55 protein-coding genes and 1 tRNA gene (2 of these 56 cut by a window edge) are annotated in these 56,048 nt (G+C 63.1%); 27 read left to right on the top strand and 29 right to left on the bottom strand.

Annotated elements, in window-relative coordinates:
• From BV071_RS22550 to BV071_RS22540, 3 genes are all read right to left on the bottom strand, one after another.
• Nucleotides 1-795: the 5' portion of an NAD(+)/NADH kinase gene (locus BV071_RS22550; RefSeq protein WP_035612078.1), read on the bottom strand. Its footprint begins 60 nt before the window's first position; 795 of the gene's 855 nt are visible here — the first part of the coding sequence; it begins with the start codon at nt 793-795; its stop codon lies off the left edge, out of view.
• Between the two features lie 93 nt (nt 796-888).
• Nucleotides 889-1,323, bottom strand: coding sequence for a DUF4279 domain-containing protein (locus tag BV071_RS22545; RefSeq protein WP_035612076.1), 435 nt, complete (start codon nt 1,321-1,323; stop codon nt 889-891).
• Nucleotides 1,324-1,355: 32 nt separating this feature from the next.
• Nucleotides 1,356-2,084 (bottom strand): TlyA family RNA methyltransferase, encoded by a 729-nt coding sequence (locus tag BV071_RS22540; protein WP_035612074.1) that lies wholly within the window; start codon nt 2,082-2,084, stop codon nt 1,356-1,358.
• Nucleotides 2,085-2,195: 111 nt separating this feature from the next.
• Here BV071_RS22540 and BV071_RS22535 point away from each other — a divergent pair, with 111 nt between their 5' ends.
• Complete coding sequence (locus BV071_RS22535) at nt 2,196-3,260, top strand: 3-deoxy-7-phosphoheptulonate synthase (protein WP_035612167.1); 1,065 nt, start codon at nt 2,196-2,198, stop codon at nt 3,258-3,260.
• Nucleotides 3,261-3,274: 14 nt separating this feature from the next.
• On the opposite strand, the gene BV071_RS22530 is transcribed toward BV071_RS22535, so the two are convergent.
• Complete coding sequence (locus tag BV071_RS22530; protein WP_035612072.1) at nt 3,275-3,886, bottom strand: DUF899 family protein; 612 nt, start codon at nt 3,884-3,886, stop codon at nt 3,275-3,277.
• Nucleotides 3,887-3,946: 60 nt separating this feature from the next.
• Complete coding sequence (locus BV071_RS22525; RefSeq protein WP_265594751.1) at nt 3,947-4,552, bottom strand: OmpH family outer membrane protein; 606 nt, start codon at nt 4,550-4,552, stop codon at nt 3,947-3,949.
• A 158-nt stretch (nt 4,553-4,710) separates the two neighbouring features.
• On the opposite strand from BV071_RS22525, the gene BV071_RS22520 reads away from it, so the two are divergent.
• The gene (locus BV071_RS22520; RefSeq protein WP_035612068.1) at nt 4,711-5,979 is read left to right on the top strand and encodes a hypothetical protein; all 1,269 of its coding nucleotides are present in this window, start codon (nt 4,711-4,713) and stop codon (nt 5,977-5,979) included.
• Between the two features lie 4 nt (nt 5,980-5,983).
• Here the strand turns inward: BV071_RS22520 and BV071_RS22515 are convergent, their stop codons facing one another.
• Nucleotides 5,984-6,817: a CHAD domain-containing protein gene (locus BV071_RS22515; RefSeq protein ID WP_081886168.1), complete on the bottom strand. Its 834-nt coding sequence runs from the start codon at nt 6,815-6,817 to the stop codon at nt 5,984-5,986.
• A gap of 63 nt (nt 6,818-6,880) precedes the next feature.
• Nucleotides 6,881-7,462 carry a hypothetical protein gene (locus tag BV071_RS22510; RefSeq protein WP_035612064.1) on the bottom strand — a complete coding sequence of 194 codons (582 nt, stop codon included), beginning with the start codon at nt 7,460-7,462 and terminating at the stop codon, nt 6,881-6,883.
• A gap of 119 nt (nt 7,463-7,581) precedes the next feature.
• Here BV071_RS22510 and nagA point away from each other — a divergent pair, with 119 nt between their 5' ends.
• The 8 genes from nagA to BV071_RS22470 all read left to right on the top strand — a co-directional run bounded on the left by nagA (nt 7,582) and on the right by BV071_RS22470 (nt 18,520).
• The gene (gene nagA, locus BV071_RS22505; protein WP_035612063.1) at nt 7,582-8,718 is read left to right on the top strand and encodes an N-acetylglucosamine-6-phosphate deacetylase; all 1,137 of its coding nucleotides are present in this window, start codon (nt 7,582-7,584) and stop codon (nt 8,716-8,718) included.
• A 177-nt stretch (nt 8,719-8,895) separates the two neighbouring features.
• On the top strand, nt 8,896-9,888 hold the full coding sequence (locus BV071_RS22500) for a MoxR family ATPase (protein WP_035612061.1): 993 nt from the start codon (nt 8,896-8,898) through the stop codon (nt 9,886-9,888).
• Nucleotides 9,889-10,024: 136 nt separating this feature from the next.
• Entirely contained in the window at nt 10,025-10,888 is an 864-nt protein-coding gene (locus tag BV071_RS22495) for a DUF58 domain-containing protein (protein WP_035612060.1), read from the top strand.
• Nucleotides 10,885-11,661 carry a hypothetical protein gene (locus BV071_RS22490; RefSeq protein WP_035612059.1) on the top strand — a complete coding sequence of 259 codons (777 nt, stop codon included), beginning with the start codon at nt 10,885-10,887 and terminating at the stop codon, nt 11,659-11,661. Before BV071_RS22495 ends, BV071_RS22490 begins: the two co-directional genes overlap by 4 nt.
• Before the next feature lie 206 nt (nt 11,662-11,867).
• Nucleotides 11,868-12,782 carry a VWA domain-containing protein gene (locus BV071_RS22485; protein ID WP_035612058.1) on the top strand — a complete coding sequence of 305 codons (915 nt, stop codon included), beginning with the start codon at nt 11,868-11,870 and terminating at the stop codon, nt 12,780-12,782.
• The gene (locus BV071_RS22480; protein ID WP_035612057.1) at nt 12,776-13,798 is read left to right on the top strand and encodes a VWA domain-containing protein; all 1,023 of its coding nucleotides are present in this window, start codon (nt 12,776-12,778) and stop codon (nt 13,796-13,798) included. The genes BV071_RS22485 and BV071_RS22480 overlap by 7 nt, the downstream gene beginning before the upstream one ends.
• Nucleotides 13,799-13,832: 34 nt before the next feature.
• Nucleotides 13,833-14,543: a hypothetical protein gene (locus BV071_RS22475; RefSeq protein ID WP_052573754.1), complete on the top strand. Its 711-nt coding sequence runs from the start codon at nt 13,833-13,835 to the stop codon at nt 14,541-14,543.
• Between the two features lie 149 nt (nt 14,544-14,692).
• The gene (locus tag BV071_RS22470) at nt 14,693-18,520 is read left to right on the top strand and encodes a hypothetical protein (RefSeq protein WP_035612055.1); all 3,828 of its coding nucleotides are present in this window, start codon (nt 14,693-14,695) and stop codon (nt 18,518-18,520) included.
• 22 nt (nt 18,521-18,542) lie between these two features.
• Here BV071_RS22470 and BV071_RS22465 read toward each other — a convergent pair whose 3' ends face one another.
• Together BV071_RS22465 and BV071_RS22460 are read right to left on the bottom strand one after the other, a co-directional pair.
• Nucleotides 18,543-18,827: a DUF2917 domain-containing protein gene (locus tag BV071_RS22465; RefSeq protein ID WP_035612054.1), complete on the bottom strand. Its 285-nt coding sequence runs from the start codon at nt 18,825-18,827 to the stop codon at nt 18,543-18,545.
• 103 nt (nt 18,828-18,930) lie between these two features.
• The gene (locus tag BV071_RS22460; protein WP_052573753.1) at nt 18,931-20,265 is read right to left on the bottom strand and encodes a dicarboxylate/amino acid:cation symporter; all 1,335 of its coding nucleotides are present in this window, start codon (nt 20,263-20,265) and stop codon (nt 18,931-18,933) included.
• A gap of 147 nt (nt 20,266-20,412) precedes the next feature.
• Here BV071_RS22460 and dusB point away from each other — a divergent pair, with 147 nt between their 5' ends.
• The 3 genes from dusB to BV071_RS22445 are packed head-to-tail and all read left to right on the top strand — an operon-like array spanning nt 20,413 to nt 22,725.
• On the top strand, nt 20,413-21,408 hold the full coding sequence (gene dusB, locus BV071_RS22455) for a tRNA dihydrouridine synthase DusB (RefSeq protein ID WP_035612053.1): 996 nt from the start codon (nt 20,413-20,415) through the stop codon (nt 21,406-21,408).
• Between the two features lie 51 nt (nt 21,409-21,459).
• Nucleotides 21,460-21,963 carry a phage regulatory CII family protein gene (locus tag BV071_RS22450; RefSeq protein WP_052573752.1) on the top strand — a complete coding sequence of 168 codons (504 nt, stop codon included), beginning with the start codon at nt 21,460-21,462 and terminating at the stop codon, nt 21,961-21,963.
• 45 nt (nt 21,964-22,008) lie between these two features.
• A complete protein-coding gene (locus tag BV071_RS22445; RefSeq protein WP_265594750.1) occupies nt 22,009-22,725 on the top strand; it encodes a hypothetical protein in 717 nt (238 codons plus the stop codon).
• Between the two features lie 13 nt (nt 22,726-22,738).
• Here the strand turns inward: BV071_RS22445 and queC are convergent, their stop codons facing one another.
• Complete coding sequence (gene queC / locus BV071_RS22440) at nt 22,739-23,428, bottom strand: 7-cyano-7-deazaguanine synthase QueC (RefSeq protein WP_035612050.1); 690 nt, start codon at nt 23,426-23,428, stop codon at nt 22,739-22,741.
• A 1-nt stretch (nt 23,429) separates the two neighbouring features.
• Nucleotides 23,430-23,834, bottom strand: coding sequence for a preQ(1) synthase (gene queF / locus BV071_RS22435; RefSeq protein WP_035612048.1), 405 nt, complete (start codon nt 23,832-23,834; stop codon nt 23,430-23,432).
• Between the two features lie 146 nt (nt 23,835-23,980).
• Between queF and BV071_RS22430 the strand changes: the two genes are divergently transcribed.
• Complete coding sequence (locus tag BV071_RS22430; RefSeq protein ID WP_052573750.1) at nt 23,981-25,132, top strand: DUF6607 family protein; 1,152 nt, start codon at nt 23,981-23,983, stop codon at nt 25,130-25,132.
• Between the two features lie 9 nt (nt 25,133-25,141).
• On the opposite strand, the gene BV071_RS22425 is transcribed toward BV071_RS22430, so the two are convergent.
• The 5 genes from BV071_RS22425 to BV071_RS22405 all read right to left on the bottom strand — a co-directional run bounded on the left by BV071_RS22425 (nt 25,142) and on the right by BV071_RS22405 (nt 31,188).
• Nucleotides 25,142-26,416 carry an MFS transporter gene (locus BV071_RS22425; protein WP_035612046.1) on the bottom strand — a complete coding sequence of 425 codons (1,275 nt, stop codon included), beginning with the start codon at nt 26,414-26,416 and terminating at the stop codon, nt 25,142-25,144.
• Between the two features lie 12 nt (nt 26,417-26,428).
• On the bottom strand, nt 26,429-27,862 hold the full coding sequence (locus tag BV071_RS22420) for an aldehyde dehydrogenase family protein (RefSeq protein WP_035612044.1): 1,434 nt from the start codon (nt 27,860-27,862) through the stop codon (nt 26,429-26,431).
• A 20-nt stretch (nt 27,863-27,882) separates the two neighbouring features.
• Nucleotides 27,883-28,764 carry a metallophosphoesterase gene (locus BV071_RS22415; protein WP_052573749.1) on the bottom strand — a complete coding sequence of 294 codons (882 nt, stop codon included), beginning with the start codon at nt 28,762-28,764 and terminating at the stop codon, nt 27,883-27,885.
• Nucleotides 28,757-29,986 carry a phosphonoacetate hydrolase gene (gene phnA, locus BV071_RS22410; protein ID WP_035612042.1) on the bottom strand — a complete coding sequence of 410 codons (1,230 nt, stop codon included), beginning with the start codon at nt 29,984-29,986 and terminating at the stop codon, nt 28,757-28,759. The genes BV071_RS22415 and phnA overlap by 8 nt, the downstream gene beginning before the upstream one ends.
• Before the next feature lie 62 nt (nt 29,987-30,048).
• Entirely contained in the window at nt 30,049-31,188 is a 1,140-nt protein-coding gene (locus BV071_RS22405; protein WP_035612041.1) for a TIGR03364 family FAD-dependent oxidoreductase, read from the bottom strand.
• 176 nt (nt 31,189-31,364) lie between these two features.
• Here BV071_RS22405 and BV071_RS33495 point away from each other — a divergent pair, with 176 nt between their 5' ends.
• Entirely contained in the window at nt 31,365-32,561 is a 1,197-nt protein-coding gene (locus BV071_RS33495) for a DNA-binding transcriptional regulator (protein ID WP_265594749.1), read from the top strand.
• Between the two features lie 97 nt (nt 32,562-32,658).
• On the opposite strand, the gene BV071_RS22385 is transcribed toward BV071_RS33495, so the two are convergent.
• Nucleotides 32,659-32,750 (bottom strand) — tRNA-Ser (locus tag BV071_RS22385).
• Nucleotides 32,751-32,845: 95 nt separating this feature from the next.
• Entirely contained in the window at nt 32,846-33,508 is a 663-nt protein-coding gene (locus BV071_RS22380; protein ID WP_035612035.1) for a hypothetical protein, read from the bottom strand.
• Between the two features lie 132 nt (nt 33,509-33,640).
• On the opposite strand from BV071_RS22380, the gene BV071_RS22375 reads away from it, so the two are divergent.
• Complete coding sequence (locus BV071_RS22375) at nt 33,641-34,150, top strand: ACT domain-containing protein (protein WP_035612160.1); 510 nt, start codon at nt 33,641-33,643, stop codon at nt 34,148-34,150.
• A gap of 98 nt (nt 34,151-34,248) precedes the next feature.
• On the opposite strand, the gene BV071_RS22370 is transcribed toward BV071_RS22375, so the two are convergent.
• Nucleotides 34,249-35,049 carry a DUF2837 family protein gene (locus BV071_RS22370; RefSeq protein ID WP_035612033.1) on the bottom strand — a complete coding sequence of 267 codons (801 nt, stop codon included), beginning with the start codon at nt 35,047-35,049 and terminating at the stop codon, nt 34,249-34,251.
• A 380-nt stretch (nt 35,050-35,429) separates the two neighbouring features.
• Here BV071_RS22370 and BV071_RS22365 point away from each other — a divergent pair, with 380 nt between their 5' ends.
• From BV071_RS22365 to BV071_RS22355, 3 genes are all read left to right on the top strand, one after another.
• Entirely contained in the window at nt 35,430-36,002 is a 573-nt protein-coding gene (locus tag BV071_RS22365) for an ECF-type sigma factor (protein ID WP_035612031.1), read from the top strand.
• Nucleotides 35,999-38,227, top strand: a complete 2,229-nt coding sequence (locus tag BV071_RS22360; protein WP_052573747.1) for a serine/threonine-protein kinase — start codon at nt 35,999-36,001, stop codon at nt 38,225-38,227. The genes BV071_RS22365 and BV071_RS22360 overlap by 4 nt, the downstream gene beginning before the upstream one ends.
• A gap of 169 nt (nt 38,228-38,396) precedes the next feature.
• Entirely contained in the window at nt 38,397-38,597 is a 201-nt protein-coding gene (locus tag BV071_RS22355) for a hypothetical protein (RefSeq protein WP_035612029.1), read from the top strand.
• A 93-nt stretch (nt 38,598-38,690) separates the two neighbouring features.
• Here BV071_RS22355 and BV071_RS22350 read toward each other — a convergent pair whose 3' ends face one another.
• From BV071_RS22350 to secG, 4 genes are all read right to left on the bottom strand, one after another.
• Complete coding sequence (locus BV071_RS22350; RefSeq protein ID WP_035612158.1) at nt 38,691-39,443, bottom strand: glycerophosphodiester phosphodiesterase family protein; 753 nt, start codon at nt 39,441-39,443, stop codon at nt 38,691-38,693.
• 90 nt (nt 39,444-39,533) lie between these two features.
• Nucleotides 39,534-40,970 (bottom strand): hypothetical protein, encoded by a 1,437-nt coding sequence (locus BV071_RS22345; RefSeq protein WP_265594748.1) that lies wholly within the window; start codon nt 40,968-40,970, stop codon nt 39,534-39,536.
• Nucleotides 40,971-40,972: 2 nt separating this feature from the next.
• Entirely contained in the window at nt 40,973-42,226 is a 1,254-nt protein-coding gene (locus BV071_RS22340; protein WP_052573746.1) for a rhomboid family intramembrane serine protease, read from the bottom strand.
• 88 nt (nt 42,227-42,314) lie between these two features.
• A complete protein-coding gene (gene secG, locus BV071_RS33490) occupies nt 42,315-42,863 on the bottom strand; it encodes a preprotein translocase subunit SecG (RefSeq protein WP_052573745.1) in 549 nt (182 codons plus the stop codon).
• Between the two features lie 82 nt (nt 42,864-42,945).
• Between secG and ruvA the strand changes: the two genes are divergently transcribed.
• Together ruvA and BV071_RS22325 are read left to right on the top strand one after the other, a co-directional pair.
• A complete protein-coding gene (gene ruvA, locus BV071_RS22330) occupies nt 42,946-43,593 on the top strand; it encodes a Holliday junction branch migration protein RuvA (RefSeq protein ID WP_265594747.1) in 648 nt (215 codons plus the stop codon).
• 6 nt (nt 43,594-43,599) lie between these two features.
• The gene (locus BV071_RS22325) at nt 43,600-44,877 is read left to right on the top strand and encodes a hypothetical protein (protein WP_035612025.1); all 1,278 of its coding nucleotides are present in this window, start codon (nt 43,600-43,602) and stop codon (nt 44,875-44,877) included.
• Between the two features lie 9 nt (nt 44,878-44,886).
• Here BV071_RS22325 and BV071_RS22320 read toward each other — a convergent pair whose 3' ends face one another.
• Entirely contained in the window at nt 44,887-45,318 is a 432-nt protein-coding gene (locus BV071_RS22320; protein WP_052573744.1) for a type II toxin-antitoxin system VapC family toxin, read from the bottom strand.
• On the bottom strand, nt 45,315-45,545 hold the full coding sequence (locus tag BV071_RS22315) for a type II toxin-antitoxin system prevent-host-death family antitoxin (protein ID WP_035612021.1): 231 nt from the start codon (nt 45,543-45,545) through the stop codon (nt 45,315-45,317). Before BV071_RS22315 ends, BV071_RS22320 begins: the two co-directional genes overlap by 4 nt.
• A gap of 120 nt (nt 45,546-45,665) precedes the next feature.
• Here BV071_RS22315 and BV071_RS22310 point away from each other — a divergent pair, with 120 nt between their 5' ends.
• On the top strand, nt 45,666-48,419 hold the full coding sequence (locus tag BV071_RS22310) for a phosphoenolpyruvate carboxylase (RefSeq protein WP_035612019.1): 2,754 nt from the start codon (nt 45,666-45,668) through the stop codon (nt 48,417-48,419).
• Here the strand turns inward: BV071_RS22310 and BV071_RS22305 are convergent, their stop codons facing one another.
• Nucleotides 48,420-49,268 (bottom strand): hypothetical protein, encoded by an 849-nt coding sequence (locus tag BV071_RS22305; RefSeq protein WP_035612017.1) that lies wholly within the window; start codon nt 49,266-49,268, stop codon nt 48,420-48,422.
• A gap of 68 nt (nt 49,269-49,336) precedes the next feature.
• Between BV071_RS22305 and BV071_RS22300 the strand changes: the two genes are divergently transcribed.
• Complete coding sequence (locus tag BV071_RS22300; protein ID WP_265594746.1) at nt 49,337-49,912, top strand: hypothetical protein; 576 nt, start codon at nt 49,337-49,339, stop codon at nt 49,910-49,912.
• Nucleotides 49,899-50,252: an HIT domain-containing protein gene (locus BV071_RS22295; protein ID WP_035612012.1), complete on the top strand. Its 354-nt coding sequence runs from the start codon at nt 49,899-49,901 to the stop codon at nt 50,250-50,252. The genes BV071_RS22300 and BV071_RS22295 overlap by 14 nt, the downstream gene beginning before the upstream one ends.
• Here the strand turns inward: BV071_RS22295 and BV071_RS22290 are convergent.
• From BV071_RS22290 to BV071_RS22280, 3 genes are all read right to left on the bottom strand, one after another.
• The gene (locus BV071_RS22290; RefSeq protein ID WP_035612011.1) at nt 50,249-51,067 is read right to left on the bottom strand and encodes a hypothetical protein; all 819 of its coding nucleotides are present in this window, start codon (nt 51,065-51,067) and stop codon (nt 50,249-50,251) included. The genes BV071_RS22295 and BV071_RS22290 overlap by 4 nt on opposite strands.
• A gap of 69 nt (nt 51,068-51,136) precedes the next feature.
• Nucleotides 51,137-51,913: a hypothetical protein gene (locus BV071_RS22285; protein ID WP_265594745.1), complete on the bottom strand. Its 777-nt coding sequence runs from the start codon at nt 51,911-51,913 to the stop codon at nt 51,137-51,139.
• Between the two features lie 125 nt (nt 51,914-52,038).
• A complete protein-coding gene (locus tag BV071_RS22280) occupies nt 52,039-52,917 on the bottom strand; it encodes a hypothetical protein (protein WP_035612007.1) in 879 nt (292 codons plus the stop codon).
• 207 nt (nt 52,918-53,124) lie between these two features.
• Here BV071_RS22280 and BV071_RS22275 point away from each other — a divergent pair, with 207 nt between their 5' ends.
• The 3 genes from BV071_RS22275 to BV071_RS22265 form a co-directional block, all read left to right on the top strand.
• A complete protein-coding gene (locus BV071_RS22275) occupies nt 53,125-54,057 on the top strand; it encodes a hypothetical protein (protein ID WP_265594744.1) in 933 nt (310 codons plus the stop codon).
• On the top strand, nt 54,054-55,322 hold the full coding sequence (locus tag BV071_RS22270; protein WP_052573742.1) for a methyltransferase: 1,269 nt from the start codon (nt 54,054-54,056) through the stop codon (nt 55,320-55,322). The genes BV071_RS22275 and BV071_RS22270 overlap by 4 nt, the downstream gene beginning before the upstream one ends.
• An 82-nt stretch (nt 55,323-55,404) precedes the next feature.
• Nucleotides 55,405-56,048 carry the start of a tetratricopeptide repeat protein gene (locus tag BV071_RS22265; protein ID WP_035612002.1) on the top strand. It continues 910 nt past the right edge of the window, so only the first 644 of its 1,554 coding nucleotides appear in the window; the start codon lies at nt 55,405-55,407; its stop codon lies beyond the right edge, outside the window.

The raw sequence follows: 56,048 nt of genomic DNA, 5'->3' as shown, positions 1-56,048 counted from the left end.
CCGCAGCAGGTTCAGCGCATGCGCCCCCTTGCGGACCCGGATCCGGTCGCCGTGGTGGATCGTGATGATCTCGCGGCCATCGACTGTGAAAAGCATCGGTGCCTCATCGGCATTCTCCGGGGCCAGTTCGACTTCGGCATCATCCCCGATGATCAGCGAGCGCTGGCTCAGGGTGTGCGGGCAGATCGGCGTGATCACAAAGACCGCCGCCGCCGGGCTGATCAGCGGACCACCGGCCGAAAGCGAATAGGCAGTCGAACCCGTGGGCGTGGAGACGATCAAGCCGTCCGCCCGGTAGTGGTTCAGCAACTCGCCATCGACATAAGCGGAAAGCGAAACGAGCCGGCCGGTCTGGCCGCGGGCCAGCACCACCTCATTGAGCGCATGGAAGTCCCGCTCACTGCCATCCGCCGAAGTCACCGTCGCAGTCACCAAAGTCCGTCGGCTGGTCTTGTAGTTCCCGGAAATCAGCGCTTCCGCGAAGATATCGACCTCGTCGTCGGTGCAACTGGTTAGAAAGCCAAGGGTGCCGATATTGACCCCGGCGATCACCTTGGCACTGGCACCCAGCTTGGCCACCGCATTGAGCATCGTCCCGTCCCCGCCCAGCACCGCCACCACATCGCAAGCTTCGGCCAAACCCGGGCCATCGAGCCCATCCGGCAGCCCGCAGAAGGTCGCGGCCTCATGATCCAGATGAACGGTCATCCCCCGCGCCGTCAGGACCCCCAACAACCGCTCGATGGTCGCCTTGGCTCCCGGCTTCCCGGTATTGGCGATGATCCCAACCTTCATGACCGCCCTTCTAACGGCTGATGCCGCTGCGCGCAAGAGGCGTCGGCGCGGGAAAGCTGGCATCTCGCGGACCACCCGGCCTCGGCCCAAGGGTCAATTACCCGTTTCTTCGTCCTCGTCGCCTCCAGAGTAGATATCCAATTCCAATTCGATCCCCCGCTCACCGAGCGCGGCCAGCGATTTCGCCGACAGCGACATCCCCTCGTTGGTGACACCCAGGAACAGCCCGCAGAAGAGATCCATCGGGTATTTCTCACCAAGGGTCCGCCAAACCGCCGGATCGCCCGTCGCTTGACTCAAGATTTCTTCAATCTGGCCGTCCAGATCTTCAGGCGACCGCTCCGAGGCCTCGATACTCCACATCCCCGCCTTGGCGATCCTGACGCGCCCGCCAACCTCGCCACCGAGCTTCTCGCCCTTCCGCGTGGTGTAGGTCGGAGTCACGCCAAGCAGCCGGGTAATCTCACCGGGATCGAGGTCCTCACCATGAATGCGCAGGCACGCTGCTGATCTTTCTACCTGAGCCATGAAGATTTCGCCGCTTTCGATAGGACTCGCACCTACCCCAGCCAAGCTAGGAACTCCCGGTTCCCGTCCGTCCCGGTGATCGGCGAGTCGATCAGCCCCTTCCACTCCCGCTCCAGTTCCTCGGTCACGAATTTCCGGATCTTCTCCACCGCCCGGTCATGAAGTGCGGGGTCGCGGACGATTCCCCCCTTTCCGATATCCTCCCGCTCCAGCTCAAACTGCGGCTTGATCAGGCACACCACCGAACCGCCCTCCTCCAGCACCGTGAAAGCAGCGGGCAGGATCTTGGTCAGCGAGATGAAGGACAGGTCCATCACGATCAGGCGGACCTTCTCCCCGATCTCCTTCTCGCTCAGGCCCCGGGCATTGAACTGCTCCTTCACCACCACCCGCGGGTCGATCCGCAGCTTGTAGACCAGTTGGTTCGTCCCCACGTCCACCGCGTGGACCTTCGCCGCGCCGTGCTGGAGCAGGCAATCCGTGAAGCCACCGGTCGAGGCCCCCACGTCCATGCAGGTCCAGCCCTCCGGCACGATCCCGAAGGCCGCCAGCGCGCCCTCCATCTTCAGCCCGCCGCGGCCGACATACTTCGGCTTCTCCTTGATTTCCAAGGGCGCATCCTCCGGAAACTTGGTGCTCGGCTTGTCCACCACCCGGTCCCCGCTCTTCACTTCCCCGGCCAAAATCAGGCGCTTGGCCAGCTCCCGGGATTCGCACAGGCCGCGGGCGACCAAGAGGGCATCGACTCGCTCCTTCTTCATTCTGCCAGCGAGTAGGAAGCCGCCGCCCGGTCCGGGCAAGGCCGGAATCCCTTCAAACCCCTCGCCACTCGCTACTTGCTACCGGCTACTTCTTCCCTTTTCCTCCCGCGCGTGACCCGCCACCGCACCGACGATCTCCGCATTTCAGGCCTCAACCCTCTGATCTCACCGGCGATCCTGAACTATTTCCTGCCGGTGAGCGAGGAAGCTTCCGAGCTGGTGGCCGCCGCCCGCGCCCAGTGCGATGCCATTCTAAAGGGCGAGGACGACCGCCTGCTGGTCATCGTCGGCCCCTGCTCGATCCACGACCCCGAAGCCGCCCTCGAATACGGTCGCCTGATCAAGGCCGAGGCCGAGCGCCTGAAGGAAGACCTCTTCGTGGTCATGCGGGTCTACTTCGAGAAACCGCGCACCACCGTCGGCTGGAAAGGCCTGATCAACGACCCGAAACTCGACGACTCCTTCGACATCAACCACGGCCTGCGCGTCGCCCGCGGCCTGCTGCTGGACCTCGCCAACATGGGGGTCCCCTCCGCCACCGAGTTCCTCGACACCATTTCCCCGCAGTACATCGCGGACCTGATCGCTTGGGGTGCCATCGGCGCCCGCACCACCGAGAGCCAAGTCCACCGCGAACTCGCCTCCGGCCTTTCCATGCCGGTCGGCTTCAAGAACGGCACCGGCGGCTCGATCCAGATCGCCCTCGACGCGATCCAATCCTCCTCGCGCCCGCACCATTTTCTCTCCGTCACCAAGCAGGGCGTCTCGGCGATCGTTTCCACCACCGGCAACGACTCCTGCCACATCATCCTCCGCGGCGGAAAGTCCGGCACCAATTACGAGAAGCCGCAAATCGACGAGGTCGAGAAGATGCTACGCGAGCAAAAGCTGCCGCCGCACGTGATGATCGATTGCTCACACGGCAACTCGCTCAAGGACTACCGCAACCAGCCACTGGTCGCCAACGCCCTCGCCAACCAGATCGAAGACGGGTCCAAGACGATCGTCGCAGCCATGGTCGAATCGAACCTGGTGGAAGGGAACCAGAAGCTCGTGCCGGACCTTAGCAAGCTCACCCACGGCCAATCTGTCACGGACGCCTGCATCAACTGGGATGATACCGTGAAGGTGCTCGACCGTTTTGCTGAAGCGGTCCGCAAGCGCCGCCGTAACTGAAGCCGTTTCCACTGCTAGCTACAGCAGCACAGATTCTGCCCGCCGTCCTCCATCTGCTCGGCCTCCGGCCGCTGCCAGTAGGAATACTGGGGCGTCCAGTTGTCCTCCCCGAAGCCACCTAGCGAGAGCATCTGCCAGATCGAGCAGAACTCATCGCCGGGGCCGAAAACCGCGGAGTTCTTGCGCAGGATCTTCCCGCCCTCGCGCTGGTAGCAGACGATCCCCGGGTAGTTCGCCTCACCCGGCATGACGCTTTGCTCCAAGGCATAGGCCCCGCCGCCGTGGGAGGCCATACGGAAACGCCAGCCCCGCGAATGGGCGAAGCGCTGCTGGAGCTCAGGCGAATCCTTGGATAGCAGGACCACCGAGAAGCGGTCTTCCAAGTGCGGGAGAAAGCCATTCAAGCCATCCGCCCAGAGGGTGCAGTAGCGGCAGCCCTGCCCCATGTTGTGGATCGCGAACAGGATCTCTTTTCCGGCAAACAAAGAGGAGAGCGTCACCGGTCCGGCGAGGCTCTCCAGGGTATAGTCCGGCACTTCCGTGGCCGGGGCCGCCTTGCGGAGTTCGGCAAGCTTCCGCCCGAGTTCCTGTATCTGCTGCTCCAGCGCTTGGATTTCTTCACCCATGATCCGGGTGTAAGCCCTGCACCGGAGCCGCGTCAATCCCGCGAGGCGCGGGCGACGAGATCACTTCCCTTCTTCCTTCTTCTCAGCCGGGGCCGGGGCACCGTCGTTGATGGTCTTCAGGAGGGACTCGGTGATGTCCGTGGCGTCCTTGGTGTAGAGAAGGATCGGCACTTGCGAGGTGCTGGTGCCGGTCTTGTCGAGAACGTAGTCGTAGCCCTCGGACTCCGCGTGCTTCTGGACCTTGCCGCGGATTTCCTCGAGGATCTCCTTCATCTGCAAAAGCATCTGCTCCTTCACCGCGCGGTCCTTGCGCTTGAGGAATTCTTCCATCTCGGTCCGCAGGCTCTGGTACTCCTGGTTCTTCACCTGGGTGGAGTTCTGCAACTCGCGGCGCTTGGCATCCGCCAGCGAGGGGTCCTCACTCTGCTTCTTGAGGCTCATGATCTCCTTCTCAAGATCGCCCAGCTTGGTGATGCGGCCTTCCTGCTCCTTTTTCACACGCTCGACATCGCCTTGGATGGTGTCGCGGGTTTCCTTGGTCTTGTGGTAGGCTTGGAAGAGCGCCTGCATGTCCACGGTGGCAACCTTCAAGCGGCCCTGCTGGGCAGTAGCGATTCCGCCGAAAGAGACGGCGAGGGCGAGGAAGGGGACAAGCAGTCGTTTCATGGTTTCCGTGCGGACGATGCCGATGGGTAGCACCGGGCAAAGCGGATGGGAAACCCTTTTCGCTGGCAGCTTCGCCCACGCCCGGGCCGGTAAATTCTAGGTAAACCAAGCCGAGCACTCTTGCCCGGCGGCAAAAAGTCCGGCAATCGTGACCTGTTATGAAAGCCATCACCGCACTTTTACTCTTGGCGGGGCCGGTTTCCGCCTACGAGCTCCACGAGTGGGGCACCTTCACCACCGTGTCCGGCTCCGACGGAGTGCTGCTGACCGGCTTGGAGCGGGAAGAAGCCGCCCTGCCGATTTTCGCCCACTCCCACCTCGGCTTGGAGAACGGCAATGTTTCCATGAGCAACGGCTTCGGGAAGGGCATGAGCCGCCCGGTCGCCGGAGTCACGGTCAAGATGGAGACCCCCGTGATCTATTTCCACTCCGACAAGGCCTTCGACGCCACGGTCAAGGTGGGCTTCGAGGGCGGGACCATCAGCCAGTGGTATCCCGAGCGCAGCGGCGGGGAGGTGCTGCCTGCTATTCCTGATTCTTCGGACGGGTTCACGCCTGCCCAGTGGATGGAGCGCATCCGCGTCGATTTTTCCAAGGGTTGGAAGGGCTCGATCGAATGGAAGGCCCGGGTCCTCTCCCCCGCCGAATCCAAGGACGCGATTCTCTTCAAACCGGGCCAAACCCAACACTGGGTGCAGCCACGGGTGCCCGAGGCAAACGTCGTCCAGACACCCAACGGCGAGAAGGAGGGCTTCCTCTTCTACCGCGGCATCGGGAATTTCGACCCCGGCCTGAAAATCACCGTCGGCAACGACGACACCATCAAGCTCTCGAACAACACCGGCAGTGCGATCCCCTTCGTTTTCGTTTATGAGAAGCAGCTCGGTTCCTACACCCGCTGGCGGACCCTGAAAAACGGGGTGGATGCCGGAGCGGCCGCCGAGGTGAAGATGACCGACTTCACCGTCCGCAACAGCGACATGAACAAGCCGGACGCTGCGGAACTCTTCGGCCACGGGGAATTCAACGAAGCGGTCTACCGCGACATGGTCGCCGGCCTGAAATCCACCGGACTGCTGGAAAGCGAGGCCCGGGCGATGGTGGAAACCTGGTGGACCAGCTACTTCGGCGCCAATGGCCTGCGGGTCTTCTGGGTGGTGCCTGAAGCCAAGACTGCCCAGATCCTGCCCTTGGAAGTCACTCCCGCCCCGGAAAAGCAGGTGCGGGTGATCGTCGGCCGCAGCGAGGTCCTGCGCCCCTCCAAGGAACAGGGATACTTGACCATGTCCAAGAGCACCGAGGAGCAGCAGGCCCTGACATGGCAAAGCCTGGTGAGCACGGATCGCTTCGGCATGGCCTACAAAAAGCGCGTCGAAGCGCTGGCCGCAGGTTCCACGGAACGGAAGGCGACGGCTGCAACCCGCTGATAGCCTAGCTTTTTTCCTTTTCCGCAAGGGCCGGCAGCAGGTCCTTGCGGATCAAGGAAAGGGAGCGACGGCGAATCTTCTCCTGCTTGCGGTGGAGCACCTTCCAAGCGGCCTTGGCTGTTGCTTGGGTAAAGCCGTGCTCGTTGAGCCAGAGGGAGAGGACCTCGAGGTCGTTCTCGTCGCCCAAATTCCCGGCCAGCTTTTCGGTCTCGTCCTGACCCGGCAGATGGAGATCGGGAGCCACCAGCGACATCCCGCCCAGCCAAGCCTTGGCCGCCTTGCGGCATTCGTGGAAGTCCTCGTTCTTCACCCGCTGCAGAGCCTGCTTGAGACGTTTCTTGAGGCGGCGCTTGAGTTGGTGGGACCCTTTCAAGGCCCTTTCTGCCAGCTCTTCCTCGGAAAAGGCCAAGAGCCGGGCTTTCACTTGGGCCACGGCGGCCAAGGACCAGTCGATCACACCTTGGGGAGGACGACGGGCCGAGGACTCAGCCGCCAATTCCAACATTCCGGAAATCGCGGTCTCAATGGCACCGATGGCGGGCGATTCCACGCCGAGGCCCTTCCAGGTCTTGGCGCGGACTGCGGCATCCCGGGCACCGCCGAGCATACGGCCGATCACCGCGATCCAGCGCAGGCAGGGCTTGGCCTCCCCGATTACCGCTAGGCCGCCGCGCAGGCGTTTGCCCAGCTTGCGCAACTGGTGGATCTCATCCGCGACCCGGCCGTGGGAATCCCGCAGCCCGTGGAGGCGCCGTTCCATTTCCTCACACGCGCCAACCAAGGCCGTGCGGGCTCCCATGAAGGGGATAAGGGAGTCGGAATCGCCGTCTTGGGACATGGAACCAAAGATCCTAGCAGCCCCGACGGGCTTGTCAGGCAATCTCTGGTGACACTTTTACTGTTAGAACGAAACGCTGCTGAACCAGCGGGCGACCTCCACTGCCTCGTCGTCGCCGTGCTCGGCGACCAGCCGATAGTGGCCCTTGCGCCCGTCCGAGGCCTTGAGCGTGAAGCCCTCCGTGCTGAAATAGGCCCCGTCCGCACCACCGGAGGCGGATTCCTGGAACCAGCGGACTTTCTCGTCGAGGATCGTGACCTCACGCCATTCCTGCTTCTTCTGGTAGCCGGTCAGGGTGTCGCGGACCATGTGCTCGCCGGAAAGCAAGGGGGGCTGCGAGAGGCGCGGCAGGGGGGCCGCCATGCCGTGGATCATCAGGCGGGTGAATGGCTGCTTGGGGTCCGCGTAGGTCAGGAGGTAGCCGCCTTGGCCGTCGCGCTTGATTTTGGGAGATCCCCAGACCTGCTCCAGGCCCTTCGCGCGAAGGACCGGCACGGTCACGCCGAGCAGGTCGGCACTCTCGTTCAGGGTCTCGGACCGGGCACTGGTCGCCTTTTGCCAAGCGTCGCTGCCACCGTTGCCACAACTGGCGAGGGCGAAGAGGCAGGAAGTCAGGCCGAGCGGTTTCCAGAGCTTGCGAAGCATGCCCCACGCATAGCTGCAAGTTGCCTCCTGCCAAGGCGGGGCTTCGCGTTTCCGCAAAAATCCCGGCTGGTCAGCCCGTATGACGGGGGCTAGAAAACGCAGCCTTTCCACGCCTAACAATGCGCAAGCTCATCACCAATGTCCGGGTCGTCTCTCCCGACCTCGATCTGCCGCAAGCCGCCGTCCTGATCGAGGACGGCAAGATCTCCGCCGTGATCGAGGGCAACAACCTGCCCAGCTCGGCCGAAAGGATCGACGGCGAGGGCAGGATCCTGATGCCGGGCTTCATCGACATCCACAGCCATGGCGCGGACGGCTGCGACGTTTGCGATGACACGCTGGAGGCTCTCGAACACATCGGCCGCCGCAAGCTGGAGGAGGGCGTGACCACCTGGCTACCGACCACTCTGACGCAGCCGAAGGAGCGGCTGAAGTCGATCGCGGGCAAGATCGCGAAGTTCAAGGCGGACGACAAATTCACCCGCTGTCCGGGCATGCACGTCGAGGGCCCCTTCATCAACAAGGAGCGCGCCGGTGCCCAGAATCCGCAATTCGTGCGCGCGCCGGACTACGCGGAGGTGGAGGACCTGCACGCGATCGTACCGGCGACCATTCTTTCGCTGGCTCCAGAAATGCCGGGGGCGCTGAACCTGATCGAAGGCTGCCGGGCACTGGGAATCACCTGCTCGGCCGCCCACACCTCCGCCACTGCCGCGCAGGTTTTCGCAGCCGCCGATCTGGGCCTAACCCACCTGACACACTACGGCAATGCGATGACGCCGCTCCACCACCGCGAGATCGGGGTAATCGGCGCGGGCATGATCGATGAGCGCCTGATGGTGGAATTGATCACCGACGGGATCCACCTTTCCCCTGACATGATCCGGCTGGTCTTCACGACCATTCCGATCGACCGCCTGATGATGATCACGGACTCCATGGCCGCATCTTGGATGGGCAATGGCGAGACCTCTCTCGGCGGCCTGGCCGTGGTGGTGCAGGACGGGGTGGCCCGACTGAAGGAAGGCGGGGCACTGGCTGGCTCCGCGCTGAAGGCCAACGAGGGCCTGCGGAATCTGGTGGAAATCACCGGCCTCCCCCTGAGCGAACTCGTGAAGGTGACCGGCTGGAACCAAGCCCGCTCACTGGGCTTCAAGAACGTGGGCAAAATCGTCCACGGCTTCCTCGCCGACCTCGTGCTCCTCAACGCTGACTTCAGCGTGGCGAAGACCTTCGTAGGCGGAGTGGAAAGGTAAGGCTTCCGGGAGGAAATTTCGTGCCTCTGGGCGGCGTCCAGCCGTCACGCGAACCCATGTATCCTGTCGGAACATGGTATGGGCTTCACGGAATCTTCATCCGGTTTTGCATGGATTTTGCAGACAAAGGCTGGCGGCTGAGGCACTGAGTTAGTGCGTTATCAGCCGCCAATCTCCATGAGCACCGTCCATACCCCACTCTCGCAGACGACGGAATACTTGCAGGCGATCCGGCAACGGGTCGGGACCATCGTCGTCGGTCAGGACGTGGTGGTGGAGCGCATGCTGATCGCGCTGCTGACCAGCGGCCACCTACTGCTGGAAGGGATGCCGGGCCTGGCAAAGACGCTGCTGGTAAACACGCTGGCGCGGGCAATGCACCTGAACTTCCGGCGCATTCAGTTCACCATCGACCTTTTGCCCTCGGACATCTTGGGCTCGGAGATCCTGGATGAGCGCAGCGGCGGCTTCCGGACGCACCAAGGGCCGGTCTTCACCAACCTCTTGCTGGCGGACGAAATCAACCGGGCAGCACCGAAGGTGCAGGGCGCGCTGCTGGAGGCGATGCAGGAACGCAAGGTCACGATCGGCAGCCAGACCTACGGCCTGCCGGTGCCCTTCGTGGTGATCGCGACGCAGAACCCGATCGAACAGAGCGGCACCTTCGAACTGCCGGAAGCGCAGCTCGACCGCTTCATGCTCTGCCACCGGCTCGGCTACCCGACCCCCGGCGAAGAGGAGGAGATCTTGCGCCGCAACCTGAAGCTCGGCGTGAAGCGCGAGGGAGCCGGTGCCGTGGTCCGCACCGAGTTCGACATGATCAAGGAAGAGGCGATCGGCAGCGAAACGGATCTGGTCGCGGCGATGGAAGCGGCGAACCACATCCACGTCAGCGATGTCTTCCTCAAGCATGTGGTCGATGTGGTGGAGCGCAGCCGCAAGCATCCGGAGCTGGAGCTTGGCTGCTCACCGCGTGCGGGGATTTCGCTGCTGAAGGCATCGCGAGCGCGGGCGCTGCTGCACGGCCGTGACTATGTGGTGCCGGAAGATCTCTTTGCCTTGGCGGAGGATGTGATGCTGCACCGCATCCGGCTGACTTACGAGGCGTTGGCAGAAGGGCGGACCGCAAAGGCGGTGCTGCGCGGCATCCTTGAGGAGTCGGTGTCGTGAGGCGATGGAGGCGTTTGTCTTTTAACCGCGAAAGAGCGCGAAATTTAACAGCCTAACAGCCGTGAATCCATCTGCCTTTTCCTGCCCTCAAATTTCGCGGCATTTCGCGTTTTTCGCGGTTTGAAATTTCTTCCCAATGGAATCCACCCTCCAGAACTGCGAACCTCTCGATAGTCGGCAATTCATGCTGGCGGTGAAGCGGCTGGCGGACAGCTTGAGCTACGGCACGGATCGCAGTCCTTTCCTAGGGCAAGGCATCGAGTACGTGCAGTCGCGGCGCTATGAGCCGGGCGACCCTGTGAAGTCGATCGACTGGCGGGTGACCGCGCGCACGGGCAAGGCGCATGTGAAGCAATTCGAGACGCCGAAGCAGATGCCGGTGTGGCTGGTGGTGGATACCTCGGCCTCGATGGCGCTGGCCTCTCATCCGCCGGGAAAATACGGGCTGGCCTTGCAGGTCGCAGGGGGGCTTGCCTTGGCTTGCTTGGACCGGGTGAGTCCTGTGGGTGTGCTCGGCGCGGGGGGACGCGATCTGCGGATCCAGCCGAGTCTTTCGCGCGATGTCTTGCTGCAATGGCTGCATGCACTGCGGACTTATCGCTTCGACGAGCCGACCACTCTTGGCCAACGTCTGCTGGCGCTGGAGCCGAGCCTGACACAGCGCTCGCTGCTGGTCGTGCTGAGCGATTTCCACGATCCGGATGCCTTGTCCGCGCTCAAGGTGATCGGGGCACGGCACGACTGCATTTGCCTGATCTTCCGCGATCCGGCGGAGGACCACTTGTCCGGCGCGGGTCTATTCCGCGGCCGCGAGGTGGAGTCGGGCCGTGAAGTGGTGACGCACGGCAAGAAGCTGCTCTCCACCACCGAGGAGCTGGAAGCCGCGCTCAAGAAAGCCTCGCTCGATCACTTTCTGATTCGCCCTGGCCAACCTTTCCTCGGCCGCCTCCGCCACTTCCTCCGCGCCCGCGGCGGAGTCTCCCGCCGCAACCGCCAATGATCCGCATCATCGCCATCGGCTTTCTGTTAGTGTCCGGCAGCATGTATGCCGCGGATGAAGTCGTGCCGACCCAACGCGTCGGCCAGCCGCTGAAGGTCACGGAAATCTACATCCCCGGCGGCGAGGTGAAGGCCAAGCCAAGGCGTGACCGCCAGCCGCCGCTGATGGTCGGCATTCTGGAGGTGAAGCCCGCCAAGGACGGCAGCCGCTACGATATCGAGGTGCAGGGACTGGAAGCGGGGAAATACAATCTGGCCGACTTTCTGGAAGCTCCGGAGGGCAGCACCTTGCCCGCCATCCCGCTGGAAATCACCGGCGAGCTGCCGCCGGGACTGGTCCGTCCACACGAGAATGAGGCAGGAGAACTTCCGAAACTCGGCGGCTATCGTACGACGATGATCGTACTTGCTTCGCTCTGGGTCGTGGGACTGGGCGGAATTCTTCTTTGGAAAAAGAAGCTGCCAGTCGCGGACGGCGATGCCACGGCGGCAAATGCCTCACTGGCCGAACGCCTGCGCCCGTTGGTGGGTGCTGCGTCCAAAGGTGAACTCTCCGCCGATGAGCGTGCCCGCCTCGAACGCCTGGTCATCGGCCACTGGCGCGAAAAGCGCGAGGACATCGCCTCACTGCCACCGGCGCAGGCCATGGTGAAGCTCCGCACCGACCCCGAGGCAGCACCACTGGTCCTGGCATTGGAGCGCTGGCTGCACGCCCCTGCGAATACCACTTCGACCACGGACATCGAGCAATTGCTTGCCCCTTATGCCAGCTGAATGGCTGCCACCTACAAACTACCGGCCTTTCGAATTAACCGCGAAAAACGCGAAATGACGCGAAATCCAAAGACAGAAAACCGTCTGATCGCAGAGCCCTGCGGGGAATGCGCGTTGCCGTTCATTGCATTTCAGATTTCGCGATTTTCGCGCTATTTCGCGGTCAAAATCTATCTCCCGCCGACCCGGGTATCTTCGACACACGAATGACTTTCGCCCACCCATGGTTGCTCGCGTTGCTCCTGCTCCCGCTGGGGTTGGCGGTGTTTCTATGGAAGCGCGGCGGACGCCGGGTGCCGCTGCCCTTCGACCACCAACCGCTGCCGCGCGCCCGCCTGATCAGCTTCCTGCTGCGCACTGCCGATCTCCTGCCCACGCTGCTGCTAATGATTGCGATCGCGATCCTCGCAGGACCACGGCGCTTTGAGCAGCCGCGCAGCGAGCGGGAACTGACCAATATTCTCTTCTGCCTCGATATTTCGGGCTCGATGATGTCACCCTTTGGCTCGACCACCCGCTACGATGCCGCGATGGGGGCGGTGAATGATTTCATCTCCTTCCGGAAGGGCGATGCCTTCGGTCTGATGGTTTTCGGCAGCAACGTGCTGAACTGGGTGCCGCTGACCAGCGACCCCTCCGCATTCAAGTGCGCGCCACCTTTCCTGCGTCCGGAGATGCTGCCACGGATCGGCGGCGGCACGATGATTGGAATGGCCTTGCACGAGGCGGAGAAATCCCTGCTCTCCGCCAATTCCGGCGACCGTATGATCGTGCTCTTCACCGACGGCGAGAGCTTCGACTTGAACGACGGCAATGATGTGAAGATCGCGCAGAGCCTGAAGGCCAACGGCATCAAGCTCTACGACGTCCACGTGGCCGAAGGAGGTGTGCCTGACTCGGTCGCCGTGATCGCCTCGATCACCGGGGGCGAGGTCTTCAATGCCGGCGATCCCGCCGCGCTGAAGGCGATCTTCGCCAAGATCGATGAAATGCAGAAGGCTCCCATGAAACGGGTCACGCCTGATCCCATCGACTTCTTCCAGCCCTTCGCCATCGCCGCCCTCAGCATCGGCGGGCTCTATCTTCTTACCCTTTTCGGATTGAGACACACGCCATGGTGACCACCACTCCGCTGCTGCTGGCTGCTGCCGCATTCGTGCTCTCTGCGGGCGCGGAGTGGATTCATACCGCGCGGGTGCGCAGCGTGGCCGCCTTGGCCTTCGGGCCGGGAAAGAAAGCGGGGCTACCGGGGCAGCTCGCACCTTTCATTCGCGTGGCGGCTTTGACGATGTTGACTTGGGGCATCGCGACCTTGCTAGTGCTGCCGCCCACCGCGCATCGCTCGGTGGTCAAGGAAGTGGAGCCGAAGGAACGCCAGCACTTGCTGCTGGTGCTGGATGTCTCCCCTAGCATGCGCCTCCGAGATGCTGGCGCTGGCGGCAAGGAGAGCCGGATGTCCCGCGCACGGGCAATCGTGGAATCGATCATCGCCCGCACCGCCCATGACAAGCTGCACACCACGGTGGTCGCGGTTTACAACGGCGCCCGGCCGGTGGTCGAAGAGACCCGCGATCTGGAGATCCTCCACAACCTGATGGATGATCTGCCGATGCACCAAGCCTTCGAGCCGGGGAAGACCAAGCTGCTTGAAGGCCTCAGCGAAGCCGCGGAGATTGCGAAGAAGTGGCCGCGTGGCTCGGCGACCCTGGTGTTGATCAGCGATGGCGACTCGGTACCCGCAAGCGGCATGCCGAAGATGCCACCAGCGGTCGGAGGCGTGCTCGTCGCCGGCGTAGGCGATCCCGTGAAGGGGACTTTCATCGACGGCCACCACTCGCGGCAGGATGGCTCCACGCTGCGCCAGATCGCGACGCGCTTGGGTGGGGAGTATCACGATGGCAATGCCAAGCTGGTGCCGACCGCGATGCTCCAGCGACTCGGCACCCTCGTGACGGACCGCGCGACAAAGCTACCCGGGCAGCGTGAGTTGGCGATGCTGCTGACTACCCTCGGTGCCACGCTGCTGGCCGGACTGCCCCTGCTCCTCCATTTCGCCGGCTCGCGCTGGCAGCCCGGCCCGAAGCGCGTGCCAACTACGATTTCCCGTCCGACTCAACTCACTGCTTCCATTCCCTGATAAATCCGTACATGTTCCAACTTCATTCAAAGCCATGAAAATTCTCGTCCTCACCTTGTGGTGCCTGGTTCCGGTCGGCCTGCTGGCTTACCACTACGGACCCGGCCAAGAGAAGATGGTGCTTGATGACGCCGCCGTCTTACTCGACGGAGCGAAGACCCAGGCGACCGCTGGCGACTGGAAAGCCGCGATCACCGGCTACGAAGATACCCTGGCGAAGCTGCCGAAGGACCGCGTCACGGAATCCCGGCGCATCCGCCTCGAACTTGCCAAGGCGCGCATGGAAGCCCAGCAGCTTCCGAAGGCGCGCGAGGAACTCTCCGCGCTTTCCGATGAACTCGCGCAGGATCCGAATGCGCCTGCCGGGCTCCGCGATGAGACTCTCGCCACGCTGGCCAGCTCGCGCTTCTACATGACCTATCTCATGAAGCTGGAAGGACTGCCCGACAGCGAGTGGGAATCTGAGATCGAAGCCGCGCGCCAAGAGCAGAAGCTGCTGACCCAACGGGCCAGCGAGTCCGGCGACAACACGGCCGCCAAGAAGCACGCCGACGATCTGGAAGCCTCGATCAAGCTCGCCCGCATGACCCCGGAAGAGCTCTACGGCAAGGCGATCCCGAAGCAGTGCAGCGGCTGCTGCTCCGGCAAGTGCGCCTCGAACAAGCCCGGCAAGAAGCCAGCTCAGAAGGCGAAGGACGGCCGCGGTGCCGGTGCCGGCGCACCGCTGGATGGAGAAGGCTCCTGAGCCTTTTCGCACGCCTACGCTCCAGTCTTGGAGCGGAACCTTAGGCTTACTTCGTCCGCCTGAAGGCGGGACTACGTACCTCGTCACGCGGACCCACAGGGATCGTGCCTGCTTTTGCCCGGTCAATCTTCAACGCCCCCCTTTTTATCATGTTCACCATTTCGCCCACCCGACTCGCGCTCGTTTCGCTCGCCCTGCTCACTGGTGAAGGCGCTGCGCAGAACAGCATTACCATCAGCCCCAGCACGGGGGGAGCTGCCGCCGGAGCCATCATCGGCTCGGTGGTGGCTGGAGAAGGGGAGGAAGGTTCGGGCTTCGTGCTTCCAGACGGAGCGGTGCCGATGCCCGACGGCGCGGTGCAAATGATCGAGGGGATGCCCCAAGGCGGAGGCCCCGGAGGAGAAGTTGACTTCAACCGGCTGCGGCAGCTCATCGAACGGAGCAAGAAGCGGCCCGCGCTGACTCCCGCGCAGCAGATGGTGAACATACTCCGCGAGCAACGCTTCGACCGCAGCCCGGCGGGCATTCTGGCGACGCAGCTGGAAGAAGCCCGCGACAAGGAGCCGGCCCCGCAGCGGGTCTTCGGCCCGGAGTCGCCACAGGAATTCGCGGCTCGTTTCCAACGCGAGGCCCAGCTCTACCGCCGCGATGTGGTCCTCGGGCGCTGGGACAAGGTCCGCGAGTTCCTGGCCGCGCTGCCGCAGGATAGTTCGGCGCAGGCCTACCAGTTGCTGGTGCAGATGCTCTCTGCGCCGATGCAGGTCGCGCCGCCGCCCGAGCTGATGCTGCAAGGCGCGCAACCTTACAATGAAGCCGGCTACCTCGCCCCTGCCGATGTGCTGGGCCTCGCCGCAGCCTCGCCAACGCCACCGGACAAGAAGGTGATCCAGATGCTGGCGAAGCTGGTGACCAAGGATCCGCGGCCGCCACAAGATTTCTTCGCTGCGCTGGGCAAGGGCGTGCAGCACTTCGGCGGTGAAGATGCCGCCAACCGCCGTCGCGCCGCGGAGCTCCTGATCGAAGCCGGTTTCGTGAAGGATGCCGGAGCCTTTTTGCCCGACCTCGCACAGTCGCGTGAGAAGAAGGATTACGCCGCCCTCAACCTGATTGCCCGCCACCGCGCCGAGTTGGCGGCACGCGACAAGCTTGCTGCTGGCAAGGACGCGCTGCCGCAAGCATGGGAAATCTCGACGTCCTTCCTCACCGATACCGAGGCGCCGCCGCAGGAGCGAGCCGAAGCACTCTCTCGGGCACTTTCGATCATTCCGGAATTGGGCGACGACACTGGCAGCAAGTGGATCGAGAAAACCTTCAAGGATCCAAAGGGCGAGGGCTTGGAACTGCTGGCCTCACTGGGCACCTTGACGGCGCAGAGCCGTGAGAATCCCAACGCCGCACTGCGGCTTGAACAACTCCGTCTGCAACATGCCGCGGTGAAGACGCTGCTTGCGGCCCAAGGCGTGGATCCCAAGGCATGGTCGGGCATCTTCACGCTCTTCGCCCGCCAGTGGAAGCATGAGGCGGAGGTCACGCGCGAGAAGGACCAAAGCAACTCCCGCCGGATGGTCCAGCAGTTCGATGACTGGGGGAATCTCTTCTTCACGCGCCCTAACACCGGCTACCAAGGACCGGGCACACAGCCCATCGGCTCGGGCGAGTTGCTCGAGTGCCAGCCGGATGGCGCATGGCTTGCCGCGATCGATCCTGCGACGCGCAACGAGGTCGTATTGGGCACGGCGCGGCTGCTGCTCAAAGTGAAGGAGCAGTCGAAGGCCCTGCCCCTGGTGAAGACCCTGGCCGCCACCGACCGCGACGAAGCGAAGGATCTGGTCCGCGAGATGATCCGGGTGTGGACCGAGAACCACAATCCGAACGAGGCCCAGGACTATCGCTCGCGTTACTTCTACTTCTACGGCTTCAACAACCAGTCGGGCTCGATCCCGCTGACACGCTCAAAGCAGGAGCGCAATCTCGTCGAACTTGCCGAACTGGTGAAGGGCATCCGCGAGCTCAAGCTCGGCGACGACTTCCACACCGAATTGGCCGACGCCTTCATCACCTGCCACAGCAAGGCGGAGGTCTGGCGGGTCGAGGCCGTGGAGTCGGTCTTCGGCAGCACCGATGCGCTGGACTCCGCAACCCTCGCCACTCTGGCGTCGCGCATGCGCATGAACCTCGCCGGACTGTGGCCGAACCCGAAGCTGCAACAGGCCTACCAAACCAAGCGCAAGGATAAGGAGCTGAACGAGCAGATCCTGACCGGCTACGAGGCCGCCAAAGGCGTGCTGGTGCGGGCGTTGAAGAAGAATCCGCAGCAAGCTTGGCGACTCGGCGAGCAACTCGCCGCGCTGCATTTTGAGGAGAGCAATTTCAAGAGTTCGCTCAACCCCGACAATGCCCACTCGCAGGTGAAGCGTGAGGCGCTCGACGGCTTGGCGGAGGCAGCAAAGGCCTACACCAAAACACTGCCCCTGGAGGACTCGTCCAAGGAAAGCTCCGGCGTCTTCGAGACTTGGTTCTTCGCCGCGCTCGGCTCGCCGACCTTGGAAGCGCTCAAGAGCCACCACGTCGCCACGCCGGATGAGTATCCGAAGATCAAGGCCGCGCTGGCCGCGATTCCCGAGGAATGCCGTGAGCGCCACCTGAAGGCCTTCGCTACGACGCTCAACACGCGTCTCGCCAACGTCGCGCCGGATCTCAAGCTGCGCTATCTCGAAGGTGCAACGGCCGTCGCGGGCGAGCAGGAGGCGCTCACCGAAGCGAAAGACGTGCTGACCTACTACCGCGATCTGGTGAAGGAGATCGAGCTGGATGCCGAGGTCGATGGCCCGGCGGAAGTCGGCACCGAATCGCCCTTCGGCCTGCGAATCAATCTCCGCCATACCCGCGAGATCGAGCGCGAGTCGGGTGGCTTCCAGAAGTATCTGCAGAACCAGACCAACTCGATGTACGGCTTCAACTACGGCCGCCCCACCGAGGACTACCGCGACAAGTTCGAAAAGACCGCACGGGCTGCATTGGAAGAGCAATTCGAGGTCGTCTCGGTGACCTTCCATTCGGACAAGACCGAGTCCCGCACCGATGCGCAATTCGGCTGGCGGCTCACGCCCTACGCCTATCTACTGCTCAAGCCGAAGGGTCCGCAGATTGACAAGGTGCCACCGCTGAAGATCGATTTGGATTTCACGGATACCTCCGGCTACGTCGTGCTGCCGATCACTTCCGGAGAGGTGCCGCTCGATGCCGGGAAGACGAGCCCGCGGCCTTTCCACGATCTGAAGGTGACCCAGACTCTCGATGAACGGAGCCATGCCGAAAAGGGCAGCCTCTACCTCGAGATGAAGGCATCCGCCCACGGCCTCGTTCCTTCCCTCAAGGAGCTGTGCGACCTGAAGGTTGATGGCTTCGAGACCGGCAACATTGAAGACCGGGGCCTGCGCGTGGTCGAGCTGGATGGCGCGTCCGATGACCTCGCCCCGGTTTCCGAGCACGAGTGGCGCGTCGAGTTGAAGCCCGTCCGCGGTCGCATGCCCGACAACTTTGCCTTCCCTGTGGTGAAGCCGGAGCTGGCGAAGGAGGACGGCTTGGTGAGGCAGCGCTACGTCGATGTCGATCTCGTCCCGGCGGATGCCAGCGTCGCCCTGACCGGAGTCGACAAGAAGGTGAACCCTTGGGGGGTGGGTGCGATCGTGGCGCTCATTGCCCTCGCCACCGGCTTGCTCGCCCACTTCCGCAAGGGCAAGGAGCTCCCTCCTGAGGGACCGAACTTGATCCCTCTGCCTACCCACATCAACGCGGTGAGCGTGATCGGCTATCTCAAGCGCTTGCAAGAGCGCGAAGGCGTCCAGGCCACCACCAAGGAATCCATCGGCAAGGAAATCGCGATTCTGGAAACCCGCTACTTCGGCCGCGATGACGTGCCGCAGGATCCGGTGATCTTGGAAGAGATCGCACGCCGCTGGCAGGTAGCTGCATAAGTCCCTCGGGATTGCGCGCCCCTCACTCCGACCGAAGGCCAAGCACCGAATCCTCCAGGGCCTCGATCATTACGTGGATCCTGCGTTCCGTGGCGTAGGTTGCGCCTTCCCGCAGAATTACATCACGCTCATCGCCATCGACGGTAATCCACAGCATCCCCCTCAAGCACTGTAGCTTCCCGCCGGGACACAGCGCGCGGCGTTCCAGCGCACGCCTTTCCAATCGGATCACAGAGGCCGCCGCACCGACGCTCGGCCGACCGACGATCCATTTCCAGAGGCCCGTGATAGGGATGAGAGCGTTCACAGCGGAACGATGCCCCTATCCGGCCGCTGGCGATAGGCACAGGCAGGGGGATTTAGCACCTGTACAGCCTTGGGAGAGCCGGATCCTGCCGCTGTCCTAATGCTCATCCCTGAATCGGCAGCTTCTCGCCCTCGCTCCGCGCCACCAGCACAGCCACGCAGGTGTCTCCGAAGACATTCACCGCGGTGCGGCTCATGTCGAGGAAGCGGTCCACCGCGAGCAGCACACCGACCGCGGCCTCCGCGCCCTGGATACCGGAGTTCTTCAAGATGAGCAGGATCGCCACCAGGCTGGCGTGAGGCACACCGGCGATACCCACGCTGGTCAGCAGCGCCGCCACCACCACAAAGAACATCTGCCCGAAGTCCATGTGTACGCCCATCACCTGTGCCACGAACATCACTGCCACGCACTCATAGAGGGCCGTGCCGTCGGTATTGATCGAGGTGCCGATCGGCAGGGTGAATGAGGTGATCCGCTGCGAGACGCCCGCGCGATCACGCACGCATTCCATCGTCAGCGGCAGAGTCGCCGATGAAGAGGAGGTCGAAAAGGCCATGATCATGGCTTCCTTCACCGCCTTGAAGTGCTTGAGCGGGTTGACCCGCGCGACGAAGGCCAGCACCAGAGGCATCGTGATCGTAAGGTGGATCCCCAGCGCCAGCACCACCGTGACGATGTATTTCCCGAGGTTGGCGAAGAGCCCGAAACCGGTCTGATAGACCACCGGCAGGATCAGCGCGTAAACGCCGATCGGAGCGAAGGCCATGATCCAGTGGACGATAATTCCCACCGCCTCCGAAGCGGCGATGAAGAAGCCCCGCAGCGGCGCACTCTGTTCCTGCGGCAAGCGCGTGACCGCCACCGCGAAGAGCAGGCTGAAGACCAGCACGCCCAGCACCGAGTCGTTCACCGCCGCGGCGCCGAAGACATTCTCCGGCAGCATCGAGCGGAAGATCCCCGAGATGCTGGCCCAGATCCCCTTCCCTTCCGGCACGTTGCTGGAGGCCGCCTCCACCGCCGCCATATCGCCAGCAGTGACGCCGGCCTTGTGGTCAAAGGCCGCACGGATCGCCTCGTTCGGCGCACCATCCGGGCCGAAGCCGGGCTGGATCGTGTTCACCAGAAAGAGCCCGAGCAGGATCGCCAGCAGGCCGGTGGACATGTAGAAGCCCAGAGTCTTGAGCCCCAGCCGGCCGAATCCATCGGCATCCTTCAGCCCGGCGATGCCACCGACCACCGAGGTGACGATCAGAGGTATGATGATCATCTTCAGCGCCCGCAGAAAGAGGTCCCCCACCAGTTTGCAGAACTCCATCGCCCCGCGGACAAAGGCCGGTGGATCGCCCTCCGCGAACATCCCGCGGAAGGCCGCCGCGGTAAGAGTGGCCAAGAGCAGCGCGGCAAGGATCTGCCAGTGAAGGGCAATGCGTTTCATGGAGAAGATATAGGGGAGGCACGGCAGGAGCAGGCCTTATACCGTTAGAAAACGATCTCAGGACCTTGGGGGCAAGCTCGTAAGAACCGCCGCCCGCCTCGCGAAATTGGCCTTTGGCACTGGCGCTCAGGCCGGTATGCTCCCCGCGTGCTTCCTTGGTTCCAAAACGGCGCGTTCCCCCTTTATCTGGCCCCCATGGCCGGGGTCACCGATGTGGTGTTCCGCCAGATCTGCAAGGAGTTAGGGGCCGACGTGATGGTCACCGAGTTCGTCTCGGCGGAGGGCATCATGCAGGCCGACGAGCGGACCCGGAAATACACCGACTTCACCGAGGAGCAGCGGCCAGTGGGCGTGCAGCTTTTCGGCGGCGACGGCGAACGCATGGGGGAGGCAGCCAAGAAGATCATCGGCTGGAAGCGCCCTGACTTCATCGACATCAATTTCGGCTGCCCGGTGAACAAGGTGGTCGCCAAGAACGGCGGCTCCTCGCTGCTGAAGGATTGCCCCACCCTCGCCTCCGTCGCTTCCGGCGTGAAGAAGGGAGTCGGCGGCGAGGTCCCGGTCACCGCGAAAATGCGCATCGGCTGGGATGACAAGACCATCAACGCGGTCGAGGTCTGCAAAATCTTGGAAGACTGCGGCATGGAGGCCATCGCCGTCCACGGCCGGACCCGCTCGCAGGGCTACTCCGGCGACGCAAACTGGGAGGTGATCGACGCCTGCGCCCGGGCGGTGAAAATCCCGGTGATCGGCAATGGCGATATTGCCACCGGCGAAGATCTGGCCCGCCGGAAGCGGGAAACCGCAGTGTCCGGCGTGATGATCGGCCGGGCGGCGATGCAAAATCCCTGGGTCTTCCGCGAAGCGAAGCATTTCCTGGAAACCGGCGAGACCCTGCCCTCGGTGCCCCTCGAAGAGCGCTGGGCCTTGGTCCTGCGTCACTGCCGGTTGGCTGTCACCAGCGCCCGCTACGGCGCGGAGCGGCACGCCATGATGTCGATGCGTGCCCGCCTGATGGCGTATTGCAAGGGCTTCCCGGGTGCCAAGGAGTTGCGCCAGCGGCTCGCCCGGGTGGAATCCGTAGCGGAAGTCGAAGATATCGCCGCGGCCTCACTTGAGGCGGCCGAATCGATGGTGGCGTGAGTCATTACAATTTCGATTTGCATGCCCGCGCGTCCTGCTAGGGTGCGGCCCATGGAAAGCCACGAAGTGCTGCGCCGAGCGTTCTCCAAAACCAGTCCGAAGGCCGTCGCCGCGGATCTGGGGATCTCCCTGTCGCTCGTCTACAAGTGGGCGGAAAAGCAGAGCGAGGACGGCAGCGGCAGCCGCAACCCGCTGGATCGCCTGCTCAAGATCGTCGAACTCAGCGGCGACCTCGCCGTGATCGAGTGGCTCTGCCAGCAGACCGGCGGTTACTTCGTGCGCAATCCGCAGAGCTATTGCGAGAAGGGCTACCAGGTCCTGCCCGCGACCAATGAAATCATCGGCCAGTTCTCCGCACTGCTCCAACAGATCTCCGCTGCGGCCTTGGACCATACGATCGACACCAAGGAAGCAAGGGACATCCGTGAGTGCTGGGACAAGCTGAAGAGTTACGCCGAGGGCTTCGTGCGCTGCTGCGAGGAAGGCGACTACGACCAGATGATCCACATCCCGAAGCCCTCCGAAGGCCCGGCGCGCTACGCGGTGAAGAAATAAGGCGGGCGGATTGCGCCCCTGCTGAAATCTCGTGACCCCATGTCCATGCGATGGCGAGCCCTGCCAGTCGTAGCCATCGTTTCCTTCCTGCTCGGCTTCCTCGGTGGGAGGGCACTGGTTATTTTTCTTTCTCAACAACCCGGCCCTCTGGCGATCACCAAGGTTCCGGCAGTAGGATTGCAAGAGACGAAAAGCGCTCCGCCCACCGGGTCGGCACCGCATGATCCCAAGAGTGAGCAGTCCCGCCAGCTAGGGGAATTGCACCAGAATCTCCGCCAACTTGAGCGCGGCAGGATCGTCAAGACCACGACGGGAGCCCGGAATGTTCCGATTACGGACAGCTTGCGGGCTAGCTACGCTTTTCCCGCACACCTGAAGACAACCCTGCAGCAGCTGAGGACGGTGGTAGTGCGTGCCCCCGATGAGAAGGAAACGGAGGCGATCCGGATGCTCATTTCAGAAGCCTTCGCCTCCCCGGCCTTCGCAGGTGATCCGGATGCTGAAAGGCAAAAGCAGTGGTACTTCGCCACCTACCTGAACTACCCGAAGAAGTTCAAGCTGCTCGTCTTCAGGCGCCTTGAAGCCGATCGGCTTCAAGAGAGCTTTTCCATCAACGCCTACAATTCGGAGACCGACCTCATGGAGTCGATTGATGATGACTCCACGCAGACCCCCGCCCGCCAAGACGCCAGCGAGGAGCACGCCGCTTCATCCCTTGAGATCGGCCAGCGCTACCGGCATCTCTTCGAGGCCAAGGAATAAGGCGCAAAGCCCCTCACTCTTGGAGCGGAGCGGCCGGGATCTCCGGCGTAGCGAGGTAGATCGTCGGATCGGGCACGCCCGCGAGCAGGAAGGCCTCGCGGCGTTCGACACAGGTGCCGCAGGTGCCGCAGTGGATCTCGCCGCCCTTGTAGCAGGACCAGGTCTCTGCGAAATCGATACCGAGCTCCGCACCCCGTCGCGCGATGCCAGCCTTGTCCGTATCGATGAAAGGCCGCATCAACTGGATGCGCGCATAGGTGCCCTCGGCCATCGCGGTGGCCATGCCCTGCATGAAAGGTTCGCGGCAGTCCGGATAGATCGCGTGGTCGCCGGAATGCGCGGCGATCGCGAGCGCCTCCGCCTCGACGCTCTCCGCAAAACCGCAGGCAACGGCAAGCATGATCCCATTGCGGAAGGGCACCACGGTGCGCTTCATGTTCTCCTCGGCGTAGTGGCCATCGGGAATCTCGCCGCCGCTCTTCAGTAGATCGGAGGCGAAGCACTCGTTCATGAAGCCGAGATCGATCACGCGGTGCGGCACTCCGGCTCGCTCCGCATGCAGCTTGGCAAAGGGGATCTCGCAGGCATTGTGCTTCGAGCCGTAGTCGAAGGACAGGGCCGCGACCACCTCATGGTCCTGCAGGACCTCATAGAAGGCGGTCACGGAATCCATGCCGCCGCTGAGCAAAACCACCGTCTTCATCTTACGCCTCCGGGTAGCGGGCCTCGGCGGTGAGCTGGATGCCACCGCGCGGGGAGAATTTGCCGCTCACCACGATCTCCAGCGGATTCATTGCCGCCATCAGATCGTCGAGCACGCGGTTGACGATTTCTTCGTTGAAGGCAGGGAGATTGCGGAAGGAGGCGAGGTAGAACTTCAGGGACTTGGTCTCCACGCAGCGCTCGCCGGGAACGTAGCGGATCACCAGATGGGCCGTGTCCGGCTGGCCGGTGACCGGGCAGAGCGAGGAAAATTCCGGGCAATCCAGCGTGATCCAGAAGCGGCGACCGGGCCGGCAATTCGGGAAAGTCTCGAGCGTCGCCTCGTCCGGGCTGGCAGGCAGGCGGTTCTCGGAGTGGCCGAGGAGGGTCAGATCAGTTGGCTTCACGCGCGGGAAGATGGCCCCGGCGACCCGGCCTGTCGATGGCGGGATGCGGCCCGGGCTAGATCCGGTTGAAGAAGGCCGGACTTGTTGTAATGGAGTGCGGGAATCAACGTAGAGCCCGTTTCCTCCTCGAACCTAATGACACGATCATGAAATCGATCAGACAGCTCGCACTGCTGGCCGCCCTTTTGGGATGCCAGGCCTACGCGGACGAGGAGCCCAAAAAGGAAGCCGAGCAACCCCAAGCCCCCGCAGTAGCGGAGGAAAAGCCCGCCCCCGCCGGCGGCCACGTCTTCGCCTGGGGCTTCATGGACTGGGAGAAGATGCAGACCCGCGGCGGCACGACCCAAGGGACCGAGGTCACGCTCTTCACCGGCAGCAAGGAATCCTGGAAGCGCCTGCACCAGCCCGGCTTGGACAAATTCGAGCAGGACCGCCGGGCAATCCTGGCGCTGGCCGGGAACTATCGCGTGAGCTTCGACTTCACCGAAACCGCCGGGCTGGCGGAGAACTTCAAGCCGACCCGGCCCTACTTTTCCTGGGGCACGGAAAACGTTACCACGCTCGAGGATCGCGGCGGCTTCATCTCCCTGCAGCACTCGCTGGTGATGTATTTCAAGAACGAGAAGGGCGAAATGGAAGGCCCGCACGTGATGAAGCACTGGCGCGAGGATTGGACCTATCAGGACCCGGAAATGCAGGTCTTCCAAGGCGACCTCACATGGAAGAAGGTGCCGACCGAAAGCCCCGCCGGAAAGTGGACCCAGGCGGTCTTCCAAGTCGATGATTCGCCGCGCTACGAGTCCTCCGGCAAGTGGAGCCATGATGGCGGGCTTTCGATGTGGCGCAGCGATCTCCGCCAGCGACCGCTGCCGCGCCGCGAGTTCTCGATCCGCAAGGACTACAACGTGCAGCAGGGCACGGACGAGATCACCCTGACACCGAATGGATGGGTGCACGTGCAAAGCAACCGCAAGCTGCAGATCAACCCGGACGGCTCACGCCAATACGTTGGTCAGGAAATCGGGGTCGATCGCTATGAGGAGATCATCTCACCGGACCTCGCAACGCCCTTCAATGCCTATTGGGTGAAGACGAATGGCTACTGGAAGGATGTGCGCGAGACTTGGGACAAGGTGCTGCGCGAGCGCGACAGCTTCTCGATGAAGGACACCTACGACGGAAAGCAGCTCTTCATGATCCACTTCGAGCATGCAGAGGAGATCGAGCAGGCAGAGAAGCCGGATCCCACGGGCGATCTCAAGCACGCGCAGGAGACGATCCGGAGCTTCTTGAATTGATCAGGTCGACTAGGCGCGGCCAACTTTCCTGCGCAGGGCCAGCGGCAGCAAGACCAGGCTGGAAAGCACGCCCAGAGCGATAAAGGACACGAAAACGCCGTCCCACCCCCAGTGCTTCTTCACCGCGATCGGGAGGAAGCCGGCGAAGACTTGGGCGGTCGAACCGATGCCATTGATGATACCGGCGGCGGAGGCAGCACTGCCTTCCCCGCCGATATCCTGTGCGGCGGTGCCGGAGATGATGGCATCCGCAATGTAGAGGAAGCAGCCGATGGTCATCAACCCCGCGACATTTCCCCACAAGCCGCCGGTCACACTGAAGCCACGATAGGCGACCAGTGCGAGCACCATGCCGATCAGCGCGATAAAGGCGAGACGGCAGCGGTTCTGGGCGAAGAAGCGGTCGGCCACGAAGCCACCCGCCAGCAAGCCGATCACCCCGCCGACCTCAAAGCCATTGGAGACGTATGCGGAATTGCTATCGCTCAGCCCGATGCCGGTGGCGAGGTAATAGGGCAGCCAGGCAAAGAAGGCATAGCGGACGAACTTGAGACCGGTGTAGCTGAAGCCTAAAAGCAGCACCGCGGGCTCTCGGATCATGCGGGCAAAACCTTCACCCGAGTTCTTTTCCGCGCGATCCCCGGTCGGCTTCGTGTCGGCGAAAGAGTAGCCGGCCTCCTCCGGCGTGGAGATCAGAAAAAGCCCCTGCACGATGCCCACCAAGGCCACGGTAATGCCGGTGAAGAGAAAGACCTGCTTCCAGCCGTAATGCTCCAACACGTAGCCCGCAAAGCAGTTCGCTGCGAGACTGCCGAAGATGTAGCAGGTCAGCCAGAAACCCATCACCCGCCCGCGCTTGGCATCGCTGACCCACAGGGTCACCAGCTTGCAGCAGTTCGGCCAGCCGGTGGCTTGGAACAAGCCGTTCACGGTCAAAGCAATCGTCAGCACGCCCGCGAAGGGAAACAGTCCGAATGCGATCGAGGCGATTGCAGACAGAATCATCCCGACGCAAAGGCCGATGCGCGGCCCGATCCGGTCACCCAAGGCACCGCTGAGGAACTGGCCCACGGCATAGCAAACGCCGTAACCGGTCTGCACGGTCGCGATCAGGTCCTCCGAGAAGCCGTCCTTGACCAGCGCGTGCGTGGCGACACCGAGGTGCTTGCGCGTGAAGTAGTAGAAGAAATAAGCGAGGTAGGTCAAAACGACCATCCGCGTCTGGAGCGAGAGCGGTGGAGCGACGGCGAGGTTGGGGGAATTGCTCTGCCGTTGTGCGTCCATGCTCTCGTTAGATTACCAGGGGAGCGACCAGGTCTTTTCGTGGGTGAAGAACTTGATCGCCTCGATCACGCCTTCCTTCACCCCCAGTCCCGAGTCGCGGGTGCCTCCGAATGGGGTCAATTCCAGCCGGTAGCCGGGGACCTCATTAACATTCGTCGTGCCAGCCTTCAATTCCTTACAGGCCTTCAGGGCGAGCGAGAGATCATTCGTGACGATCGCGCCACTCAGGCCGAAGGGGCCAGAGTTGTAACACTGGATCGCGTCATCCAGGTCGCGGATCGGGATGATCGGAGCCAAGGGCCCGAAACTTTCGAGGGCGACCATCTCCGCCTCGCGCGGCACATTGGCGATGATCGTCGGCTCTAACAAGGCACCCCGGCGGCAGCCGCCGTGCAGCACCTTCGCCCCCATCGCCGCAGCCGCTTCGACCCGGCGCTGGAGTTCCACCGCGGCGGGCGCGTGGATCACGGTGCCGATCACCGTGGCCGGATCCTCGGGATCGCCGCAGGAGTATTCCTCGCGGACAAGCTTCACGAAGCGCTCGGTGAAGGCCGCCAGAATGCCCTCCTGCACCAAGATCCGCTTCACCGCCGTGCAGCGCTGGCCTGAATTCCGGAAGGAACCCTCCGCAGCCAACTTCGCGGCGAGATCCGGATCCGCGTCGTTCAGCACGATCAGTGGTGAGTTCCCGCCAAGCTCCAGGCAGATCCGCTTGTAGCCACAAGTGCGGGCGATGCTCTTGCCGATCTCCACGGAGCCGGTGAAGGTCACGACCTCGACGCGATCATCGGTGATCATCGGCGTGACGATGTCATCAATGCCGCCGACAAAAAGGCTGAGCATCGGGCCGGGCAGGCCCGCCTCGTAGAGCACCTCGGCGAACTTCAGCGCGGTGAGCGGCGTGCGGTCGGAGGGTTTGAGCAACACCGGTGCGCCCGCCGCAATCGCCGGAGCCAGCTTGTGGACCACCTGGTTCAGCGGGTGATTGAAAGGGGTGATCGCTCCGACCAAACGAACAGGATAGCGCGAGGTGAAGACCTTGCGTGGCCGGCCGTTCGGCGTGATGTCACAGGAAAAGATCCGGCCATCGTCGCGCAGGGCCTCCATCGCCGCGAACTCCAGCACGTCCGAGCTACGGGTGGTCTCGTACTTGGCCTCGCGGATGGCCAGGCCGGTCTCGCGGGTAATTAGCGCGGCGAACTCATCCCGCCGCTCGGCCAGGATCGCCGCGGCCTTGCGCAGGATCTCGTAGCGGTGGTGACGGGTCAGCGACTCATTGGGGAAAGCCAGCGCCTTGGTGATCGCCTGCTCCAGATGCTCCGGCCCGATCAGCGCGGCGCTTCCAGTCAGCGAATCATCCCATGGGTAGCGCACTTCCAGCGTGCGGCCGGTGGTGACCGGCTCGCCGGCGATGTAGGACGGAAGATGGACAGGAGTGAAGGACATCGGAGAAAGACGCGGCTGCGTCAGGCGGTGAGCGGCAGATAGTTGGATTCGCTGCGGCCATCGGGCCACAGGCGCAGGAGGGCGTAACCGGCGGGAGTCCGCTTGTAGCTGCCGTCCCCCGCGTCGCCGGGTTCCCACCAGGAACCGCTGAGCGCGCCATTGCAATGGAACTTGATGTTCCAGAGCGTCTCGCTGCTCTGGATATGGATGTGGCCGCTGAGGGCGACGACGGGGGCCTTGCGGGCCGCCAATTTGTCGACCACTGCCTTCGCGCCTTTCATGTTCCCGCCGTCATAGTCCCCTGCGAGCGAGAACAGCGGCAGGTGTGAGGCGAGCAGCACGGGCACTGTGTCAGGAAGCGCATCGAGCTTCGCAAACAGCCATTTCTGCTGGGCTTCGTCCATGCTTCCCCGGCAGTTCTCCAAGGTGATGACTTCCCATCCGCCGTGGCTTGATGCGGAGTAAGGCTCCTTGAGGCCGAGACGCCGGCAGACGTAGGGGATGCCGCGCATCTCATCCTCCTCCGCTCCAGCCCACCACGGATCGTGGTTACCGATGGAGTGGACCACCGGCAGCCCTTTGAGCGCAGTCATCACCGTCTCATCCCAGATCTTCCACTGCTCGAGCATGCGCTCACGGGTGATGTTGCCGTAGTCCGCGGCGTAAATGCTATCGCCAGTGTTCACCACCAGGTCGATTTCCGGAAAGCGCCTGCGGACCTCGCGAAGGATCTCGCTGCACCGCTTTGGCGCATCGTGCTCCGGCCGGATGTGGATGTCGGTCAGATGCAGCACCGTGAGCGGCCTGCCCGCCACACCAGCGGGCGCGGCTTCGGCAGCCTTGAACGGCAAGGCCGCGGTCACTGCGGAGGCCAAGAACCGGCGGCGCGAGGGCTCAGACATGACAGGCGAAGTGGAAGACATCAAAGTTCCTCGGGTCTCCTTCGGCGAGGCGGCAGAGTTCGGGAGTGAGAGGCTTCGAGATGACGAGCGGGACCATCTCCTCGTAACGGCCTCCGTGCGAGCGCAGCCCCCCCTTCAGCACCGAGAGATCATGATGCTCGGGAGACTTTCCAACCACGACATCGCGGCCGGAGAGGATGACCAGATCGCCGATCCGGTCAGGAGCGAGTTCAAGCTTCTCCACCGCTTGTTCACGGGTGAGTACCTCCGTGATGCCAGACTGGGCGAAGAGGAATTCCGCCACTTCGCTGCGGATGGCAGGATTTTCCAAGTGGACCATCACCAGCGAGCCGAGCGCGCCGTGGTGAACCACGTAGGGGTCCGTAATCGGGCAGATGACCCGGAGCTTCTTGCCAAACTTCCCGTGCAGCAACCACTCGACGAAGATCACCTTGGGATTCCCCGCGCTGTCATTCTTCGCGTTCATGCCGTGATCGGCGGTGAGCGCGACTACGCATCCGGCATCCAGCAGACGACCGATCGCGGCATCGATCTTCGCGTGGAAATCGAGGATCTCCGGCGCTTGCGGGCCGAATTTGTGCTGCATGAAGTCAGTCGTGGAAAGATAGAGGAAGTCCGCCCTCCCCTGCTCCGCCAAGGCGGCTCCGGCTTCGAGCACGTAGATCGAGGCATCCCCGGAGTAGATCTCCGGACGCGGCTTGCCGATGATCGCGGTCGCATCGTCGATGCCATGCGTTGCGAGCTTGGCCTCGTCCACTTTCTCCGAGGAGAAGACGATTCCCCCGCGCTCCACCACACCATCGCCGAGGACGGTCCTGAGCTTCTCCTTCGCGGTGATGAAGGCGACCTTGCGCCCGGCATCGGCAGCGGCAGTGAGCAGGGTCCCGCAGCGGCGGAATTCGGGACCGTTCATCATGACTTCCTCGCCCGTTTCCGGATTGAGAAAGAAGTTCCCACAGATGCCATGAACGCGCGGTGCGACCCCGGTGACGATGGAGCTGTTGTTGACGTTGGTAAAGGACGGCAGCGCACCCCGGACCATCCCGCGATAGCCCTCGCGTGCCATGGCGGCCAGGCGCGGCATCTTCCCGCAGGCAATCGCGGTGCTTAGGTATTCGTCCGCGCAGCCGTCCAGGCAAATGACTGCGATCGGATTCGACGGAAGGGGATAAGTGCGGCCATTGGCCTCGAAGGATCTCATGCAGGGAGACTGGGAAAGAAAGCGCCAAATTTCAACAAAGTTTCTCAAAAGAAACAATCACGTCACACCGCCAACTCCCGCTTGGCGAAGAAGCGGTCGGCCAGTCCGAAGGACATCGTCATCCCGGAGCCGCTGGTGCCACCGGCAATATGGACGCCAGGCGTCGGCTCGGCGCGGTACTCCACGTCCCCGAAATGCTTCGCGTAGATGCCATGCCAGCGCTCGGCGATGGTCCAGTCCGGGAAGTCGAAGAGCTTGCGCAATTCGCGCAGCATCAGTTCATCGACCTCCGCCTTATCGAAAATCTCGAACTCGCCGTACTCGTGCGAGTCTCCCAGTACGATGCCGCCGAAGCGATCCTGCGAGGCCATGACATGGATGCCGTAGCGGTCCAGCTCCGGCATGTCCCACGCGACCCGCGCCTTCACCTCCGCCAGCGAGGGGCAGCCGAGGAAGCTGGAATACTGGCGGAGTGTTAGGCCACTGGCCAGCATCGGCCCCAGTTGCCAGCCACCGGGCTGTGGCACGGTGCGGAGCATCTGCAGCTTGCAGGGCTTGAGCGGGCTCGCGGCAAAGATCTCCGGGAAGAGCGACTCGAAGTCATGCCCGGAGCAGACGAAGGCTTCGTCGTAGGCATGCACCTCACCGCGGGCGGTGTGGAGCTTGCCGTCACCCACCTGGGTCACCGCCGTATTCCAGTGAAAGCGTACACCATGTTTCTCCGCGAGGAAGCCGGGCAAAAAGGCCATTGCCTCGCGCGGATCGACGTTCATCTCGGTGGTGCTGAACATCCCCGCCTTCGCCACACCGCGCTTCACGCCGGGGCAGCGCTCTTCGACTTGCGCGCGGGTCAGCAACTCGACTTGGAAGCCTCCGTCAGGCGCCGCCCTCACGAATTCCTCCAGCACCGCGGCTTCGTCATCGTGAGCCACCACGTGCATGCTGCCGCAGGGCCGGGCATAGGCACCCGTCGCCTTGGTGAACTCCACCCACAGCTCGCGGCTGCGCATCGCCAGCGGGAAGTGTTCCGCCGGCTGCCCGATCGGCCAGCACATGCCGAAGTTCCGCACCGAAGCTCCGCGGGCCTTGTCCGTGCGCTCGAAGACCGTGACGCGGTAGCCGGCGCGGGCCGCAGCCCAAGCATGAGCCAGACCGACGATGCCCGCGCCAACGATGGCGACATGGGGTTGCGATGATGTCATGGATTACAAGAAAGGATGGCGCAGCACCGGGCCGGCTTGCGACTCATTAGTGCCCACACTAGGAAAGCTGGCGCTCCGCGGTCGATAGGCGAAACGCAAGATTGTTTGGCAATTTCACCGGAAGCCTTCACCTCGCCCGGCTTGCTTTTTGCCAGTGCCGCTCGCTGAATTCCCAGATGAGATCCACCGCGGGCAGGCCCCCTTCTCCAAGAACCTGGCGTGTCGGCGTGCGACTGGTCGATTGGGCCCAAGGCTTCGGCAACCGCATCTATGGTGGCATTCTCGATTTCCTCCGCGAAGGTCATTCCTTCGAACTGGAGTTCGTGCAGCCCAGCGGCGGCGACCTGCATCCCGCATTGATCGACGAAAACTGGGAGGGCGATGGCCTGCTGGTCTTCCGCTACACCCCGACTGAGGCCAAGGCTTGGCGCAAGAAGGGCATCAAGGTTGTGAACCTGAGCGTCGAGCAACCACGGCGAGGAGCGGTCTTCCCGCGCGTAACCCTCGACAACCTCGCCGCGGGCCGCATGGCCGCCGAGCACCTGTTAGGTTTGGGCCTGCGCGAATTCGCCTACCTCCACGACCCCACCCGCAACTATTCCTCCGAGCGCCTGGCAGGCTACCGCGAGCGCCTGCGGGAAGACGGCCGTGACTGCCGCGTGTTGGAGATGGCCTCCTCCACCTTTGCTCCCCGCATCCGTGCCCGGCAGAATGAGCAGATCGCCTGGCGCCTGATGGCCGGCCTGACAACTCCCTGCGGGCTCTTCGCGAAAGACGACATCGCCGCGGTCATCGCCATCCGCGCACTCAAGCAAGCCGGCCATCGCGTGCCGGAGGACGTTCCGGTGATCGGCGTGAGCGACGACATCGTCTTCTGCCATTCCACCACCCCCGCGCTGTCGAGCATCCGCTTCCCGGGCAAGCAATTCGGCCACAGCGCCGCGAGCCTGCTGCAGCGGATGATGAGCGGCGAGAAGGTCGATCCCGAGACCCGCATTCAGATTCCCTCACCGGGCATCAGCGTCCGCGAATCGACCGGCCGCGTGGAGCTTGCCGATCCCGTGGTGACCCGCGCGATGAACTTCATCCGCAACCGCGCGCTCGATCTACCGCTGGATGCCGAGACCTTGTGCCGGGAGGTCGGCGCTTCCCGCGAACAACTCCGCCAGCGCTTTCACGCCACCCTCGGCCGCACGCCCAAGCAAGAGATCGACCGCATCCGCTCGGAGAAGGTCGGCGAACTCCTCAAGCGCACCGATTGGACCTTGGAGCGTCTCGCCGAGCGCTGCGGATTTTCCGGTGGCGACGAATTGTGCCGCTTCATGAAGCGCGTCACCGGCACCACCCCCGGCGAGATCCGCAAGAGCGGCTAAGGCCATCCGGGAGACGCGCACCTGTCCCCGGCGACAGAATTTCTCGCCCGCCGAAAAACAAAACGGCCCGCAGAATCCTGCGGGCCGTTTCTAAAAGTGGCGGAGAGAGAGGGATTCGAACCCTCGGTGAGTTTAACCCCACGTTCGATTTCGAGTCGAGTGCCTTAAACCGAGCTCAGCCATCTCTCCTTATTGTTTGGCGGCTGGGGGCGGGAAAGTAGCAACCGCCTTCGGCTTGTAAAGCCTCCGCTGCAAAGAATCGCCGGAGCGGTCCCTGATCCTGTTCAATCTTCTTCGCGCTCGACCTTGGAAGCCAGCGGCAACGCTTTCTCCTTCTCCTCTTGGCCTTGCGCAGCGCTGGCAGGGGCAGGCACGGGCACTACCGCCTTCAGCTTGAAGCCCCGGGCCGATGCAGACGGCGCGGGCGCTGTCTCCACGTGGCTGCGGCGCATCGCCTCGCGGCCGATGAAATCCACCAGAGTACCGGAGAAGAGCACCGCCGTGGCTGCCAGGCCCATCCCGATCACCCACCAGCGTTCACTGGTGCGGCTCAGTCGCTTGTTGCCATAGCTGGCCTCACAATCGGCTCGCTCACGCATTTGCGGTGGCGCGGCCCGGCGCACGGGCGGAATCACATCGAAAGCGGGGTGTACCACCGGGATTTCCAGGGCCAGATCCGCTACTGGGATCTCCTTCGGCCTATCGGCCACATGCGGCCTGCCACTTGGCTTCCACTTTGCTGCCCGCCTCGGCAGCGGGATATCCGACCGGCCGGCGAAACAATCGAAATCGTCGGCCGGCAGCCCCTCCACGGGGAAATCACCGGTGCCGAGAATGACCTTCCGGACATCGTGGGCCGCCACGAAGTCCTCAAAGGAGGCAGAATCTTCCGGACTTTCGCCGCTCGGGCTCACCGGAAGGGGGCTGAGGGAGTTTGGAATGATCACGGTCGGGACAGTATTCCGGGCTGGTGTAGCGTGAATCCTCACCTTTGGTCAATGATCTAGTTTTTTTAAATACAAGCGCCAAAATCCAAAAAAGACCTGACTCGGCTGGCGGGCCGATGATTGGATGGAGGCATGCACGCCTCCGTCGTCATGACCGTCCTCGCAGCAGACCGCCCGGGTCTGGTCAGCACCCTCTCCCAAGCGATCGCCAGCCACGGCGGCAGCTGGCAGGAGAGCCGCATGGCGCACCTCGCAGGGCAGTTCGCCGGGATTCTGCGGGTGGAGTGCCCGGAAGCTCAAGCCGAGTCTCTCCTCAAGGCCCTCGCCGACTTGGGAAACCAAGGAATCTCGGTCCAAGCCCGCCGCCAGGAAGCAGCACCGGCCGCTGCCCGTGAAACACTGTCGATCGATATCGTCGGCAACGACCGCCCCGGCATCATCCGCGAATTGTCCGCCGCCATCGCCGGTGCCGGTGCCAACGTCGAGGAACTCTCCACCTCCCTCGAAAGCGCCCCGATGTCCGGCCACCCGATCTTCCACGCCGAGGGCATCGTCTCCCTCGCCGCCGAGGGCGATCCTGCCGCGCTCATCGCTGCCATCGAGAAGCTGGGGCCGGATCTCTCGGTCTCCGTCGGAAGCTGAGCCCACCAGCTGCGCCGGCCACACAGGTAGCGGAATGACTCCGCCATTCCGGCTCGGGAAGTCTACCCGCGGGAAGGAGCAGCGTGGCAACCTTACAGCTACGCCGGGATCACCCGCGCGATCTTCGCGATCATGATCGCGCCCGGCACCATCAGGAAGTGGGCCATCACCGTTCCGAGCAATCGGCTCCCGGCCATCCCGAATACCGCCGCACGCAGGCGCGCATCCCCTTCCCCGCCCTTCGCCGCGCCATCGGTCACGTACGACAGATACGGATCCACGAAGGCGAACAGCATGATCGTGCCGAAGAAATTCACCACCGCCGAGAGCTGCCCGGTCGTCATCCGCAGCTCGGGAGCCAGCAGTCCCGCATAGAGCGAACTCAAAACCCCGGTCGCCAGCAGCGAGGAGCCAATCACGTTCATGGCGAAGATATTCCACGGCAGCCGGTGACCGGCGCGCAGGAACTCGAAGTTGCCCTTCGCCGGCACCGTCCATGAAGCCGCCAGCGCCTCGATGCCCGGCTTGCTCAACGCGAACTTCATCATCCGCGGCAGCGAGGGAAAGCGATCGAAGGAACCCACCACCGCCGTCACATAGCGCTGGAACATCGGAATCAATACCGCACCCACCAAGGTGGCCACGCTTGCCGAGAGGATCAGCAGGTGGAACTCGTGCTGCAGCCCTGAGCTGTCCGCGTGTAGGCTGGACTCCACGCGCTTCGAAAGCGCCGGTGTGAGCAAGGTGTTCGAAGTCCGCGACACCAGCACCAGGATGTTGAAGAGCGAAAGACAGAAGGCCACCTTGCCCGTCCGGGCACCGGCGATCCGCACCCCGTAGGAAAGCGTCGCGATCAAGTGGATGACCGCGACGAAAAAGCAGAGATAGTAGATCGACATGGATGGCTTGCCCGGCCTCCGGCTTAGCGACACGGCAGGCGGACGTCAACCAAGCGGAAGATTGCCGTCATTTCCCCGCAGGTACATGCGGGGGCCGGACGCCCGTCTCGCGAACGGGCGCCCGGCAGTGTTGAAACCACTGATCAATGACTCTCCTTCAACCCTAAAGGAGAGCTCCGCTTCTCCGGGGTTGCCGGAGCCGAAGATGGTCGGACCGATTCCCGGTCTTCTTATAAACATGCGGATTCGCGGCAGAGAATCCGCCACGATTTTTCAGATCTTTGCCGAAAGAAATCGTAAGCCCGGAAAGCCTGCGTAGAAGCCGCCGGAAAGCTGCTTTCGCCTTGCCGCAGACCCGCATTTTCAATAGGTACGCCACAATGAGCGAAGTGACCGCAATGCTCGCGGCGAATGGCAATGGCGGCGCCCTGGCGTCGGAGCGATTGCTCCCTCTGGTCTATGAAGAATTGAGGCGATTGGCCGCCGCGCGGATGATGAAAGAGTTGCCCGGCCAGACCCTGCAACCCACCGCCCTCGTTCACGAGGCATGGCTGCGCCTCATCGGCAAGGGCGAGTGCTCATGGCAGAACCGCGCGCACTTCTTCGGTGCCGCCGCCCAGGCGATGCGCCGCATTCTCGTCGATCGTTCGCGCAGCCGCGCCGCCATCAAGCGCCGCGCCACCGAAGACGCCCCAGGCAGCGACATGCTCACCAATCCGACCGAGGATCACATCCTGATGATCCACGAGAGCCTCAAGCGCCTGGAGCAGGAAGATCCGGAGGCTGCGCGCATCGTTTTGCTCAAGTTCTTCAGTGGCCTCGGCAGCGAGGAGATCGCGCGCATGAACTCCTGCAGCGTGCGTTCGGTGGAGCGCCAATGGACCATGGCGAAGGCCCGCCTCTACCAGATGATCCGCGAGGAAGGCTTCCATCGCGACCTCAAGGCATCATGACGTCCATCGGCCCCATCCCGATGTCGAAGGAGATCGAGGGCGCGATCATCGAGACCGCGCTCTCCCTCGACGACCCGAGGGCCCGCCAGTCTTTTCTTGAGCGGACCTTCCAGGGCGACACCAAGGGCTTGGAGCGGATGAAGGGCTTGTTAGAAGCGGCGCGCGAATCCGCCACCTTCTTCGTCGAGGCCCGTGATCGCCGCACCGCGATGGCGAATGATCTGCTCAAGGAGATCAACGCGGAGGAAGTTCCCCATACCGCCCAGGGTCCACAGGAGGGTCCCGGCTCGCGCATCGATCGCTACCGTCTGATCGAGCGCATCGGCGAAGGTGGCTGCGGTGTGGTCTATGAAGCGGAACAGGAGACGCCCTTCCGCCGTCGCGTAGCCCTGAAGGTAATCCGTCTCGGCATGGACACGGAGGGCGTGATCGCTCGCTTCGGCGTGGAGCGCCAGGCCCTGGCGCTGATGAGCCATCCGAATATCGCCCGCGTCCTCGATGCCGGATCGACCGCCACGGGCCGCCCCTACTTCGTGATGGAGTTGGTGGCCGGCAAGAAGATCACCACCTACTGCGACGCTAGGAATCTCAATACCCGCGAGCGCCTGCTGCTCTTCCTGCAGGTCTGTCACGCTATCCAGCATGCCCACCAGAAGGGCATCATCCACCGCGACATCAAGCCCTCGAACATCCTCGTCACCACCCATGATGGTGTCGCCGTGCCGAAGGTGATCGACTTCGGCATCGCGAAGGCTCGCGGTGGCCGCCTCACCGGTCAGACCATGTTCACCGTGGCGGACCAACTCCTCGGCACGCCTGCCTACATGAGCCCGGAGCAAGTCGATATGGGCGGGCTTGATGTCGATACCCGCAGCGATGTCTATAGCCTCGGCGTGCTGCTCTACGAATTGCTCTCCGGTCGCACCCCCTTCGATGGCGATGAACTGGCCAAGTCCAGCATCTCCGAGATGCGCAAGACCTTGCTGGAGCGCGAGCCCCAGCGGCCCTCCAGCGTGCTGAAAACCGCCACGCCCGAAGAACTTGCGGAGATCGCCGGCAAGCGCCACGCGGAGTCATCCCGCCTCGTCTCGCTGCTGCGCGGCGATCTCGACTGGATCGTCATGAAGGCGATGGAGAAGGACCGCAACCGCCGCTACCAGACCGTCAACAGTCTGGCGATGGATCTGCAGCGCTATCTCGCGAACGAGGCCGTCATCGCCCGCCGCCCGAGCCGGCTCTACCTGATGCGCAAGTTCGCGCGCCGCAATCGTGTCGCTTGCGCTTCCGGTGCGGCCGTGGCGCTCTCGCTGGTGGTCGGGCTCGGCGCATCCACCCTGCTGTATTTCCGCGAACGCGATGCCCTGCGCGAACAGGCGCGGCTGGGCGTGGAGGAAGCCCGTCTCCGCAGCCAAGCCCAAGCCCGCGCCAATGTCTCGCGCGTCGCCGTGCTCCTCAGTGAAGGCCGCACCGAGGATGCGGATGCCCTGCTGCATCGCAATCCGCTCCAGTCGATCGAGCCCTCGCGGGAGGCCGCGGACGTCTTCCGTTCCTTGGGCGACTGGAATGCGATCTGCGGTCGCTGGCCCCAAGCGGTGGAGTGCTTCGTGCTGCTCAATCAGGCCAATCTCTTGGATGATCGCCAGCGCGTCCTCGAAGGCTCTGACCTGCTCGCCTCCAGTCCCGCGTACATGGAGAATGGCGACCGGGCAATCTACGACGAATTCCGTACTCAGGCTCTCGACCGCTTCCTCCCGGCAAAGGCTGCGATCGAAGCCGAGCACATCCTGAAGGCCTGTCTGCTCGCTCCGGCGAATGAGGCGATGATCGAACGTCTGCGGAACACCGCCAAGGTTTGCTCCGATGCCGTCGAGGGCAAAGGCGGCAAGTCGCAATTCCCAGCCTGGGAAGCCTTCTCCGTCGCACTCTATCGCTATCGCGCCGGCGACTATCCGGGCACCCTCGCGTGGGGCGACAAGTGCGCCAACGACCTGCGCTCCAAGACCGCCTGCAAATCCGGCATCTACAGCCTGCAGGCGATGACCTTGCACCATCTCGGCGACACGGAAGCTGCCGCCAAGAAGCTGGAACTCGCGCGCGCCCTCGCGGAAAAGGGCGAACTCAATCCCAGCGATCCCGCCTTGGAAGTCCGCCTCTACTGGTACGACTGGTCCGTCGCCCGCATTCTCTTCAAGGAGGCCGAACGCACCCTGACCCCGGTCGAATAAGGCGGCGCCCTTTGATTGCGGAATGCCATTCGTTGAGCATGGCATCTTGCATCAATTCGCTTTGGCGCCCGTAGCCCCCACCCCGTGATCCCGCCCTCAACCTACTGACTAACAGAACCTTCCCGAAAACCGTTAGACCACGGCACGCCGCTTGCGATCAGGTTTTCTGATGAAAGCAGACCCCAGACTCCTCGTCCTCATCGCCGGTGCCGGCATGCTCTCCACTTGGATGACCATGGCCGCCGTCAACTGCGAGACGGATTGCCCCGACTACACCGGCGTCATCACCCTTCAAGCGCCCAATCCCTCCCCCACTCCGCCTCAAAAGAGCGATCGCGAAGAGATTGCCGCCATCGTAGCGGGGCATTAGCGAGCCTTCCATCCTGAAGGATGAAGGATTCGGGGACACGGCAGTCGGGTGTCGGCATGCGGCCGACACCCCGGATACCGCAGCTCCGTCCAATTAACGAGACAGCTCCTTCCTCAAATCTCCCGGCCGGTTGGTCGTGATGTGCTGCACCCCGAAGCCGATCATTTTCTTCGCCGTTTCCCCATCATCCACCGTCCACGAGGTGAGCAGCAGACCCTTCCCCTTCACCTTGGCCAACCACTCAGCCTCCACTGGCGACTTGGCATTGAACTGCAGACCCTGTGCTCCGCTGGTCTCAAGCTGCTGCTCGTACCCCGCCCGCTTCGCCGGATCCGCAAACTCCTTCAGGTCCGAGATCAAGTGCGCCTGAAACGCCGGAAGCTGCTCGCGGCAGGCCTTGACCACATCCGCGTTGAAGGAAATGAAAATCACTCGCGCCGGGTCGGCATGCTTCTCCGCCAGGATCTTTCCGATCGGCCCGACGATCTGCGGACCATCCTTGATCTCCAGGAAGAAACGTTTACCGGCGGGAAGGACATCCAACACATCCCCCAGTCGTGGAATGTGTTCTCCCGCATACTTCGGGTCCTTCCACGAGCCCACATCCAGCTTGGACAACTCGGGCCACGTGCTCTCCTTCACCACCAGCTTCGTCCCCGCCACCCGCTTGGTGTCTGCATCATGGATACACACCACCTCGCCGTCCTTGGTCAGATAGAAGTCGCCCTCGATCCCATCCGCCCCTTCCTCAAAGGCCAGCTTGAAGGAGGCAATCGTGTTCTCCGGCGCGACATGCGAAGCACCCCGATGCCCAACGAGAAGCGGAAGATCAGCGGCGATAGCCATGGACGCAAAAGAAAGGAACAGCGGAACGAGCTTGGGCCAAGTCATGATGGAGGAAACGTGCGAATTGGAGCGATCTTGCCGATCGCTTCGTCACCACACAGAAGGCGAGGGTGGCGGTTTCGTTGCATCGTATTTTCGACGGCGTTCGATTGCCTCGCGGACACGGGCCGCTTGCTCTTCGTCAAAGTGGAAGCCGGCCAGCGAGTTCTCAACGAGATCCGGCTTCAGAAGGTTCGACGGCACTTGGTGTTCATACCTGCCTTCGCCTGAAAATGCGGGGGGCCCTACCAGTTGCGAAACCCAGTAGGATTGCTGATCGGCAGATTCGATCCGAGCAATCAGCGAGATCGTCTCGCTCGGGCGGTGTCGGGCAAGTGCCGGAAGCGCTGCCGATCTGAAAGACCCAAATTGGAGCAGGTCGGATCGCCCCGCGAGCCAACGAAGCGCCGCGTCCGGACTGTTAGACTCCCATTCGCCCGCCCAAGATTCGACAAACTTGCCGATGCGATAGGACGCATTTTCTCCATCATCATCCGCCTCCCTCGGCGGCGTGCATTTCATCCACCAAGCCAGCGCGGCCTCCGGATCTCGATCCGCCCACTTTCGGGTTAGCAGAAGGGGCAAAGCCTGTTCGGGAGGCCAGTCGGGAGTGCTCCACACCATGCGCTCCGAATTCTTACTTTCCGCCAAAAGCGATTCGAGTCGCGCGGCCTCCTTGGGAAAATCCGCCTTCTCGGGCAGACCGCGATAGTAACCAATGGACGCATGCTGGATTTCGAACCTGGGAGCTGAGAACATCGCTTTGTAGGCCTCATCCGGGTCTTCCTTCGACCAAACGTCGAAGGCCTCCCACCAGATATCCCGGAATTGCAGGAAGGGATTGCCTCCGTTCTCATACCCTAGGCCTAGGTAGTAGGCCCACGCTTTGGCGGGCTCCTTGTGGCCCCATCCGCGGATCACTTCCGCGTACAGTTGGAAGTGGAGAGTCCCCTCGCGGGGAGGTGTGGACGCTTCCCCGCTGAGCCTTTTCATTGCTGCTTGAGGGGCCAGTTCCCCATAGAACCTATAGAGTTTTTCGAGTATTAAGGAAGGCGACTTGGCCTCGTCAGCCGAGTCGATCAGAGCGACGCAGTCCGTCAGGGATAGTGCTTCGATCCACGTTGAGGTGGTCTTGTAATAGCGTGAGTGAGCTTCAATGCCCTCCTTTCCAGAAGGCTCCTTCAAGCTGCCGTCCAAAAGACGCGCCAGCTTGTCTCTCGCCTCCTTCGACGAAAGGCGCTCGCCACCCTTGGCCGATTTCTCCGGTGCCACGGGCGGAGCAGATTCGGATCGATGTTCACGGGCTCGCCAGATCGTCGCTGCCGCAGCGACCACCACCGCCAAAATCACCACTGTGGCACGACCTCGCACGCGGCCGAACAAACACTTTCCTGCACGCGAGATCAAACTAACAGCGTCCCAGACAGGCGTCTTCTCGATCGCTTCTGAAAGAAGCTTCCCCGCAACACGGCGCCCGGAGAGCGACACTTCTACAGCATCTTCCCACACGCCATCAGCGCAGCGCAGACCAGCACGCCGATCGCCGCGCCGCCAAACAGCACATCCGACATCGTCGTGCCCGGCCGGTGCGGTGAGCTCGATTTCGGAAACACCAGCGCCGCATACACCATCCCCGCAACCAATCCGCCAAGGTGCGCGGCATTGTCGATGAAGTGGCTGAAGACCAGCCCGATCCCCAGAGTCACCACCACCCCCGCCACCAAACGGCGGCGCGAACTCTCCGGCACCAAGCGCCGGTGCAGGGACTCGAAGACCAAAAGGAAGCCCAACAAACCCATCAAGCCACCCGAGGCACCGACAGAGGTCGCCTTGGTAAAGCGTGCCGAAGTCTCGCCGCCGACCCATGCCGAAATCAGGTAGGCCATCACCAGATGCGGCCAGCGCGCAAACACCTCCACCCGCTTGCCCAAATATCCGAGCGCGGAGGCATTCATTGCCCAGTGGACCCAGTGGCCATGCAGGAAGGGAGCCGTGAACAGCCGCCACCAATCAGCGGGCTTTCCATCCAGCTTCTTGGTCAAACCGGCGCTCTTGATCGTCTCATCGAAGCCACGGAAAAAGAACTCCTTCAAGCCTGACAGCCACTCTATCCCCTTCAGTCCGTGGGCCAGATTGAAGGTCCGGACTTCGACGAAGAGCTGCACCAGCCCGACCATCGCCAGCAGGCCGAACATCAGCCGCGTCACCGGCGTCCGCTGCTGGTCCAGCCAGATCTCGAAGCGGAAGGCACGGGCATCCGCCGCCATCTCCTCCGCCGCCCAGGCTCGCGCGGTCTTGAGCCGCTTGCGCCCCTTGTACCAAGGGAAGAACCCGAGGATGAAGAAGAGTAGCAGCGTAAGCCCAAGGGTTCCGTTCGACAGCAGACCAATCGGGCGGAAGCCATTGCGGAGCAGTTGCCACAGGGCCAGCACCCCGATCACCAGGCCAAACACCCGCATCTGGCGCTTGCCCTCTTCGATGTCCCAGAGCGCCCAGCGCACCCGCGCCTCACGCATCGCCGGAAATAATCCACGCACTTCTTCCGGCAGCACGCAGCCCTTCGACTCCGGCGTCCACACCAGATCGACCCGCGCCCCGGCGTCCTTGACGATCGCTTCGGTGAGCTCCTCGAAGCTCGGGCATTCATGCCGGCCACCGCGCCGGTCCACCCAACCCCACCCCGGTCCCGCGGGAGGAAAGGCATCATCCCGTTCCCAGACGGGAAGCTCGGCATCGGGGCTCATGCGGTGACTCGATCGGCGGATCTATCTGCAAAGAAAGACGGCGCGGGGCGATGTCCGCCGCGCGCCGTTCGTGAAAGGAGCTACCAGCTCACTGCTTGTCCTGTGCCGGAGGAGTTTCCGGCTCGGCGGGCTTGTTCTCCGCAGGCGGCGTAGCGGGCTCAGCCGGCTTTTGCTCAGCCTCAGGAGCCGGGGCCGGAGCCGGTGCTGGTGCAGGAGTTTCAGCCGGCTTCGGAGCTTCCACCGGAGGGGTGGCGACGTTGGACTCCAGCGGCTTATTTTCCGGTTTCGTCTCATCTTCCGCCTTCTTCTCTTCCGTGGCGGGAGCTTCCGGAACCGGCGGCGCGACTTGGCCGACCAGCGACTGGTGGCTGGCGTTCCGCTTGGTGATCAGGACCGCGAGAGTCAGCGTCAGGATGAAGAAGGCGCTGGCGAGGTAGACCGTGCCGCGCTGCAGGACATTGGTGGTCTGGGCACCGAAAAGCTGGTCGGTCGCACCGGAGCCGAAGGCGGCGCCGAGACCTTCATTCTTGGGCCGCTGCATGAGAATAATCATGCTCATCAGCAGACAGACGAGGACGAAAACCACCAGCAGCAGGTTGATGGTGATATCGAGCCCGGTAGAGGCAAGGACAGTCATGGGGGCGGGACTATAGGAGCCGGAAGCCCCATGTAAAGAGGGGTTTTCGGGAGCAATAGTCGGGCCTTTTCGCGCGGAATGCATGACGGAACTTCACCCTTGGCAGCTGGCGGACCGCGTCCAAGCTGGCCACACGATGATCGCACGGCTGCGCGGGACGGTATTGGAGGCGTATCCGAATCGACTGGTGGTGGATGTCGGCGGGGTGGGCTACGAGGTCCACGTCCCGCTCTCCACCTTTGACAAGCTCCACGCCGCGGAGGGCCTCAAGGTGGATCTGCGCACCCACCTGCACATCCGCGAGCAGGCCCACACCCTCTACGGCTTCGCCTCTGAGGAAGAGCGGGACCTCTTCCTGCTGCTGATCGACCGCGTCAGCGGGATCGGCCCGGCGATTGCAATGGCAGTGCTGAGCGGGATGCCCACCGGCCGCTTCAAGGCCTGCGTGGTCGGCGGCGAGGTCGCGGAGCTCTCGAAGATCAAGGGGCTCGGCAAGAAGACCGCCGAACGGATTGTGCTGGAACTCAAGGACAAAGTGGGCGTTGCCGATACCTGGCAGGAGGTCGCGAGCGGCCAGACCGCTCCGGCCACGGCGGATGCCGAGCTGGCGCTGGTGGCGCTCGGCTACAAGCAAGTCGATGCCCGCAAGGCGGTCCGCAAGGTGCTGGAAGAGCAGCCGGGGGCGACCACGGAGGAACTGATCCGCGGCGCGCTGCGGTCCCTGCAATAAAGACCGATGAGCCTCACTCTCGATCAGATCAAAGCCGCCCTGCCGGAGGGCGGACTCTTCGAAGGCGGCTGGCGCTACTCGCCGGAACCGCTGCGCCTGAGCAAGGCGGAGGTCCGCTTCCTCGGCTCGCTGGGCCATCCGCTGGCACAATTCCAGCAGACCAGCGACGAACTCTACCGCCGCAGCGCCGCCGGGAAGATCCCCAAGTGGATCGCCGAAACGCTCGATACCGGCAAGCCGGCCTGGATGGTGGAGCTTCAGCGCTCCGCCGGACTGCGCGAGTCCCTGCCACGCGTGATCCGCCCGGACTTGATCCTCACGGAGGGTGGCTTTGCGCTAACCGAGCTGGACTCGGTGCCCGGCGGAATCGGGATCACCGCCTGGCTGTCAAGGCTCTACGCCGACGCTGGATTCCCGGTGCTCGGCGGGCGCGATGGCATGATTTTCGGCTTCGCCTCGGTGCTTGCGGAGGACGGCGCGATCCTACTTTCCCAAGAATCCGCTGACTACCGCCGCGAGATGGAATGGCTGGCCCGGGAGACCGGCGGCGGCCGGACCGTGGAAGCTGCGGAGGAATACCAGCCGGACGGACGCCCGCTCTACCGCTTCTTCGAGTGGTTCGATTGGAAGTCGATCCCGATGGCGCGGACCTTGGCGGAGGCCTCTGCGGAGGGCATGGCTCTGACTCCACCCTGCAAGCCGCACCTCGAGGATAAGCTCTGGCTCGCCCTGCTCGGGACCCCGGCGCTCAAGCCGATCTGGGAGCAGGCATTGCGCGGCAGCCACCTGACCCGGGTGCGGGAGATTGTCCCGCGGGGCTGGGTGGTAGACCCCTCACCCCTCCCCCCGCAGGCCGCCCTGCCGGGTCTGGAGGTCAATTCTTGGGAAGAAGTCGCCAAGTTCAGTCAGAAACAGCGGCGATTGGTGCTGAAGATCAGCGGCTTCCACGAAACCGCCTGGGGCTCGCGCGGCGTCCACATCGGCCATGACCTGTCGCAGCCGGACTGGGACGAGAAGGTCCACGCCGCCATGGCGGACTTCGGCCAGCAGCCGTGGATCATGCAGGAATTCCGCGAGGGCCGGATCGTCGAGCACCCGGTCTTCCGCGAGGACGGCAGCGTGGAAATGGTCAAGGGCCGGGTCCGCATCTGCCCCTACTACTTCACCGACGAACAGGGCCACACCTCCCTCGCCGGCGTGCTGGCGACCCTTGCGCCCGCGGATAAGAAGAAGATCCACGGGATGAAGGATGCGGTGCTGCTGCCGGTGGTGGTGGGAGAGTAGCAGATGGCGTCAAATCGCCTGAACCTTCAACCCCGCCAGCCCGGCAAGCTGCCGTTGTCGCTGATCGAAGCTCACGAAGAGATTCGCCCCCAGCACCACAGCCGCGGCCACATGCTGGATATCTAAAGTTCGGCACCCCAGCTGAGCGGTATGCGTGGTCAGGCGCAGATAACGGTCGAGTAAGTCGCTCCGGCTGATCTCGGGCGTGTAGTAGAGGCCTGAGCTTTTCCGCCGCTTGAAGTAGTCTATCTGGGCATCCGCATCCGCTTCGGACAGCTCCTTCCAAAAGACCTTCAAGCGCAGGGCATTGGTCAGCTCCATCTCGTGGAGTTCCCAGATCGGAAGCGGATCATTCTGGGAACTGAGCAAAGTCTGCACCTCCTGCGAGCCCGCCTCGAGGAGGTAGAGTTTGATCAAGGCACTGGTGTCCAAGTAGATCACCAGCGTCCGTCCCGGTTAAAATCAACCGCTTCACTGCCACTCCGACCCTTCGCTTCAACCGCAGTCGCCAAGTGATTGTCCCACTTGAGGACTTGGCGGGGAGTCGCGGGGACGATTCGCACCGAGGGCTTGCCGTGGCTCAGGACCTCGAAGGTTTCGCCCTGCTGGACTTGGCGCTCAATCTCAGACCAGTTGGCCTTCATTTCCCGGACGGAAACCGTTTTCATTCACGATACAGGTAACATTTGTTTCTCATTTTGTAAAACAGTTCCCGAGAGTGACTGCCTTCGGCGCTGACGCAATCGCCCTTCCGCCCCGGCATCGCGCCTGCTCTACTGGCCGCGCCGATGACCGAACTCCCACCCACCCGCGAGCAGCTGCGCCTCGAAGGCTTTGAACTGATCGATGAAACTCTCTCATTTCTCGTGGGTTGTCTGGGGGATGCGCTCAAGGGCATGGGCGAGGACGCCTTGATTCCCTACCTGCCTTGGTCGGGCACGGTGCCGCTGAACCATCCGCCGGAGGGCACCCAGCAGCTCTACTCGATTGGTTTCCAGCTTTTGAACATGGTGGAGGAGCGGGTCGCGGCGGCGATCCGGCGCGAGCGCGAGAAGGTGTTGGGCGCGGACTCGATCCGCGGTCTATGGCCGCGTGCGCTGCGGGACATGACCACCCTCGGCCTAGGGCCGGAGCAGATTCTGGAAGTGCTCAAGGATGTGGACGTCCAGCCGGTGCTGACCGCCCACCCGACCGAGGCGAAGCGCGCCTCCGTCCGCGAGCGGCACCGCGCGCTCTATGAGGAGCTGGTCCGCAACGAGTATCCCAAATACACCGACCGCGAGCGGCGGCGGATCCGCGAGCGGATCATCACGGCGCTGGAGGCCCTGTGGCGGACCGGGGAGATCCACTTGGTGCGGCCCGACATCTTCCGCGAGCTGCGCGATGCGATCCACTACCTGCGCGACCTCTTCCCTTCCGCTCTGAACCGACTCGACCTGCACTTCACGGAGGCATGGCGCGACTCCGGCTTCCCTCTGGAGATGCTGCGCGCGGCCGGCAATATCCCGCGCCTGTCCTTCGGCACCTGGATCGGCGGCGACCGCGATGGTCACCCGCTGGTGACGCCGGAGGTTACCACCAAGGCGCTGGAGATGATGCGCCGGGCCGCCTTCCAGCTCATCAAGAAGGAGATCGAGAATGTCGCCGGGCAGCTCACCCTGTCGCGGCAGTTGAATGAAATCCCGGACGCCCTCGACCGGCGAATCGATGAGATCACTTTCTCGCTGGCCGATGAAGAGGTCACGAACGAGCTGCACGACCGCTACCACGAGGAACCATGGCGGCATCTCGGCGGCCTGATCGCAGCGCGACTAAAGCGCCAGATTGACGGCAAGCCGGGCTACAAGTCGCCCCAGGAACTTGACGCCGATCTGGAACTGCTGGCCAGCGGCATCCGCGGCGTGCACTGCGACATGATCAACGAGCAGATCATCCGTCCACTGCGGCAGAAGCTGGAGATCTTCGGCTTCCACCTCGCGCTGCTCGATGTGCGCCAGAACTCGGAGTTCCACGACAAGGCGATCGCGCTGCTACTCAACGCAGCGGGGATTCCGGATGGCGCGAACTACGCTACCTGGAGCGAGGAGCAACGCGTGGCCTTCCTCAACGAGGAACTGAAGTCGCCGCGGCCCTTCCTGCACGACACCGCACGGATCGGCGGTGAGGCGGATGCGGTGCTCGATTGCTACCGCGTGCTGGTGAAGCACCGCAAGCAGTGGGGCGATGCCGGACTCGGTGCCTTGATCGTCTCGATGACGCGACAGCTCTCCGACTTGTTAGGCGTCTTCCTGCTGGCCCGTGAGGCCGGGCTGATGGATCACGATGAAGAGGGCTCCTGGTGTGCGCTGGAAGTCGTGCCGCTGTTCGAGACCATGGATGACCTCGACCGCTCGCCGGGGATCCTCGGTGCCTTCCTCGAGCACCCGCTCACGATCCGCACCAACCAGAAATGCGCGGGGGGCACCAAGCCGAGCCAGCAGGTGATGCTCGGCTACTCCGACTCGAACAAGGACTGCGGCATCCTCGCCGCGCAGTGGGCGCTGCATCGCGGGCAAGAGAATCTCACCAAAACCGGCAATGAGCACGGCGTGAAGCTGTGCTTCTTCCACGGCCGTGGCGGCACGATCTCGCGCGGCGCGGGCCCGACGCATTGGTTCATGGCCTCGCTGCCGCATGGCTCGATGAGCGGTGAATTCCGCATGACCGAGCAGGGCGAGACCATCGCGCAGAAGTACGGCAACCTCGCCAACGCGACCTACAATCTCGAACTGCTGCTCGCCGGCGCGGCGATCACCACCGCCACGCACCGCCACACCGCACCGAAGGCGGATCCTGCGGAGCCCTTCATGCCCTTCCTGGCGGAGAAGAGCCAACAGGCCTATCAGGCGCTGCTGAAGGAAGAGGGCTTCATCGCCTTCTACCGCCAGGCCACGCCGATCGATGCGCTGGAGAACTCGCGAATCGGCTCGCGGCCCGCACGCCGCACCGGCAAGAAAGGCCACTCGATCGCCGACCTGCGCGCGATCCCCTGGGTCTTCTCGTGGACCCAGGCGCGCTTCTACTTGCCGGGTTGGTTCGGTGTGGGCTCCGCGCTTGAGGCGCTCAAGACTTCCGAGCCGGAGAAGTTCGCGGAACTCCAGTCGGTCCTGAAGGAGTCCACCTTCCTCGGCTACGTCTTCACGAATGTGGAGACCAACCTCGCCTCGGCCAACCTCGACCTGATGAACGAATATGCCTCGCTGGTGGAAGACCCGGCGCTGCGGAAGAAGTTCATGGACATCATCGTCGCGGAGTTCCACCGCACCCGGGATTTGTTAGAGGGCCTCTACTCCGGCAGCATCGACAACCGCCGCCCGCGCATGGCCAAGACCCTGGCGATCCGCGAGGCCCCGCTCAAGGTGCTGCACCACCAGCAGATCGCGATCCTGAAGCAGTGGCGCGAGCTGGTTGCTGCGGAGAAGGAAGCAGAGGCGGAGTCGATGTTCCCGAAGATGCTGCTGTCGATCAATGCGATCGCTTCCGGACTGCGGACCACGGGTTGATCAAGGTGCCTGCGAGGCCCGGAGCCATGCCCGGGTCTCTGCGGCGACCAGGCCCTCGCCCTTGGCGCGTGCGACCACTTCATCGAAGGAAAGCGAACGGCCCTCCGTGAGGTATCGCAGCATCTGCCGATAGCGGAAGTAGCGGAATGAAGCCGAGGGCTCACTGTCGCCAGCGATCATGATGCGCAGCCCCTCGGCCTCGGGAAAGCTGCCGCTCCCCGCGACGAAGTCGCAGTAGCCCTCCGCGATCCACTCGGGCAGACGGATCGATTTCCAATTGCCAATGCGGTGCCGGATCAGGCCATGGGTGATCTCATGGGCGAGGGTGCCGGAGAGCGAGCGGCTGACCGGAGACGCAGCGTGGGGGCGGGCGATATCGTTGGCGAAATCGGCGGAAGCCACGAAAATATTATCGGTGAAGGGCATCGAAATTGCGAAGGACCCGCCACTTGGGGTGAAGAGCCGGTAGAGGCCCTCCGAGTTGCAGATGAAAATCCGCTCCTTTCGGCCCGGCACGGCGAGCTCGGATTTGCCGACGAGCTCCATTGCCTTGTGAACGCAGGCGGAGGTCTCCGCTGGTAACGGGTCGCGCGAGTAGAGCGTCACCCCATCGACCGAAAGCTGTTTGGCAAACAACACCTGCGGAAAGAGCAGGAGGCCCAGATAGAGGCAGGCGAGCCCGCTGAGCGCTCGATTCGCCCGGCGGAGATTGCGCCCCAAGCGGGTCTTGGGCTCAGGGCGATTGATGCCGAGGATGCGGCAGGTTATGGAGAGTAGGTTCATCACGGTGAGATCCAGCTTCCGTCTAAGCAGAATCGCTGTGAGCGTCGCCTTGAAAAGCGTAGGCATTTTATAGCGAGATCCGGGCTGTGCGCGACGCTATGAGCCGGTCTCGTGCAGGACCACTCGCTTCAAGATTGCTGACCAAGAGCTTGGCAGGCACTCTATCAGCGGTGGACGCCTACGATTCGGAACAGCTCATGCTCACTCGCCGCGGGCCTCGCGGCGATGTCGATGTGAAGCGCTGGTTGCGGAGTCTGCCTGACGAAGAGAGCCTTGCCTTCATCATGGCCTGCCTTGCTTTCAAGGGGCACTATGGCCAGGAGATGCGCGCCTTCGACCTAGCGAACTCCTGCATCCGCCGGCCGGCTCATGCGCTTGCCATCCTGCGCTTGGGCCTCGTCAATCCGGACGCGGGCAGCATCAAATACTGGCTCGCCTTCGCGATCGCGAAACTGGGTGGCAAGAAGGTCCTGCGCGAAGTGCATGCGCTTCTGGAAAGCGATCCCACGACTGCGGACAAGGCTCTCTACTGGCTGCCCCGACTCCTTCCGGAAAGCGATAGCAACGCTTGGAAGCTCCTTCGTGCCATCCATCAGGAAGCCAAAGAGCGGGGAGCTATTCGGGAGCCCATCATGAGTTCCGATGCTGAGGGGAAAGTGCTCTTCAGCCCCATCTACGGATCGACCCCGCCTGCCGATGAATCCCACTGACTTCTACTGCGACCAAGTGCTCAGCGGCCGGACCGCCGTTGAGATCATCCTGGAGACACCCAAGGTTCTCGCCTTCCACCACACCCAGCCCTACTGGCCGGTGCATGTGGTAGTGATCCCGAAGCAACACATCACCTCGCTGGCCGCGCTAGAGGAAGGTGAGATGGCCATCGTCCAGAAGATGCTGGAGGTCGCCGCGGAGCTATGCCGGAAGATCACCGCGGAACACGGCGGCTGCCGACTGTCGACGAACTGCGGCGATCACCAGACGACCAAGCACCTGCACTTTTACATTCACAGCGGCGAGCGGATCCGGGATGTGCATGGGAGGCCAATCTAACGCTTCGCGGTTCCGGGCTTCGGAGGATTCCAGCTCCGGATCTCCACCCAGCTCTTGAAGCTGGAGTCGCCGTTCTTCGCCAGTTCGTCGACTTCATCGAAGAAGGTGTAACGATCGTTGAGCCACCAGAGGCCGGTGAGACGGATGATCGGAACGTGAGATTTTACCATCTCCCTTGCGAGAGGTTCGCTGCTTTTGGGAGGGGTCCCGTCGTCAGGAGCTTTTTCGAAGTCACCCAGATAGCAGCCGAGCATGTGCGGCATATTCAGCTGATAGGGTTCGTCACGCCACCCCATCAAGGTGGTGTAGAGGTAGCTGCAACCACCCCCGGTGATGGGGTAGGGCTCGAGCCATTGCCCCAGCTCCGCCCTCGCCCATGGCATGAAAGAACAAGCTTCCTCCATCTTTACGACCATCGCCCGATAGTCTTTCCGGTCATTCAACTCGCGAATTTCGAACGAGAGCTTGGACCCATACCAGATCTCGAACGCCTCTTGGCAGCGGAACCACTTCCTGAGCTGGAGCGCAGGCAGCACGCTGAGAAAGACGCATGTGACAACGACACCCCAGCGCTCGCCTGCCCGCATCGAAATGCGCTTTTCAAAGGGAGAAACCCCTAGGGCCAAATAGTGAAGACCGCCCAAAACCACTGCCCCGAGCAAGACCACCGGACGCAGCAAACTCGTGCGTTCTGGGATTGCCCCCGACATCCACTCGCCCCACAGCCGCGGCCACGGAATCGGCAGATGCCACCGTAAGGCGATCCATAGGGAAGCCACGATCATGACAACAAAGCCCCAGAAGCCGGCCAGCAAAAGGTAGCGGCCAAAGCACCGGACGACGTGAAAACCACGGCAAGTCTTGGAAGGAACGCTACTCATGATTCAATGGGTCCCCAGCCCCTTCCAACTCTGGAAGCTCGTATCCCCCGAGCCTAGCCGCTCTTCCACCTCCCGATCAAAGGCTTCCCTTTCACCAAGCCACCACAGCCCCGCAATCCGGACAATGGGCTCACCGGACTTGATCATCTCGCGGGCCAAGGGCGCACAGTTTTTTGATAGAGTGATCCCGTCTCCTGGATCGTCATCCACTCCACTACTGCAGAAGAAATCCACCATCGCTGACGGGACGTTCAAGGTGAAGGGCTCTGGATGGGATGCCCCCAAGGTGATGAACATGTAACTCATTCCCGAACCGCCGTATAAAGGGATCGGCGCAAAATTATCCCCGAGTTCAAGCCGTGCGCCTCGAAAAGCTCTTACCGCCTCGTCCATCTCTCGCGCCACCTCGGCATGGCGCCCAGCCGCCATCTTGGCCTCCCAGTCCCAATGAGACCAAATCTCGTAGCCCCAGCAGATCTTGACCAACTCGCTGATCCGAATGGTTTTCTTCAGTTGGAAGGCGAAGGCTGCGGCAACGAGCGTGAAGGCACCCAAGGTAAGCCATCTCTCGCGAGACCGGAAAGGCTTCCTGTTCTCGAAAGGCATAAGGCGTAGTACCAAATAATGAAGGCTGCCAAGGAGCGCGAACGCGAGCAGGCACAAGATGCCAAGCAGGTAGCCTTTGTCCTCTAATATCGAAGCAAGCTCACGGGCCAAATCGCTGAAGGAAAATCCTCCGGGACCGGCAAGCAGGGCTGCATAGCCAATGACGCAGGTCAACCCGACGCCCGCCCAAAACAGGACCAGGTATAAGAACCTCAACAGCGGCCACCGCCGGACCGGTCGCACAAATGCGGTGGCGAGGTGGAGAAGGCTAGCAAGTATCGAGAGGATGTAGTGCAGTGCTAGAAGGTCATCGCATCCTTCCAAGCCGCGAAGCTTGGATCTCCGCGATCGCTCAGCTCGCGGGCTTCCATCGCAAGGGTGTTCCGCTGGTTGAGCCACCACAGGCCAGTCATGTGGATGATCGGAATCTCCGACTTGACCATCGCCTTGGCGAGCGGCTCGCTGCTTTTCGGAGCAGTCGGACCGTGGGGACCAGCCTCGTATTCGCACAGATAGCTGGTCAGCGAGTCCGGGGAATTGAGTTGGAAGGGATCGCCGTGAAGACCCACCAAGGTCGTGAACAGGTAGCTGGTTCCACTACCGGAAGGTTGTCGCGGGATGAACCAATCCCCGAGTTCGGCCTTGGCAGATTGGAAGGCGAAGCAGCTTCTTTCCATTCTTGCGACCATGGCTTCGTAGTCTCCCCCCGATTCCATCACCTTCAGATCGGACCAGATCCCATCCCCGGAGAGACAAACTCTGACGTATAGGTCGCGGGCGCGAAACCACCACCTGACCTGACAGGCGGGAACGATGGAAAGAAGAGCGAGGGCCGAAAGCGTGATCCATTTTTCGGCAGAGCGAAATACCAGCCTGCTCTCGAAGGGAAGGGCCCGCAGAATCAGATAGTGCCCGCCGCCGAGAACCATCCCACCTAACAGGGCGAGGGGCCGGAGGATCGACATGGGCGATTTCAAGTTCCCGCCAATCCAGCAGACGACGTCTTCGAAGGATTTGAAGACCCCGCTGTTGTCGTAGAAGAGACACCAGAATCCCACGATGAGGGTCGCCGCTGCCCAAAACATCGCCAGCAGAACAAAGCGCACGATGCTCCATTCACGGATCGGCCTGACCGGGCCGCTGGCCATGTGCATGATCTTGGCAAACAGCGATCCCATCGAGGCAGCACACCATTCTTAATCCGCAAGCCGATCCTTAGTCGATCCGAATATCACGGAGTCATTAAGCATGCGGGCGCCGCAGCGGGATTGGCTCATCATTCCCGCCCAGCCGAAATCGGAGGGCCCCAGCGGCATCCCTCCAGTCACCCACAGCGCATTTCATTTTGTTATTGAAGTTTCGGAATTTACTGAAACTTTTGACACATGATTAAGGGCCCCATTCCTCCTGCCGCTGAACCGCCCTCGCAGAATCTCCCACCCCGGCAGTTGGGACTCTTCTTCTGGCTGTGCCTGGCGGCGGGAGCGGGCTCGGTCGGCTATCGGGTGCTGGTGCTCGGCCAGAAGGAGCAATCGGCGATGATGTTCATTGGCCTGCCCCTGGCAATGGCCCTCCTGCTGGCACTGCTGCCACAGCCGAAGAGCGCGACGGGGACGATCATGAAGGGCATTTCGCTGTTCCTGCTGCTGCTGGGCATCCTGTTTATCGAGGGCTTCATCTGCATCCTGATGGCCGCGCCCTTGTTCTATTCGGTGGGGTTCATCGTCGGCATCTTCATGGACAAAGCGCGGGCGCGCCGGGAGTATGAGAAGCGCTTCCGCTTGGTCGTGCTGCCGGCGCTGATGCTGATGAGCTTGGAGGGCGTCACTGGCTCTCTCTCCTTCCCGCGCGATGAGACCGTGGTGGTGAGCAAGGAAACAGGACTCTCTCCGGCGGAAGCGCGGGCGCGCTTGGCCCGCGGACCGGAGTTCGTGCTGGCCGAGCTGCCGGGCTTCCTGAAGCTCGGCTTCCCGGCACCTCATGGCATCCAAGGCACGGGACTGGAACCGGGTGACACTTGGCAGATCCACTTCGCCGGTGGCGAGGGCAAGCCCGGCGACCTGCTGGCAAAGGTGACCGAGAGCAGCCCGGAGCGGATCGTGGTCGCCTGCGTCTCGGACAGCAGCCACATCTCCCACTGGATGGACTGGCAGGATGCGACGTGGACGATCGAGCCGAGCGCTGCCGGCTCGCGGGTCACCCTGAGCATGCACTATCGCCGCCTGCTCGATCCCGCCTGGTACTTCAAGCCCGCCGAGCGCTACGGAGTCCGCAAGGCCGGCGAGTATTTCTTGGAACAGACCTACCGCACCCCGTGAGCCGGGAAGGCATCATCGAACTGGCTTGCCTCTACGGGCCGCTACTCGGATCGGCCCTGCTCGCCGCGTGGTGCCGGCCATCGCGGCGCTTCGCCATCGGCCTGCTCTTCGCGCTGGCTTGGAATCTCGCGCTGCTGCCATGGCTGGATGGCATCGCGCGTGCGGCCGGCTTGTGGGAGTTTCATTCCGGCTCGCCCGCGCTCGGCGGGATGCCGCTGGCGCTCTATTTCGGCTGGTGCATCGCATGGGGGGTGCTGGCGCCGCTGCTATCCGCCGCTCTAGGTGAACGGCCGTGGACCACCATTGCGCTATTGGTGGCGCTCGATTTCCGGGCCATGCCGGAGATGGAGCCGGTGCTGGTGCTACAGCCGCGCTGGTGGATCGGTGAAATCGTGGTCGTGGCGGTGCTGCTGCTACCCTCGGTCTCCCTCGCGAGGCGGACCACCGCGCGCACCCACCTCGGCCTGCGCTGCGCCATGCTGGCACCCGCCTTTGGCGGGATCTTCCTCGGGCTGCCCTTGCTGGTGCTCGGCGGCGGCCTGCCGGGAATACTCGCGCTGTGGCAGGCTCTGCCGGGAGTGGGACGGCCGCTGCTAGCGGTGAGCTCCTTCCTACTGGCACTGCCCGGGCTCACGGCACTCCGCGATCTGGCACTCAGCGGTGGTGGCACGCCGGTTCCGCTCGACCCGCCGCAGCGACTCGTTACCCACGGGATCTATGCCTATGTGCGGAATCCCATGCAGGTCTCGATGACCCTGCTGCTGATGATGGAAGCGGTGCTGCTGGGGAGCTGCTGGCCGCTCGTTTTGGCAGTGCTGGGGATCGTTTACTCGGAAGGCTTGGCCCGCTGGTCGGAGAATCAGGACATGCGCGACCGCTTCGGCGAGAAATGGCAGGACTATCACAGCGCCGTGCGTGCTTGGTGGCCGCGCTGGCAGCCGGCGGTGGGCGAGCCCTGCGAACTCTGGCTGGATGAAGCCTGCGGACCCTGCGCGGAGATCTCCGCGTGGTTCGCCCGCAAGCAGCCACCCGGCCTGCAGCTCCGGAATGCCGCGAACTGGCCGGGGCCGGCGCCACTGCAGCGCGTGACTTGGCATCATCCCGCATCCGGCCGCCGGGAATGCGGGATCGCCGGGATCGCCATGGCGCTCCAGCACCTCGCCCTGCCCTATGCGGTCTTGGGCTGGATCGCCGGGCTGCCCGGATTTTCTCATGTTCTCCAGGCATGCTTCGATGCCGCGGGGGCGGGCAAGCGGGCGGCTTGAGGGGGTGTAGGCAGCATTTCGCACTTTCATCGCCCCGGCTTTTCAAGATTGCCCCGGCGGCGTCCACCCGCACACTGCCGCTGTGACGACGAGAACCCTCCTGCTGGCCCTTGCCCTGTCCCTTTCGACCGCCACGGTCGCCCCTGCCGCTGTCAGCCTCGGCACCGGAGCCGATGCCCCGATCGCCCCACCGACGGTGGCGGAAGGTCCGGCCAAGGCCGCGATCGACGCCTACCGCGAAGGCCGCCAATCCATCGGCGTGGATCTCGCCAAGCCTCTTGCCGAGAAAGGCAATGCCGATGCGCTCTTCCTGCTGGGCTTCGCCGCAGAGACCGGTCAGGGCCTGCCGTCCTCACGGGACGCCGCGCTGGAGTATTACAAGAAAGCCGCCGCCGCTGGTCACAAGGACGCGACCTACCGCCGCGCGCTGATTCTCCTGAATTCCAAGGAAGACAAGGACCGTCAGGAAGGCCGCGAAGGCCTGGAGAACGCCGCCAAGACCGATCCGGCGAATGCCGGCCGGATTCTCGGCGAGGCCTGGCTGCGCGGCCTGCTCAGCGAGAAGCCGGATGCTGACAAGGCGGCGGACTGGTGGAGCAAGGCCTCTGAGGCCGGTGACACGCCTTCGATCCTGATCCTCGCCCGCTTCTACGAAGGTGCCTTCGGCTTCCCGGAGAAGACCGACGCGAAGCGCTCACTCGATCTCTACAAGAAGGCTGCTGGTCT

The organism is Haloferula sp. BvORR071, from assembly GCF_000739615.1.
GTDB lineage: Bacteria > Verrucomicrobiota > Verrucomicrobiia > Verrucomicrobiales > Akkermansiaceae > Haloferula.
This window is presented reverse-complemented; position numbering and strand designations above follow the sequence as displayed.

Coding starts and splice junctions, on each gene's coding strand:
- BV071_RS22545 (WP_035612076.1), bottom strand. CDS start 1,323: ATGGCTCAGGTAGAAAGATCAGCAGCGTGCCTGCGCATTCATGGTGAG.
- BV071_RS22540 (WP_035612074.1), bottom strand. CDS start 2,084: ATGAAGAAGGAGCGAGTCGATGCCCTCTTGGTCGCCCGCGGCCTGTGC.
- BV071_RS22530 (WP_035612072.1), bottom strand. CDS start 3,886: ATGGGTGAAGAAATCCAAGCGCTGGAGCAGCAGATACAGGAACTCGGG.
- BV071_RS22525 (WP_265594751.1), bottom strand. CDS start 4,552: ATGAAACGACTGCTTGTCCCCTTCCTCGCCCTCGCCGTCTCTTTCGGC.
- BV071_RS22520 (WP_035612068.1), top strand. CDS start 4,711: ATGAAAGCCATCACCGCACTTTTACTCTTGGCGGGGCCGGTTTCCGCC.
- BV071_RS22515 (WP_081886168.1), bottom strand. CDS start 6,817: ATGTCCCAAGACGGCGATTCCGACTCCCTTATCCCCTTCATGGGAGCC.
- BV071_RS22510 (WP_035612064.1), bottom strand. CDS start 7,462: ATGCTTCGCAAGCTCTGGAAACCGCTCGGCCTGACTTCCTGCCTCTTC.
- nagA (WP_035612063.1), top strand. CDS start 7,582: ATGCGCAAGCTCATCACCAATGTCCGGGTCGTCTCTCCCGACCTCGAT.
- BV071_RS22500 (WP_035612061.1), top strand. CDS start 8,896: ATGAGCACCGTCCATACCCCACTCTCGCAGACGACGGAATACTTGCAG.
- BV071_RS22495 (WP_035612060.1), top strand. CDS start 10,025: ATGGAATCCACCCTCCAGAACTGCGAACCTCTCGATAGTCGGCAATTC.
- BV071_RS22490 (WP_035612059.1), top strand. CDS start 10,885: ATGATCCGCATCATCGCCATCGGCTTTCTGTTAGTGTCCGGCAGCATG.
- BV071_RS22485 (WP_035612058.1), top strand. CDS start 11,868: ATGACTTTCGCCCACCCATGGTTGCTCGCGTTGCTCCTGCTCCCGCTG.
- BV071_RS22480 (WP_035612057.1), top strand. CDS start 12,776: ATGGTGACCACCACTCCGCTGCTGCTGGCTGCTGCCGCATTCGTGCTC.
- BV071_RS22475 (WP_052573754.1), top strand. CDS start 13,833: ATGAAAATTCTCGTCCTCACCTTGTGGTGCCTGGTTCCGGTCGGCCTG.
- BV071_RS22470 (WP_035612055.1), top strand. CDS start 14,693: ATGTTCACCATTTCGCCCACCCGACTCGCGCTCGTTTCGCTCGCCCTG.
- BV071_RS22460 (WP_052573753.1), bottom strand. CDS start 20,265: ATGAAACGCATTGCCCTTCACTGGCAGATCCTTGCCGCGCTGCTCTTG.
- BV071_RS22450 (WP_052573752.1), top strand. CDS start 21,460: ATGGAAAGCCACGAAGTGCTGCGCCGAGCGTTCTCCAAAACCAGTCCG.
- BV071_RS22445 (WP_265594750.1), top strand. CDS start 22,009: ATGCGATGGCGAGCCCTGCCAGTCGTAGCCATCGTTTCCTTCCTGCTC.
- queC (WP_035612050.1), bottom strand. CDS start 23,428: ATGAAGACGGTGGTTTTGCTCAGCGGCGGCATGGATTCCGTGACCGCC.
- BV071_RS22430 (WP_052573750.1), top strand. CDS start 23,981: ATGAAATCGATCAGACAGCTCGCACTGCTGGCCGCCCTTTTGGGATGC.
- BV071_RS22425 (WP_035612046.1), bottom strand. CDS start 26,416: ATGGACGCACAACGGCAGAGCAATTCCCCCAACCTCGCCGTCGCTCCA.
- BV071_RS22420 (WP_035612044.1), bottom strand. CDS start 27,862: ATGTCCTTCACTCCTGTCCATCTTCCGTCCTACATCGCCGGCGAGCCG.
- BV071_RS22415 (WP_052573749.1), bottom strand. CDS start 28,764: ATGTCTGAGCCCTCGCGCCGCCGGTTCTTGGCCTCCGCAGTGACCGCG.
- phnA (WP_035612042.1), bottom strand. CDS start 29,986: ATGAGATCCTTCGAGGCCAATGGCCGCACTTATCCCCTTCCGTCGAAT.
- BV071_RS22405 (WP_035612041.1), bottom strand. CDS start 31,188: ATGACATCATCGCAACCCCATGTCGCCATCGTTGGCGCGGGCATCGTC.
- BV071_RS33495 (WP_265594749.1), top strand. CDS start 31,365: ATGAGATCCACCGCGGGCAGGCCCCCTTCTCCAAGAACCTGGCGTGTC.
- BV071_RS22375 (WP_035612160.1), top strand. CDS start 33,641: ATGCACGCCTCCGTCGTCATGACCGTCCTCGCAGCAGACCGCCCGGGT.
- BV071_RS22370 (WP_035612033.1), bottom strand. CDS start 35,049: ATGTCGATCTACTATCTCTGCTTTTTCGTCGCGGTCATCCACTTGATC.
- BV071_RS22365 (WP_035612031.1), top strand. CDS start 35,430: ATGAGCGAAGTGACCGCAATGCTCGCGGCGAATGGCAATGGCGGCGCC.
- BV071_RS22360 (WP_052573747.1), top strand. CDS start 35,999: ATGACGTCCATCGGCCCCATCCCGATGTCGAAGGAGATCGAGGGCGCG.
- BV071_RS22355 (WP_035612029.1), top strand. CDS start 38,397: ATGAAAGCAGACCCCAGACTCCTCGTCCTCATCGCCGGTGCCGGCATG.
- BV071_RS22350 (WP_035612158.1), bottom strand. CDS start 39,443: ATGGCTATCGCCGCTGATCTTCCGCTTCTCGTTGGGCATCGGGGTGCT.
- BV071_RS22340 (WP_052573746.1), bottom strand. CDS start 42,226: ATGAGCCCCGATGCCGAGCTTCCCGTCTGGGAACGGGATGATGCCTTT.
- secG (WP_052573745.1), bottom strand. CDS start 42,863: ATGACTGTCCTTGCCTCTACCGGGCTCGATATCACCATCAACCTGCTG.
- ruvA (WP_265594747.1), top strand. CDS start 42,946: ATGACGGAACTTCACCCTTGGCAGCTGGCGGACCGCGTCCAAGCTGGC.
- BV071_RS22325 (WP_035612025.1), top strand. CDS start 43,600: ATGAGCCTCACTCTCGATCAGATCAAAGCCGCCCTGCCGGAGGGCGGA.
- BV071_RS22315 (WP_035612021.1), bottom strand. CDS start 45,545: ATGAAAACGGTTTCCGTCCGGGAAATGAAGGCCAACTGGTCTGAGATT.
- BV071_RS22310 (WP_035612019.1), top strand. CDS start 45,666: ATGACCGAACTCCCACCCACCCGCGAGCAGCTGCGCCTCGAAGGCTTT.
- BV071_RS22305 (WP_035612017.1), bottom strand. CDS start 49,268: ATGCCTACGCTTTTCAAGGCGACGCTCACAGCGATTCTGCTTAGACGG.
- BV071_RS22295 (WP_035612012.1), top strand. CDS start 49,899: ATGAATCCCACTGACTTCTACTGCGACCAAGTGCTCAGCGGCCGGACC.
- BV071_RS22280 (WP_035612007.1), bottom strand. CDS start 52,917: ATGGGATCGCTGTTTGCCAAGATCATGCACATGGCCAGCGGCCCGGTC.
- BV071_RS22275 (WP_265594744.1), top strand. CDS start 53,125: ATGATTAAGGGCCCCATTCCTCCTGCCGCTGAACCGCCCTCGCAGAAT.